Annotated in this window: 58 protein-coding genes and 1 tRNA gene (1 of these 59 cut by a window edge); 20 read left to right on the forward strand and 39 right to left on the reverse strand. The window is 66.4% G+C overall.

What is annotated here, in order from left to right:
- The 3 genes in view from AC1KAT_RS08350 to AC1KAT_RS08360 are tightly spaced (each overlapping or abutting the next) and all read left to right on the forward strand, a layout consistent with a single transcriptional unit that may run on beyond the window.
- On the forward strand, positions 1–71 hold the 3' end of the coding sequence (locus AC1KAT_RS08350; RefSeq protein WP_480324717.1) for an MFS transporter. Its footprint begins 1,141 nt before the window's first position; only the last 71 of its 1,212 coding nucleotides appear in the window; its start codon lies beyond the left edge, outside the window; the stop codon is at positions 69–71.
- Positions 58–639 (forward strand): chromate transporter, encoded by a 582-nt coding sequence (locus AC1KAT_RS08355; RefSeq protein WP_480324719.1) that lies wholly within the window; start codon positions 58–60, stop codon positions 637–639. The genes AC1KAT_RS08350 and AC1KAT_RS08355 overlap by 14 nt, the downstream gene beginning before the upstream one ends.
- The gene (locus AC1KAT_RS08360; protein WP_480324721.1) at positions 636–1,184 is read left to right on the forward strand and encodes a chromate transporter; all 549 of its coding nucleotides are present in this window, start codon (positions 636–638) and stop codon (positions 1,182–1,184) included. The genes AC1KAT_RS08355 and AC1KAT_RS08360 overlap by 4 nt, the downstream gene beginning before the upstream one ends.
- 181 nt (positions 1,185–1,365) lie before the next feature.
- Here the strand turns inward: AC1KAT_RS08360 and AC1KAT_RS08365 are convergent, their stop codons facing one another.
- From AC1KAT_RS08365 to AC1KAT_RS08380, 4 genes are read right to left on the reverse strand one after another with little or no spacing between them, the layout of a single operon-like run.
- Complete coding sequence (locus AC1KAT_RS08365) at positions 1,366–1,710, reverse strand: hypothetical protein (RefSeq protein ID WP_480324723.1); 345 nt, start codon at positions 1,708–1,710, stop codon at positions 1,366–1,368.
- A 17-nt stretch (positions 1,711–1,727) separates the two neighbouring features.
- Positions 1,728–2,354 (reverse strand): uracil phosphoribosyltransferase, encoded by a 627-nt coding sequence (gene upp / locus AC1KAT_RS08370; protein ID WP_480324725.1) that lies wholly within the window; start codon positions 2,352–2,354, stop codon positions 1,728–1,730.
- Positions 2,355–2,398: 44 nt separating this feature from the next.
- Entirely contained in the window at positions 2,399–3,151 is a 753-nt protein-coding gene (rlmB, locus tag AC1KAT_RS08375) for a 23S rRNA (guanosine(2251)-2'-O)-methyltransferase RlmB (protein ID WP_480324727.1), read from the reverse strand.
- Between the two features lie 30 nt (positions 3,152–3,181).
- Positions 3,182–3,940 carry an acetyltransferase domain-containing protein gene (locus AC1KAT_RS08380; protein ID WP_480324729.1) on the reverse strand — a complete coding sequence of 253 codons (759 nt, stop codon included), beginning with the start codon at positions 3,938–3,940 and terminating at the stop codon, positions 3,182–3,184.
- Positions 3,941–4,107: 167 nt separating this feature from the next.
- On the opposite strand from AC1KAT_RS08380, the gene AC1KAT_RS08385 reads away from it, so the two are divergent.
- Positions 4,108–4,530, forward strand: a complete 423-nt coding sequence (locus tag AC1KAT_RS08385; RefSeq protein WP_480324731.1) for a cupin domain-containing protein — start codon at positions 4,108–4,110, stop codon at positions 4,528–4,530.
- A 36-nt stretch (positions 4,531–4,566) separates the two neighbouring features.
- On the opposite strand, the gene AC1KAT_RS08390 is transcribed toward AC1KAT_RS08385, so the two are convergent.
- Positions 4,567–5,217 carry a glutathione S-transferase family protein gene (locus tag AC1KAT_RS08390; RefSeq protein ID WP_480326515.1) on the reverse strand — a complete coding sequence of 217 codons (651 nt, stop codon included), beginning with the start codon at positions 5,215–5,217 and terminating at the stop codon, positions 4,567–4,569.
- A 271-nt stretch (positions 5,218–5,488) separates the two neighbouring features.
- Between AC1KAT_RS08390 and AC1KAT_RS08395 the strand changes: the two genes are divergently transcribed.
- Entirely contained in the window at positions 5,489–6,724 is a 1,236-nt protein-coding gene (locus tag AC1KAT_RS08395) for a polyhydroxyalkanoate depolymerase (protein ID WP_480324733.1), read from the forward strand.
- Positions 6,725–6,888: 164 nt separating this feature from the next.
- Here AC1KAT_RS08395 and aroC read toward each other — a convergent pair whose 3' ends face one another.
- From aroC to AC1KAT_RS08410, 3 genes are all read right to left on the reverse strand, one after another.
- On the reverse strand, positions 6,889–7,986 hold the full coding sequence (aroC, locus tag AC1KAT_RS08400; protein WP_480324735.1) for a chorismate synthase: 1,098 nt from the start codon (positions 7,984–7,986) through the stop codon (positions 6,889–6,891).
- A gap of 107 nt (positions 7,987–8,093) precedes the next feature.
- Positions 8,094–8,564, reverse strand: a complete 471-nt coding sequence (locus tag AC1KAT_RS08405) for a CBS domain-containing protein (protein ID WP_480324737.1) — start codon at positions 8,562–8,564, stop codon at positions 8,094–8,096.
- Positions 8,565–8,763: 199 nt separating this feature from the next.
- Complete coding sequence (locus tag AC1KAT_RS08410; protein WP_480324740.1) at positions 8,764–9,999, reverse strand: YihY family inner membrane protein; 1,236 nt, start codon at positions 9,997–9,999, stop codon at positions 8,764–8,766.
- A gap of 98 nt (positions 10,000–10,097) precedes the next feature.
- Between AC1KAT_RS08410 and AC1KAT_RS08415 the strand changes: the two genes are divergently transcribed.
- Both AC1KAT_RS08415 and AC1KAT_RS08420 read left to right on the forward strand, forming a co-directional pair.
- Positions 10,098–10,517: a DUF2069 domain-containing protein gene (locus tag AC1KAT_RS08415; protein ID WP_480324742.1), complete on the forward strand. Its 420-nt coding sequence runs from the start codon at positions 10,098–10,100 to the stop codon at positions 10,515–10,517.
- A gap of 28 nt (positions 10,518–10,545) precedes the next feature.
- Positions 10,546–11,949 carry an FAD-binding oxidoreductase gene (locus AC1KAT_RS08420; RefSeq protein ID WP_480324744.1) on the forward strand — a complete coding sequence of 468 codons (1,404 nt, stop codon included), beginning with the start codon at positions 10,546–10,548 and terminating at the stop codon, positions 11,947–11,949.
- Positions 11,950–11,980: 31 nt separating this feature from the next.
- Here the strand turns inward: AC1KAT_RS08420 and AC1KAT_RS08425 are convergent, their stop codons facing one another.
- The 23 genes from AC1KAT_RS08425 to tsaD all read right to left on the reverse strand — a co-directional run bounded on the left by AC1KAT_RS08425 (position 11,981) and on the right by tsaD (position 34,240).
- Positions 11,981–12,430 carry a DUF1178 family protein gene (locus AC1KAT_RS08425; protein WP_480324746.1) on the reverse strand — a complete coding sequence of 150 codons (450 nt, stop codon included), beginning with the start codon at positions 12,428–12,430 and terminating at the stop codon, positions 11,981–11,983.
- A 25-nt stretch (positions 12,431–12,455) separates the two neighbouring features.
- A complete protein-coding gene (locus AC1KAT_RS08430) occupies positions 12,456–13,040 on the reverse strand; it encodes an NUDIX domain-containing protein (protein ID WP_480324748.1) in 585 nt (194 codons plus the stop codon).
- A gap of 8 nt (positions 13,041–13,048) precedes the next feature.
- Positions 13,049–14,536: an NADH-quinone oxidoreductase subunit NuoN gene (gene nuoN, locus AC1KAT_RS08435; protein WP_480324750.1), complete on the reverse strand. Its 1,488-nt coding sequence runs from the start codon at positions 14,534–14,536 to the stop codon at positions 13,049–13,051.
- Positions 14,537–14,571: 35 nt separating this feature from the next.
- Positions 14,572–16,047, reverse strand: a complete 1,476-nt coding sequence (locus AC1KAT_RS08440; protein WP_480324752.1) for an NADH-quinone oxidoreductase subunit M — start codon at positions 16,045–16,047, stop codon at positions 14,572–14,574.
- 26 nt (positions 16,048–16,073) lie between these two features.
- Positions 16,074–18,101, reverse strand: coding sequence for an NADH-quinone oxidoreductase subunit L (gene nuoL / locus AC1KAT_RS08445; protein ID WP_480324754.1), 2,028 nt, complete (start codon positions 18,099–18,101; stop codon positions 16,074–16,076).
- A 4-nt stretch (positions 18,102–18,105) separates the two neighbouring features.
- Positions 18,106–18,432 (reverse strand): NADH-quinone oxidoreductase subunit NuoK, encoded by a 327-nt coding sequence (nuoK, locus tag AC1KAT_RS08450; RefSeq protein ID WP_480324756.1) that lies wholly within the window; start codon positions 18,430–18,432, stop codon positions 18,106–18,108.
- Positions 18,429–19,073, reverse strand: a complete 645-nt coding sequence (locus AC1KAT_RS08455) for an NADH-quinone oxidoreductase subunit J (RefSeq protein ID WP_480324757.1) — start codon at positions 19,071–19,073, stop codon at positions 18,429–18,431. Before AC1KAT_RS08455 ends, nuoK begins: the two co-directional genes overlap by 4 nt.
- Before the next feature lie 103 nt (positions 19,074–19,176).
- Positions 19,177–19,677, reverse strand: coding sequence for an NADH-quinone oxidoreductase subunit NuoI (gene nuoI / locus AC1KAT_RS08460; RefSeq protein WP_480324759.1), 501 nt, complete (start codon positions 19,675–19,677; stop codon positions 19,177–19,179).
- A gap of 3 nt (positions 19,678–19,680) precedes the next feature.
- The gene (gene nuoH / locus AC1KAT_RS08465; RefSeq protein ID WP_480324761.1) at positions 19,681–20,829 is read right to left on the reverse strand and encodes an NADH-quinone oxidoreductase subunit NuoH; all 1,149 of its coding nucleotides are present in this window, start codon (positions 20,827–20,829) and stop codon (positions 19,681–19,683) included.
- Positions 20,830–20,839: 10 nt separating this feature from the next.
- The gene (gene nuoG / locus AC1KAT_RS08470; protein ID WP_480324763.1) at positions 20,840–23,164 is read right to left on the reverse strand and encodes an NADH-quinone oxidoreductase subunit NuoG; all 2,325 of its coding nucleotides are present in this window, start codon (positions 23,162–23,164) and stop codon (positions 20,840–20,842) included.
- Between the two features lie 28 nt (positions 23,165–23,192).
- A complete protein-coding gene (gene nuoF / locus AC1KAT_RS08475; protein WP_480324765.1) occupies positions 23,193–24,542 on the reverse strand; it encodes an NADH-quinone oxidoreductase subunit NuoF in 1,350 nt (449 codons plus the stop codon).
- 10 nt (positions 24,543–24,552) lie between these two features.
- Positions 24,553–25,074 (reverse strand): NADH-quinone oxidoreductase subunit NuoE, encoded by a 522-nt coding sequence (gene nuoE / locus AC1KAT_RS08480; protein WP_480324767.1) that lies wholly within the window; start codon positions 25,072–25,074, stop codon positions 24,553–24,555.
- Complete coding sequence (locus AC1KAT_RS08485) at positions 25,071–26,324, reverse strand: NADH-quinone oxidoreductase subunit D (protein ID WP_480324769.1); 1,254 nt, start codon at positions 26,322–26,324, stop codon at positions 25,071–25,073. The genes nuoE and AC1KAT_RS08485 overlap by 4 nt, the downstream gene beginning before the upstream one ends.
- Positions 26,325–26,333: 9 nt before the next feature.
- Positions 26,334–26,930 (reverse strand): NADH-quinone oxidoreductase subunit C, encoded by a 597-nt coding sequence (locus tag AC1KAT_RS08490; protein ID WP_480324771.1) that lies wholly within the window; start codon positions 26,928–26,930, stop codon positions 26,334–26,336.
- Between the two features lie 18 nt (positions 26,931–26,948).
- Positions 26,949–27,425 (reverse strand): NuoB/complex I 20 kDa subunit family protein, encoded by a 477-nt coding sequence (locus tag AC1KAT_RS08495; RefSeq protein WP_056659068.1) that lies wholly within the window; start codon positions 27,423–27,425, stop codon positions 26,949–26,951.
- A gap of 78 nt (positions 27,426–27,503) precedes the next feature.
- Positions 27,504–27,863 carry an NADH-quinone oxidoreductase subunit A gene (locus AC1KAT_RS08500; RefSeq protein ID WP_480324773.1) on the reverse strand — a complete coding sequence of 120 codons (360 nt, stop codon included), beginning with the start codon at positions 27,861–27,863 and terminating at the stop codon, positions 27,504–27,506.
- 62 nt (positions 27,864–27,925) lie between these two features.
- Positions 27,926–28,010, reverse strand: a tRNA-Leu gene (locus AC1KAT_RS08505).
- Between the two features lie 203 nt (positions 28,011–28,213).
- A complete protein-coding gene (secG, locus tag AC1KAT_RS08510; RefSeq protein ID WP_480324775.1) occupies positions 28,214–28,618 on the reverse strand; it encodes a preprotein translocase subunit SecG in 405 nt (134 codons plus the stop codon).
- Between the two features lie 31 nt (positions 28,619–28,649).
- Positions 28,650–29,390, reverse strand: coding sequence for a triose-phosphate isomerase (gene tpiA, locus AC1KAT_RS08515; protein ID WP_480324777.1), 741 nt, complete (start codon positions 29,388–29,390; stop codon positions 28,650–28,652).
- Between the two features lie 22 nt (positions 29,391–29,412).
- Complete coding sequence (locus tag AC1KAT_RS08520) at positions 29,413–30,399, reverse strand: NAD(P)H-quinone oxidoreductase (RefSeq protein WP_480324779.1); 987 nt, start codon at positions 30,397–30,399, stop codon at positions 29,413–29,415.
- A 57-nt stretch (positions 30,400–30,456) separates the two neighbouring features.
- Positions 30,457–32,571, reverse strand: a complete 2,115-nt coding sequence (gene pnp / locus AC1KAT_RS08525; protein WP_480324781.1) for a polyribonucleotide nucleotidyltransferase — start codon at positions 32,569–32,571, stop codon at positions 30,457–30,459.
- A 201-nt stretch (positions 32,572–32,772) separates the two neighbouring features.
- Positions 32,773–33,042, reverse strand: a complete 270-nt coding sequence (gene rpsO / locus AC1KAT_RS08530) for a 30S ribosomal protein S15 (protein WP_480324783.1) — start codon at positions 33,040–33,042, stop codon at positions 32,773–32,775.
- Positions 33,043–33,193: 151 nt separating this feature from the next.
- Positions 33,194–34,240 carry a tRNA (adenosine(37)-N6)-threonylcarbamoyltransferase complex transferase subunit TsaD gene (gene tsaD, locus AC1KAT_RS08535; RefSeq protein ID WP_480324785.1) on the reverse strand — a complete coding sequence of 349 codons (1,047 nt, stop codon included), beginning with the start codon at positions 34,238–34,240 and terminating at the stop codon, positions 33,194–33,196.
- A 198-nt stretch (positions 34,241–34,438) separates the two neighbouring features.
- Between tsaD and AC1KAT_RS08540 the strand changes: the two genes are divergently transcribed.
- The 8 genes from AC1KAT_RS08540 (at position 34,439) to AC1KAT_RS08575 (ending at position 42,053) form a co-directional block, all read left to right on the forward strand.
- Positions 34,439–34,735, forward strand: coding sequence for a hypothetical protein (locus tag AC1KAT_RS08540; protein ID WP_480324787.1), 297 nt, complete (start codon positions 34,439–34,441; stop codon positions 34,733–34,735).
- A gap of 111 nt (positions 34,736–34,846) precedes the next feature.
- Positions 34,847–35,494: an ANTAR domain-containing response regulator gene (locus AC1KAT_RS08545; protein ID WP_480324789.1), complete on the forward strand. Its 648-nt coding sequence runs from the start codon at positions 34,847–34,849 to the stop codon at positions 35,492–35,494.
- A 323-nt stretch (positions 35,495–35,817) separates the two neighbouring features.
- Positions 35,818–37,050, forward strand: a complete 1,233-nt coding sequence (locus AC1KAT_RS08550) for a CmpA/NrtA family ABC transporter substrate-binding protein (RefSeq protein ID WP_480324791.1) — start codon at positions 35,818–35,820, stop codon at positions 37,048–37,050.
- Positions 37,051–37,083: 33 nt separating this feature from the next.
- Positions 37,084–37,992, forward strand: a complete 909-nt coding sequence (gene ntrB / locus AC1KAT_RS08555) for a nitrate ABC transporter permease (protein ID WP_480326517.1) — start codon at positions 37,084–37,086, stop codon at positions 37,990–37,992.
- Positions 37,993–38,018: 26 nt separating this feature from the next.
- A complete protein-coding gene (locus tag AC1KAT_RS08560; protein ID WP_480324793.1) occupies positions 38,019–38,816 on the forward strand; it encodes an ABC transporter ATP-binding protein in 798 nt (265 codons plus the stop codon).
- Positions 38,817–39,014: 198 nt separating this feature from the next.
- A complete protein-coding gene (locus AC1KAT_RS08565) occupies positions 39,015–41,135 on the forward strand; it encodes an ATP-binding protein (protein WP_480324796.1) in 2,121 nt (706 codons plus the stop codon).
- An 84-nt stretch (positions 41,136–41,219) separates the two neighbouring features.
- Positions 41,220–41,591 (forward strand): response regulator transcription factor, encoded by a 372-nt coding sequence (locus AC1KAT_RS08570; RefSeq protein ID WP_480324798.1) that lies wholly within the window; start codon positions 41,220–41,222, stop codon positions 41,589–41,591.
- 3 nt (positions 41,592–41,594) lie between these two features.
- Entirely contained in the window at positions 41,595–42,053 is a 459-nt protein-coding gene (locus AC1KAT_RS08575) for a chemotaxis protein CheX (protein ID WP_480324800.1), read from the forward strand.
- A gap of 170 nt (positions 42,054–42,223) precedes the next feature.
- Here the strand turns inward: AC1KAT_RS08575 and fdx are convergent, their stop codons facing one another.
- From fdx to uvrB, 8 genes are all read right to left on the reverse strand, one after another.
- A complete protein-coding gene (gene fdx / locus AC1KAT_RS08580; protein WP_480324802.1) occupies positions 42,224–42,562 on the reverse strand; it encodes an ISC system 2Fe-2S type ferredoxin in 339 nt (112 codons plus the stop codon).
- A 16-nt stretch (positions 42,563–42,578) separates the two neighbouring features.
- Positions 42,579–44,435, reverse strand: coding sequence for a Fe-S protein assembly chaperone HscA (hscA, locus tag AC1KAT_RS08585; protein WP_480324804.1), 1,857 nt, complete (start codon positions 44,433–44,435; stop codon positions 42,579–42,581).
- Positions 44,436–44,446: 11 nt separating this feature from the next.
- Positions 44,447–44,965 (reverse strand): Fe-S protein assembly co-chaperone HscB, encoded by a 519-nt coding sequence (gene hscB / locus AC1KAT_RS08590; protein WP_480324806.1) that lies wholly within the window; start codon positions 44,963–44,965, stop codon positions 44,447–44,449.
- Between the two features lie 94 nt (positions 44,966–45,059).
- Positions 45,060–45,383, reverse strand: a complete 324-nt coding sequence (gene iscA, locus AC1KAT_RS08595; protein WP_480324808.1) for an iron-sulfur cluster assembly protein IscA — start codon at positions 45,381–45,383, stop codon at positions 45,060–45,062.
- Positions 45,384–45,389: 6 nt separating this feature from the next.
- Positions 45,390–45,806 (reverse strand): Fe-S cluster assembly scaffold IscU, encoded by a 417-nt coding sequence (gene iscU, locus AC1KAT_RS08600; RefSeq protein WP_480324810.1) that lies wholly within the window; start codon positions 45,804–45,806, stop codon positions 45,390–45,392.
- Between the two features lie 51 nt (positions 45,807–45,857).
- Positions 45,858–47,078 (reverse strand): IscS subfamily cysteine desulfurase, encoded by a 1,221-nt coding sequence (locus AC1KAT_RS08605; RefSeq protein ID WP_480324812.1) that lies wholly within the window; start codon positions 47,076–47,078, stop codon positions 45,858–45,860.
- 36 nt (positions 47,079–47,114) lie between these two features.
- Positions 47,115–47,648: a Fe-S cluster assembly transcriptional regulator IscR gene (gene iscR / locus AC1KAT_RS08610; RefSeq protein WP_480324814.1), complete on the reverse strand. Its 534-nt coding sequence runs from the start codon at positions 47,646–47,648 to the stop codon at positions 47,115–47,117.
- Between the two features lie 210 nt (positions 47,649–47,858).
- On the reverse strand, positions 47,859–49,952 hold the full coding sequence (uvrB, locus tag AC1KAT_RS08615; protein WP_480324816.1) for an excinuclease ABC subunit UvrB: 2,094 nt from the start codon (positions 49,950–49,952) through the stop codon (positions 47,859–47,861).
- Between the two features lie 131 nt (positions 49,953–50,083).
- Between uvrB and AC1KAT_RS08620 the strand changes: the two genes are divergently transcribed.
- The 5 genes from AC1KAT_RS08620 (at position 50,084) to AC1KAT_RS08640 (ending at position 54,286) form a co-directional block, all read left to right on the forward strand.
- Entirely contained in the window at positions 50,084–51,283 is a 1,200-nt protein-coding gene (locus AC1KAT_RS08620) for an amino acid aminotransferase (RefSeq protein WP_480324818.1), read from the forward strand.
- 223 nt (positions 51,284–51,506) lie between these two features.
- A complete protein-coding gene (locus AC1KAT_RS08625) occupies positions 51,507–52,868 on the forward strand; it encodes a polyhydroxyalkanoate depolymerase (protein ID WP_480324820.1) in 1,362 nt (453 codons plus the stop codon).
- Positions 52,869–52,896: 28 nt separating this feature from the next.
- Positions 52,897–53,580: an electron transport complex subunit RsxB gene (rsxB, locus tag AC1KAT_RS08630; RefSeq protein WP_480324822.1), complete on the forward strand. Its 684-nt coding sequence runs from the start codon at positions 52,897–52,899 to the stop codon at positions 53,578–53,580.
- A 187-nt stretch (positions 53,581–53,767) separates the two neighbouring features.
- Entirely contained in the window at positions 53,768–53,965 is a 198-nt protein-coding gene (locus AC1KAT_RS08635) for a CsbD family protein (RefSeq protein WP_480324824.1), read from the forward strand.
- A gap of 99 nt (positions 53,966–54,064) precedes the next feature.
- Entirely contained in the window at positions 54,065–54,286 is a 222-nt protein-coding gene (locus tag AC1KAT_RS08640; protein WP_480324826.1) for a hypothetical protein, read from the forward strand.
- Positions 54,287–54,290 lie beyond the last annotated feature (4 nt).

Consider the following 54,290-nt stretch of genomic DNA (forward strand, 5'->3'; position numbering starts at 1 on the left):
GGATGGTCGCCGCCGTGGCCTTGAGCGTGTGGGCCCAGCGGCGCATGGAGCAGTCGGGTGGCCAGGTCTGACGACGCGGGCGCGCCGCTGCGCCGGCCGGCGTCTTGCACCGAACTTTTCCTCGCCTTCAACCGGCTCGCGCTGCAGGGCTTCGGCGGCGTGATCGCCGTGGCGCAGCACGCGCTGGTGGACCGCGAACGCTGGCTCACGCGCGAGCAGTTTCTTGAGATGCTGTCGGTCAGCCAGGTGCTGCCGGGGCCGAACGTGGTCAACCTCTCGCTGATGATCGGCGACCGCTTCTTCGGCTGGCGCGGCGCCTGCGCGGCCCTGGCCGGCATGCTGTTGATGCCGCTGGTGATCGTCATCGCGCTGGCCGCGCTGTACGCCGGCTACTCGCACCACCCGCAGGTCGGCGGGGCCTTGCGCGGCATGGGCGCGGTGTCAGCCGGCCTGATGTTCGGCACGGCGCTCAAGCTCGCGGCGAACTGGCGCGGCCACGCGATGGGCGGGCCGCTGTACCTGGGCATCGGCGCCCTCACCTGCGTGCTGGTCGTGTGGCTCAAGTGGCCGCTCGCGTGGGTGGTGCTCGGGCTGGGCTCGCTGTCGATGGCGCTCGCCTGGGCCCGGCTCAAGCGATGAGTGCCTGGCTCGCGTCTACCGAGGCCGCTCAGCTCGGCAGCTTGTTCGTGCACTTCTTGATGCTGAGCCTGCTGGCCGTCGGCGGCGCGATCAGCACCGCACCCGACATGCACCGCTACCTCGTCGTCGAGACGGGTTGGCTGAGCGACGCGCAGTTCACCTCGTCGGTGGCGCTCGCGCAGGCCGCGCCGGGGCCCAACGTCACCTTCGTCGCGGTGCTGGGCTACAACGTGGCCGGCCTGCCCGGCGCGCTGGCGACGATGCTCGGCATCATGCTGCCCTCGACCACGCTGGCCTTCTGGGCCACGCGCTGGGCGGCCGAGCGGCGCGACAGCCCGCCGGTGCGCGCCTTCGTCGCCGGCATGGCGCCGCTCACCATCGGGCTCATCGTTGCCACCGGCTGGCTGCTCGCCGAGCCCGCCGCAGATCACCTGGGTGCGATGCTGCTGGTGGCCGTGACGGCCGTCATCGCATGGAAGACGCGGCTGAGCCCGATTTGGCTCGTGGCCGTGGGGGCCGTGGTCGGGGCGCTCGGTTGGGCTTGACCCCCTTCACACAACGACACGCCACAACGACACGCAGAGGCTGCGAATTTTCGTAGCGAGCGGGTACAGCGTGCGTCGAGAAGCGCAGTCGTCCTGGCGTACGACGAGCATCGCAGGCGCGCCTGACGTGGGCGGTGTGCGCTGCGCGCACGTGTCCGCGCAGTAGAAAAGTCGCAGCCTCTCAGTTCGGGTTCTCGAAGAAGACGTAGCTCGTGGCGAAGTCGCTGATCTCGAAGTAGACGCGCTTCTCGCCGTTGTCCACCACGCCGTTCATGTTGGCGTCGAGCACGCCGTAGCCGAAGCGGTACGAGCGCGGCAGGTTGTCGCTGGTGCCGTGCGCCGTGCTCATCTTGTCGATCTTGAGAAAGCGCTTGACGAGCTTGTCACCGGCATAGATTTCGAGGATGCCGTCGGTGCCGGTCCAGTTCTGGATGTCGCGGCGGATCACGTTCTGCTGCTCTTGCGTGCAGGCACCCATCAGCGCCAGGGCGCCCACGCAAATCAGCAGGTAGACGAGTTTCTTCATGGACAGCTTCTCCTCGTTCACTTGGTTCCGAATATCTTGTCGCCCGCGTCGCCCAGGCCCGGGATGATGTAGCCCACGTCGTTCAGGTGGCTGTCGATGGCCGCCGTCCAGCAGCGCACGTCGGGGTGCGCGGCCGCCAGCGCCGCAATGCCCTCGGGCGCGGCCACCAGCACCAGCGCGCGCACGTCGGTGCAGCCACGGCGCTTGAGCAGGTCGATGGTGGCGATCATCGAGCCGGCCGTGGCCAGCATAGGGTCGATGATGATCGCGGTGCGTTCGTCGAGGTGGCCGACGAACTTCTCGAAGTAGTGCTCGGGCTGCAGCGTCTCGTGGTTGCGGCTCAGGCCCACGACGCTGACCTTGGCGTTGGGGATCATGTCGAGCACGCCGTCGAGCATGCCCAGCCCGGCGCGCAAGATCGGCACGACCGTGACCTTCTTGCCCTTGACCTGGTCGATCTCGACCGGGCCGCTCCAGCAGTCGATGGTGGTCTTCTCCAGCGGAAAGTCGGCCGTGGCCTCGTAAGCCAGCAAGCGCGCGATCTCGTTGGTGAGTTCACGAAACGACTTGGTCGAAATGCCGTTCTCGCGCAGCAGGCCGACCTTGTGCTTGACCAGCGGGTGTTGAACGGCGATCACGGGCATGGGTCGGTCCTGGGCGTCGTTCAGCGTTCGTTCGTCGGGGCCGATCAGGCCGGCTTCGCCGCCACCGTGCGCTGGCGCAGCGCCTCGTAGAGGCACACGCCGCTGGCGACCGAGACGTTCAGGCTTTCCACCGCGCCCATCATCGGCAGGCGCACGAGCACGTCGCAGGTCTTGGTGGTGAGTTGCCGCATGCCCGCGCCCTCGGCGCCGAGCACCAGGGCCACCGGGCCGCTGAGGTCAATGTCGTAGAGCGATTGTTCGGCCTGGTCGGAGGTGCCCACCACGAGGATGTTGCGTTCCTTCAGTTCATTCAAGCTGCGTGCCAGGTTGGTGACCATGAAGTACGGCACCGTCTCGGCCGCGCCGCTGGCGACCTTGGCGACCGTGGCGTTCACACCCACCGCGTGGTCTTTCGGGGCGATGACCGCGTGCGCGCCGGCGCCGTCGGCCACGCGCAGGCAGGCGCCCAGGTTGTGCGGGTCGGTGATGCCGTCGAGCACCAGCAAGAGCGGCACGCCTTCGACCGCGTCGAGCGTGTCGTCGAGCGAATGGCTCAGCGCCACCGTGTTGACCCGCGCCACCACGCCCTGGTGCCGGTGCGTGCCGCACATCTTTTGCAGGCGTTCGTCGTCGCTCTCGATCAGCTTGGCGCCGGCCTCTTTGGCGCGCTCGACGAACTGGCGCATGCGCTGGTCGCGCCGGGTGGCATCGACGTGGATGTCGATCACGGACTGCGGCGCGGTCTTCAGCCGCACGGTCACGGCATGAAAGCCGAAGAGGAGTTTCGAAGAGGACATCCGGCGATGGTAGACGCGTTCAAGCCCTCTTCAGCGCACGACCTGCACCACCCCCCACAGCAGGCCGATCAACACCGGCTGGTGCAGCATGTAGAAGCTGAGCGACCAGCGCCCCAGCACGGCCAGCGGGTGCAGCCCGCGCGGCAGCGGCCCGGTCAGCCACTGCGCGCGGTGGGTCAGCACCCAGCGCCCGGCCGCCAGGCCCCACCACACCACGCCCAGCCAGGGCAGCAGCGGTGCGTAGTCTTCGGTGGCGGGCTTGCGGGTGACGAGGCCGATCCAGTTGGCCCAGGCCGGGTTGAACGCTTCATGGCGGACCACCTGCGGCAGCACGATCGCCACCGCGCCCAGCAGCCACAACCAGCGCCCCGCGCCCGAGGTGAGCCGCACCACGATCAGCATGACCGCGATGGCGTGGAGCACGCCGAAGTGAATGAACCTCGGGCCGAACATCAGCCAGGAGCCGATGCTGACCAGCGCCGCGCAACCGGCCACCTGCGCCCAGCGCCGCCAGAAGCGCTGCGGGAAACGCGCGCTGCCCGGCGGCTCGTGCGCCAGCGCCACCGCCTGGCTCAGCCCCACGCAAAACATGAACAGCGTGACGATGCAGGTGCGCTGCACGGTCCAGAACGGGTCGGACAAAAACCGCTCGCGGATGAACCCGAAGTAGTTCAGGTCGTAGCAGAAGTGAAACGCCGCCATCCAGACGACGGCCAGCGCACGCAGCGCGTCGAGCCGGTCGTAGCGGGTGGCGGCCGGGGCAGCGGAAGCGGTGGGCGAGGTCGTCACGTCGGGCGCGGCAGCGAATCGGTCGGGGGGTGAACCGGGCCGGGCCCGGCGACGAGGCCCCGATGATGCACCGGCGGGGCTGCTGCATTTTGGGGCAGCCGGGCCGGCCCACGCTGGGAACGCTTCATGCATGACGCCCCCTCATCGTTGCCTCGAAGGAGCCGGACATGCTGGACACGACCGCCACCCAGTTTTCCCATGTCAAACCCGAAGACACCGGCTGGCGCAGCGACGGCCTGCGCGACTTCTTTCTCTACAAGGACCTGGGCGTGGCGGCCGCCACCCACGGCAAGGTCATCGCGCATCTGGTGAAGGCCAACATGGCACCCGAGAAGGGCACGGGCTGGCACCGGCACGAGGCAGATTTCCAGATCGTCATCATGACCAAGGGCTGGGCGCGCTTCATGTACGGCGACAAAGAGACGCTGGTCCAGGCCGGTGATTGCGTGCACCAGCGCCCCGGCATCGTGCACTACCTCTTCGACTATTCGCCCGACATGGAGTACCTCGAAATCGTGAGCCCGGCCGATTTCAAGACGGTCGATGCCGAAGCGCCGTGCGCGATCCCCTCGCCCACGCCCTGGACTTGAGGCTCAGGCCGGACGCCCGCGCGGGGCGTCGCCCCATCAGAAGTCCATTTCGAGTTCTTCGATGTCTTCGGGCTCGCGCCTGGCTTCGGCGACCCACTCTTTCATCTCGGGCATCTGCATGATGGTCTTGCAGTAGGCGGCGCACACCGGGTCGAGCTTCACGTGGTACGTGAGAAAGCGCGTGACCACGGGCGCATACATCGCATCGGCCAGGCAGCGCTGCTTGCCGAAGAGAAACGGGCCGCCGTAGCGCCCGAGGCAGTCGCGCCAGATGGCGACGATGCGTTCGATGTCGGCTTCGGCGCGTGTCCACACCTTGTGGTTCGGAAAGTCGCCTTTCAGGTTCATCGGCAGCGCCGAGCGCAGGCTGCTGAAGCCCGAGTGCATCTCGCCGCTGATGGCCCGGCAATGCGAACGCGAGGCCAGGTCGGGCGGCAACAGGCCGCTCGCCGGAAAGCGTTCGGCCAGGTACTCGCCGATGGCCAGCGTGTCCCACACCTCGATGCCTTCGTGCGTGAGGCAGGGCACGAGGATGGACGGTGACAGCAGCAGGATCTCTTGCTTCGCGTCGGCGTCGTCGGGCGACACCATCACCTCGTCGAACACCAGCCCCGCGAAGCGCGCCATCAACCAACCACGCAGCGACCACGACGAGTAGTTCTTGCTCGATAGGGTGATCGAACTCATCACCGGTGCCGCCTTGGGCTTGGCCGGCGCCGCCTTCTTGGCAGGCGCCGCGGCGGTCTTCTTCACGGCTTTCACGGCGCTCTTGGCAGCGGCCTTCTTGGCAACGGATGGCATGCAGGGTCTCCGGGTTGATGCACCGGTGCTGCAAGGGATATGCCAATCGACGCGTCCGGATTTCCCCTGCCTGCACTCACGGGGTGCACCGCGCACGGGCCCGGCATGTGGCGCGCAAGTTGCTGACCCCTCTCATCACAAGGAAAGAGGAGCGCGCATGATGTACCACGCCTACCAAACCCAGTCAGATTGGCTGTCGCCACTGCGCGCGTGGGCCCGCCACTCCATCCCCTGGCTCGAAGCCACGTCTCACCCCTGGGGGCACGACGAGGTCAAGCGCAAGCTGGCCGCCGCGTGCAAGGTGTTCTCGCTCGCCGAGGTCACCCATCACCGGCCGGCCTTCGCCATCGACAGCATCGTGGTGCAGGGCGAGGCGGTGCCGGTGGTCGAAGAGGCCGCGCACGTGACCCCCTTTGCCACGCTGCTGCGCTTCAAGAAAGACCTGCCCTCGCTCGAATCGCAGCCCAAGGTGCTGATCGTTGCGCCGCTGTCGGGGCATTTTTCGACCCTGCTGCGCGACACCGTGCGCACCGTGCTGCCCGACCACGACGTGTACGTGACCGACTGGCACAACATCCGCGACGTGCCGGTGTCGGCCGGCCGCTTCGGGCTCGACGAGTACACCGAGCACCTGATGCAGTTCATGGAGGTGCTGGGCCCGCGCTCGCACATGATGGCCATCTGCCAGCCCTGCGTGTCGGCGCTCGCGGCCGTCGCGCTGATGAGCGAAGACGACCACCCGGCCACGCCGGCGAGCCTGACGCTCATGGCCGGCCCGATCGACTGCCGCATCAGCCCGACCGAGGTCAACAAGCTCGCCACCACGAAGCCGATCGAGTGGTTCGAGAAAAACCTGATCAGCATCGTGCCCTGGCGCCACCGGGGCGGCGGCCGGCGCGTGTACCCGGGCTTCGTGCAGCTCACCGCGTTCATGGCAATGAACAAGGAGCGGCACGTCAACGCCTTCAAGGAGTACTACGCGCACCTGCTCGACACCGACAACGAAGAGTCGCGCCAGAAGGCCGAGCACACGCGCAAGTTCTACGAAGAGTATTTCGCCGTGTCAGACCTGCCGGCCGACTTCTACCTCGAGACCGTGCAGCGCGTGTTCCAGACCTTCGACCTGCCGCTGGGCAAGCTCACCTATCGAGGCCGCACCGTGAACCCGGCGGCCATCCGCCGCACCGCATTGCTGACCGTCGAAGGCGAACGCGACGACATCTGCGCCACCGGCCAGACACTGGCCGCGCAAGACCTCTGCACGAACCTGCGACCGTACCTGCGTACCCACTACGTGCAGGCCGGCGTCGGCCACTACGGCGTGTTCAGCGGCAGCCGCTGGCAACGGCAGATCTACCCGATCGTGCGCGACGTGATTCACGTGTCGCAGTGAGATCGGGGCCGCGCTCGGTACACGGCTTGTTCCGTTCGGCCTGAGCCGTCGAGGCCTCGCTGCGAATCACCGAATCCGTTCGGTCGGGGGTACCGAAGTCCCGTTCGAGTGGCAGGGGGGGTTCGACACCTCAGCCCGCACGGGATGCACGCTTGAACGGGTGATCAGCGCGGCCCGGCGATCTTCGGCGTGTCCACCCGCACATCGCCACACTGCGCCCGGTGCCGCAGGGCATGGTCCATCAGCACCAGCGCGAGCAGCGCCTCGGCGATGGGCGTGGCGCGAATGCCGACGCAGGGGTCGTGGCGGCCAAAGGTCTCGACCGTCGCCGACTGGCCGGTGAGGTCGATGGATTCTTTCGCGCTGCGGATCGAACTGGTCGGCTTGATGGCGATCGACACCGTGATGTCTTGCCCCGTCGAGATGCCCCCGAGCACACCACCGGCGTTGTTCGACTTGAAGCCCGCGCTGGTGAGCTCGTCCCCATGCTCGGTGCCGCGCTGCGCGACGCTGGCGAAGCCGGCGCCGATCTCGACGCCCTTGACCGCGTTCAAACCCATCATCGCGTAGGCGATGTCGGCGTCGAGCTTGTCGAACAGCGGCTCGCCCAGGCCGACCGGCACGCCATGCGCGGCCACGGCGATGCGCGCGCCGCACGAGTCGCCGGCCTTGCGCAAGTCGTCCATGTAGTCTTCCAGGCGCTGAATGTCGCTGGCGTTGGCGGCGAAGAAGGCGTTGTTGGGCACGTGTTCGAGCGACTCGAACGGCACCTCGATCTCGCCGAGCTGCGTCATGTGGCCCGAGAAGGTGGTGCCGAACTGCTGCTGCAGCCACTTGCGGGCCACCGCACCGGCGGCCACCGTGGGCGCGGTCAGCCGGGCCGAGGAGCGCCCGCCACCACGCGGGTCGCGGATGCCATATTTGTGCCAGTAGGTGTAGTCGGCATGCCCTGGGCGGAAGGTCTGCAGGATGTTGCCGTAGTCCTTGCTGCGCTGGTCGGTGTTGCGGATCAGCAGGCAGATCGGCGTGCCGGTGGTCTTGCCTTCATACACACCCGAAAGGATTTCGACCTGGTCGGGCTCGTTGCGTTGCGTGACGAAGCGCGAGGTGCCGGGGCGGCGGCGATCGAGTTCGGGCTGGATGTCGGCCTCGCTCAGCGCCATGCCGGGCGGGCAACCGTCGATCACGCAGCCGATGGCCGGGCCGTGGGACTCACCGAAGTTGGTGACGCAAAAGAGGGTGCCGAAGGTGCTGCCAGACATGGGGGGCGGGCGCCGCGTCGGCGGGTTCACCGCGTCGGGGCTGGGCTGGATGGGAAGGGCGCGATTTTACGGCCGGCCCCGAGGGCGCCCTGCCCGCCGTGGGCGAATCAGCTCTGCGGCTGCGCTTGCGGCTCGATCTGCTCTTCGACCGGCCAGTCGCGGATGTAGGCCTTGAGCATGCGGTTCTCAAAGTCTTGGCTTTCGACCACGGCCTTGGCGACGTCGTAGAACGAGATCACGCCCATCAGCGTGCGTTGCGTCATGACGGGCATGTAGCGCGCATGGCGGTCGAGCATCATGCGCCGCACTTCGTCGATCTCGGTCTCGGGCGTGCAGGTGAGCGGGTGGTCGTCCATCACGGCGCGCACGCCGATCGAACCGACCACGCCGCCGTTGCGCACGACGGCCTGGATGACTTCGCGGAAGGTCAGCATGCCCACCAGTTCGCCGTGTTCCATGACGACGAGCGAACCGATGTCGCGGTCGGCCATCGTCGCGATGGCGTCGGCCAGGGGCTGATCGGGTGAGACGGTGAAAAGCGTTCCGCCTTTCACGCGCAGGATGTCGGCGACTTTCATGCGGGGGCCTCCTCGATCGGCTGGTGCTTTAACGCGAGCCGTTCGCAGCCAGGGCGGCTGGATCGGCCAGGGGTGCGGGCCAATATAGCCCACATTCAGCGGGCTGCAACCCCATATTCCCTGCCCTGCGGGGGCATCCGTGCCTGGAATTGACCGCTGCAGAACGCCGCCCGCGAGGTGGTCGGACGGCGCCGCGCCCTCAAGCCTGCACCACCTCGGCGAGGGTCATGCGGTCGAAGCCGGCGCGCTGCCAGAAGTGCTTGAGTTCGGTGCCGGGGTCGATCAGCACCAGGCCGAGCAGCGGCGCCGCCGGGGTCTGGGCCGGGTCGCACAACAGCACGTAGCGCGCCGCGCCTTCTTCGTCGAGCCGCCCGACCCAGTCGATGGCAACCAGGGTGTCGAGCAGCGGTTCGATCTGCAAGGGATCGGTGCGCAAGGCCAGCGCGAGTTGCGCCGAACTCAGGCCGTGCGTGGCCAAGCCACGGGCTTGCGCAAGTTCGCGCAGCAAGGCCACGGCCAGGTGGAAGCGGTAGCCCGGCACGGCCACGCGCCGCACGATGCGCATCTGCAGGCTCGGCGCGTAGGCCGTGATCACAGCGCCCAGCAGCACGATCACCCAGCCGAGGTAGATCCAGATCAGCAGGATGGGCACCGTGGCGAACGCGCCGTACACGTTGGTGATGGTGGGCACGCTGCCGAGGTACAGGCCGAGGCCCTTCTTCGCCAGCTCGAACCCGGTCGAGACGAAGAGCCCGCCGGCCCAGGCGTGCTTCCACTGCACATGGGTGTTGGGCACGTAGTGAAAGAGCCCCGCCATGCCGCCGGCGAGCACGGCGAACTCGAGCGCATTGAGCACGAAGGCCACGCCCCCGGGCAGGGTGCCCACCAGCCCGCGCGAAGCCGACAGCGCATACGAGGTCATCGTGAGGCTCACCCCCAGCAGCAGCGGCCCGAGCGTCACGGCCGCCCAGTACACGAGCACGCGCTGGGCGATGGGCCGGGGCTTGCGCACGCGCCAGATGGCGTTCAGCGTGCGGTCGATGGTGAGCATGAGCGCCAGCGCCGTGAACAGCAGCAGCACCAGGCCGGCCGTGCCGAGCTTGTTGGCCTTGAGCGCGAACTGCGTCAGCGCACCCAACACCGGCTTGGCGATGCCGTCGGGCACCAGGCTCTGCAGAAAGTATTTCTGCAGCGCGATCTGGAACTTCGAGAACATCGGGAAGACGGTGAACAACGCCAGCATCACCGTTGCCAGCGGCACCAGCGAGATCAGTGTCGTGAAGGTCAGGCTGCCGGCCGTCTGCCCCAGGCGGTCTTCGCGGAAGCGCTCGCGCAGCGTGTGCACCGTGTCCATCCACGGCCAGCGCTGCAGCGTCTCGACCAACTCGCGGAGCTGGGCACGCCAATCCACGGTCAAAGGTTTGCGAAAGTTCATGGGCGAGGTGCGGTGCGCGGGGCGAATGCCCCTGAAGGCGGGCCGGCAGACGGCCTGTGCGGCGGTGCGGGCAAGAGCTGCTGGCATGATAGCCAGCGATGACTGCTGCCCTGCCCTCCTCTACGTCCTCCTCTTCCGCTGCGCCCGAGACGCCGGTGCCGCCCTTTGTGGCCCGCACACGTGCCATGGCCCTGGCCAGCGTGTTCGGCCTGATCGCCCTCGGTCTGGCCTGGGAGCTGTGGCTCGCGCCGGTGCGCCCCGGCGGCTCGTGGCTCGCGCTGAAGGTGCTGCCGCTGCTGCTGCCCATCCCCGGCCTCTGGAAGAACCGCATGTACACCTACCGCTGGGTCAGCCTGCTGGTGTGGCTGTACTTCGCCGAAGGCACCGTGCGCGCGACCAGCGACCGCGGCCTCGGCGTGCCGCTGGCCATCGTCGAGATCGTGCTGTGCCTGGTGCTCTTCGCCGCCTGCGCGATGCACGTGCGCTGGCGCCTGCGACACGCGAGGCCGCAGGCATGAGCCGCCGCCTGCACCGAGGGCCCGCGCCGTGAGCGACCTGCTGCAGGCCTTGCGCGCGGCCGTGGGCGACGCCCAGGTGCTGTCCGGCGGTGACCTCACGGCCTACGAGCAAGACTGGCGCAAGCGCTACCGGGGCCGCGCGCTCGCGGTCGTGCGTCCGGCCAGCACCGACGAGGTCGCCGCCGTCGTGAAGGCCTGTGCCGCACACGGCGTGGCGCTGGTGCCGCAAGGCGGCAACACCGGCCTGGTCGGTGGCTCGGTGCCCGACGCTTCGGGCACGCAGGTGCTGCTGAGCCTGCAGCGCATGCAGCGCGTGCGCGCACTCGACGCGGCCAACCTGACGATGACGGTCGATGCGGGCTGCATTCTGCAAAGCGTGCAAGAAGCGGCCGCCGCGCAGGGTTTGCTCTTTCCGCTGAGCCTGGCGGCCGAAGGCAGTTGCACCCTCGGCGGCAACCTCGCCAGCAACGCCGGTGGCACGCAGGTGCTGCGCTACGGCAACGCGCGCGAGCTGTGCCTGGGGCTCGAAGTCGTGACCGCCCGCGGCGAGGTGTGGGACGGCCTCGCCGGCCTGCGCAAGGACAACACCGGCTACGACCTGCGCGACCTCTTCATCGGCAGCGAAGGCACGCTGGGGGTGATCACCGCCGCCACCTTGAAGCTCTACCCGCAGCCGGCGGCCGTGATGACCGCACTCGCCAGCCTGCCCACTCTGCCGGCGGCCATCGCGCTCTTGCAGCTGGCGCAGGCGCGGCTGGGCGCCGGCCTCACCGGCTTCGAGGTGATGAACGAGGTGTCGCTGGGCCTGGTGCGGCGGCATTTCACGCAGCTGCGCCAACCACTCGCGCCCGCGCCGTGGACGGTGCTGCTGGAGCAGTCCGACACCGAAGGCGAGGCGCATGCACGCGGGCTGTTCGAAGGCCTGCTCGAATCGGCGATGGAGGCCGGGCTGATCACCGACGCGGTGGTGGCCGAGAGCCTCGACCAGTCGCACGCGCTGTGGCACTTGCGCGAGTCGATCCCGCTGGCGCAGGCCGAAGAGGGGCTCAACATCAAGCACGACATCGCGCTGCCGGTGTCGCGCATCCCCGAGTTCGTCGCCTCGACCGACGCCGCCCTCGAAGCCGCGCACCCCGGCGTGCGGCTGGTGAACTTCGGCCACCTGGGCGACGGCAACCTGCACTACAACGTGCAATCGCCGGTGGGGCAGTCGGCGGCCGACTTCCTCGCGCGGCACGAGGCAGCAATCAACACGCGGGTGTACGACGCGGTGACGGCTCATGGTGGGTCGATCTCGGCCGAGCATGGCATCGGTGCGCTCAAGCGCGACGAACTGGCGCACCGCAAGTCGCCGGTGGCGCTGGGGTTGATGCGGGCGATCAAGCAAGCCCTCGACCCGCAGAACCTGATGAACCCGGGCCGGCTGCTCTGAGCCAGCGGCCGCACGCCGTGCGGCGGACGCCCTACTGCAGCGGGCCCTTGAGTGCCGGCGGCACCGGCAGCGCGACGACCTCGATGCCCTCGTCGGCCAGGGCCTGGGCTTCTTCGGCCGAGGCCTTGCCTCGGATGGCGCGCTCTTCGGCCTCGCCGTAGTGCATGCGGCGGGCCTCTTCGGGAAAGCGCTCGCCGACGTCTTGGGTGTTGGCCAGCACGTGCTGCACGGCGCGCATCCACACCGATTGAAGCGTCACGGCGGTGTCGGCGCCCTCGGGCTGCGGCGACGGGGCCACAACCGGCTCGCGCGCCTTCGTCACGTTCAGGCGCGGAGCGCTCGGCAAACGCGCGATCTGCTTGTCGCCGCACACCGGGCACTCGACCAGGCCACGCTCTTGTTGCGAGAGGTAGTCGTCTTCAGAGGCGAACCAGCCCTCGAAGCGGTGCTCGTGCGCACAACGAAGATCCAGGACTTTCATCGACCCACACCCGCCCGCAGACGCATCAAGCGGCCGGCTGCCACACGAGCGGCCAGCGCCCGGCGAGCCAGTTCTGCAGCCACAGCAGGCCGATCAGCGTCTTGGCGTCGGTGAGCTCGCCGCTGCGCGCGGCGGCGTCGAGCGCTTCGGGCGTGGCGGCATCCACGTCGAGAAACTCACCCGCGTCGAGGTCGCGCTCACCGAGGCTCAGACCCCGCGCGAACCACACCTCGATGCCTTCGGTCGAGTAGGCGATGGCGTTGTGCAGGATGCCGGCACGGGCCCATTCGCGCGCGCGGTAGCCGGTCTCTTCGGCCAGCTCGCGCACCGCGCAGCTCAGTGGCGGCTCGCCGGCGTCGAGCTTGCCGGCCGGAAATTCGAGCATCACGCGGCCCATCGGGTAGCGGAACTGTCGCTCGACCACCACGCGCCCGTCGTCGAGCAGCGGGACGATCATCACCGCGCCTGGGTGCACCACGTATTCACGGTGCGTGAGCTTGCCGTCGGGCAGACGCACCTCGTCGCGGCGGACGTCGAGGAAATGCCCTCGGTAGACCTGGCGGCCTTCGACGCAGGTTTCGCGCAGGTGCTCGTCGGCCGCGGACGTCATCAAGGCGCTCAGGAGCCCAGCGCCAGCGAGCGCACGATCGCCTGCGAGCACAACGCCATCAAGCCGCCCGGCAACAGGCCGAAGGCCAGCACCGCGAGGCCGTTGATCGACAGCACCGCACGCACGTCGAAGCTGCTGCGGATGGGGGCGGTGTCGGTCGGCTCGTCGAAGTACATCACCTTGACCAGGCGCAGGTAGTAGAACGCGCCCACCAGCGACAGCACGACCGCGATCACCGCCAGCACGATGAAGCCGGTGACGTTGGTCGAGACCAGCGCCTGCAACACCGAGAGCTTGGCGTAGAAGCCCACCGTCGGCGGCAGGCCGGCCAGCGAGAACATGAAGATCGCCATCACGGCCGCGTACCAGGGGCTGCGCTTGGCGAGGCCCTTCAGGTCGTCGATGTCTTCGGACTCGAAGCCCGGGCGCGACAGCAGCAGGATGATGCCGAAGGTGCCCAGCGTGGTCAGCGTGTAGGTCACGGCGTAGAACATCGCCGAGCTGTACGCGTTGGCCGCCGACAGCGTGTTGTTGTTCACCACGCCCGAGCACAGGCCGAGCAGCATGAAGCCCATCTGCGCGATGGTCGAGTAGGCCAGCATGCGCTTCAGGTTGCGCTGCGCGATGGCGGCGAGGTTGCCGAGCGCCATCGACGCGACCGCCAGCACCACCAGCATCTGCTGCCAATCGACCGCCAGGCCCAGCATGCCTTCGATCAGCAGACGCACGGTGATGGCGAACGCGGCCAGCTTCGGCGCGCCACCGATCAAGAGCGTGACCGCCGTCGGCGCGCCCTGGTACACGTCGGGCACCCACATGTGGAACGGGGCGGCACCCAGCTTGAACGCCAGGCCGGCCACGATGAACACCGTGCCGAAGGCCAGCACGGCCTTGTTGATCTGGCCGGTGCCGATGGCCTTGAAGACTTCGCCGATGTCGAGCGAACCGGCCGCGCCGTACATCATCGACAGGCCGTAGAGCAGGAAGCCGCTCGCCAGCGCGCCCAGCACGAAGTACTTCATCGCCGCCTCGGTGGCGTTGAGGTCGTCGCGGCGCAGCGCGGTCAGCGCATAGAGCGACAGGCTCATCAGTTCGAGGCCGAGGTAGATGACCAGGAAGTTGTTCGCCGAGAGCATCACGCAGATGCCCAGCAGCGACAGCAGGCTCAGCGTGAACAGCTCGCCCTTCAGCAGGCCGCGCTCGGCGGCGTAGGGTTGCGCGTAGACCAGCGTGACCATCGTGGCGATGGTGGCGAAGAAGCCCAGCAGGCTGCCCATCGGGTCGGCGACGACCAGGCCCTGCATGCCGTAGATGTTGAGGCCTCCTTCGAAGTACGACCAGAACATCACTGCCACGACGGCGAGCGTTGCCTGGCTGAGCCAGTAGGTGGGGGTGCGGCGCTCGCTCTTGACCCACAGGTCAACCACGGCAACCACGCAGGCCATCACCAGCAGCACGAGGCTCGGATAGACGGCCAGCCAGTTCATCTCGTTCATGTTGTCGTTCCGACGAAGGCGTCAGTTCCGATGGTTCAGTTGAGCTTCGACACGGCAACGTGGCGCAGCAACTCGGTCACGCTGGCGTGCATGACGTCGGTGAAAGGCTTGGGGTACAGACCCATGTAGAGCGTGGCAATCGCCAGCGCCGCCAGCATGGCGAACTCACGGGTGTTGATGTCGGTGAGCGAACGCACGTCGTCGTTGGCCACCGGGCCGAAGTACACGCGCTTGACCATCCACAGCGTGTAGGCAGCACCGAAGATCAGCGCTGTGGCCGCCAGGAAGCCGTACCAGAAGCTCACCTTCACCGCACCGAGAATGACCATCCACTCGCCCACGAAGCCGGCCGTACCCGGCAGGCCGCAGTTGGCCATGGCAAAGAACACGGCGAAAGCGGTGAACTTGGGCATGGTGTTGACCACGCCGCCGTAGGAGGCGATCTCACGCGAGTGCACGCGGTCGTACAGCACGCCGATGCACAGGAACATCGCGCCCGACACGAAGCCGTGGCTGATCATCTGCACCAGGCCACCCGAGATGCCCAGTTCGTTGTACAGGAAGAAGCCCAGCGTCACGAAGCCCATGTGCGCGATCGACGAGTACGCGACCAGCTTCTTCATGTCTTGCTGCACCAGTGCGACCAGGCCGATGTAGATGACGGCGATCAGCGACAGGGCGACGATGAACCACGTCCACTCTTGCGAGGCATCGGGGGCGATGGGCAGCGAAAACCGCAGGAAGCCGTAGCCACCGAGCTTGAGCATGATGGCCGCCAGCACCACCGAGCCGCCGGTGGGCGCCTCGACGTGGGCGTCGGGCAACCAGGTGTGCACCGGCCACATCGGCACCTTCACCGCGAAGGCCGCGAAGAAGGCAAAGAAGATCAGCGTCTGCTCGGTCATGTTCAGCGGCACGCGGTGCCACGTGAAGATGTCGAAGCTGCCGCCCGACTTGTAGTACAGGAAGATCAGCGCGATCAGCGACAGCAGCGAACCCGCCAGCGTGTACAGGAAGAACTTGAACGCGGCGTACACCCGGCGCGGGCCACCCCACACGCCGATGATGATGTACATCGGGATCAGCGTCGCCTCGAAGAACACGTAGAACAGCAAGCCGTCGAGCGACGCGAACACGCCGATCATGATCCCCGACAGGATCAGGAAGGCGCCCATGTACTGGTTCACGCGCTCGGTGATCACCTCCCACGCGGCGATCACCACGATGACCGTGATGAAGGCGGTGAGCAGCACGAACCACACCGAGATGCCATCGACACCCAGGTGGTAGTTGACGTTGAAGCGTTCGATCCAGGGGTACTTTTCCTGGAACTGCGCGGCAGCGGTCGCCGTGTCGAAGCGCGAGATCAACGGCAGCGTGACGAGGAAGCTGACCACCGAGGCGATCAGCGCCAGCCAGCGCACCAGCGTCGCCTGGTTTTCACGGCCCAAGGCCAGCAGCAGCACACCCGATGCAATCGGCAACCAGATGGCAAGGCTCAACAAACCCATGTTTTTTGTTCTCCGAGGCTACCGGCTCACCGGAGCAGGTTGCTCATGTAGGGCCACAACTGCCAGGTCATGAGTGCGATCACGCCCAGGATCATCACCAGCGCATACCAGTAGAGGTAGCCGCTCTGCACGAAGCGTGTCAGCGCCGCGATGCCACCCACCGTGCGTGCCGAGCCGTTGATGGCGCCGTCGATCAGCAGGCCGTCACCACCCTTCCACAGACCCCGCCCGATGAGGCGTGCGCCGGCTGCGAGGACGTGCTCGTTGATCCAGTCCATGAAGTACTTGTTCTCGAGCACCGTGACCAGCGGGCTGAAGGTGCGCGCGAACCAGGCCGGGATCGCCGGCTTGACGAGGTAGAAAACGTAGGCGACGACCACGCCCGCCAACGCCAGCCAGAACGGCAGCGTGCTCAGACCGTGCACGGCCATCGCGGCCGCGCCGTGGAAGTGCGCCGCCATCTCGGCCATGGCCGGGTGCTTGGCCGCATCGACCGTGATCGCGTCTTTGAAGAAGTCGCCGTAGAGCATCGGCCCGATGGTCATGAAGCCGATGACGACCGAGGGGATGGCCAGCAGCACCAGCGGCACCGTCACCACCCAGGGCGATTCGTGCGGCGTGTGCGGCTCATGCGCGTGGTGGTCATGCGCGTCGTCGTGGTGGTCGTGCTCGCCGGGGAAGGGCTTGTGGTGGAAGCGCTCTTTGCCGTGGAAGACCAGGAAGTACATGCGGAACGAATAGAACGCCGTGACGAACACGCCGGCCACCACCGCAAAGTAGGCGAAGCCCGAGCCCGGCAGCGAACTCGCATGCACCGCTTCGATGATGCTGTCCTTCGAATAGAAGCCCGAGAACAGCGGCGTGCCGATCAGCGCCAGCGAGCCCAGCAACGAGGTGAGCCAGGTGATGGGCATGTACTTGCGCAGGCCGCCCATGTTGCGGATGTCCTGGTCGTGGTGCATGCCGATGATCACCGAGCCCGCGCCGAGGAACAGCAGCGCCTTGAAGAACGCGTGCGTCATCAGGTGGAAGACCGCCACAGAGTACGCCGACACACCCAGCGCCACCGTCATGTAGCCCAGTTGCGAGAGGGTCGAGTACGCGACCACGCGCTTGATGTCGTTCTGGATGATGCCGAGGAAGCCCATGAACAGCGCCGTGATGGCACCGATCACCAGCACGAAGCTCAGCGCCACGTCGGACAGCTCGAACAGCGGCGACATGCGCGCCACCATGAAGATGCCGGCCGTGACCATGGTCGCCGCGTGGATCAGCGCCGAGATCGGGGTCGGGCCTTCCATCGAGTCGGGCAGCCACACGTGCAGCGGCACCTGGGCGCTCTTGCCCATCGCACCGATGAACAGGCAGATGCAGATCGCGGTGATGAGCATCCACTCGGTGCCCGGCACGGTGATGCCGACCAGGTCGTTGCGCTTGGCGAAGACCTCGCCGTAGTTCAGCGTGCCGGCGAAGGCCACGATCAGGCCGATGCCGAGGATGAAACCGAAGTCGCCGACCCGGTTCACCAGGAAGGCCTTCATGTTGGCGAAGATCGCCGTCGGCTTGGTGTACCAGAAGCCGATCAGCAGGTAGGACACCAGGCCCACCGCTTCCCAGCCGAAAAAGAGCTGCAGCAGGTTGTTGCTCATCACGAGCATCAACATCGAGAAGGTGAACAGCGAGATGTACGAGAAGAAGCGCTGGTAGCCCGGGTCTTCTTGCATGTAGCCGATGGTGTAGACGTGCACCATCAGCGACACGAAGGTCACCACGCACATCATCATGGCCGACAGCCCGTCGATCAGGAAGCCGACTTCCATCTTCAGGTCGCCGAGCACCATCCACTCGTAAACGGTGGCATTGAAGCGCGCCCCGGCGATCACATCGACCAGCGTCATCGCCGACAGGATGAACGCGACCAGCACACCGAGGATGGTGACGAGGTGCGCGCCGGTGCGGCCGATGGCCTTGCCGAAGAAGCCGGCGAGGATGGCCCCGGCCAGCGGCGCCAGGGGCACCGCCAGGAGCAGGTTGGGAGAGAGAGTTGCCGACATCGGATCAGCCCTTCAGCGCGTCGAGTTCATCGACGTTGATCGTGGCGCGGTTGCGGAACAGCACGACGAGGATGGCCAGCCCGATGGCCGACTCGGCCGCCGCCACCGTGAGGATGAAGAACACGAACACCTGGCCCGCCATGTCGCCCAGGTAGTACGAGAAGGCGATGAAGTTCAGGTTGACCGCCAGCAGCATCAGCTCGATGGCCATCAGCAGCACGATCAGGTTCTTGCGGTTCAGGTAGATGCCGATCACCGACAGCGTGAACAGGATCGCGCCCAGTGAAAGAAAGTGGCCGAGGGTGATCGGGCCGAGGCTCAGGTCGCTCATGCCTTGCCTCCTTCGGCAGGGGCTTCAGGTGCGGCGGGGGGCGGCGGCACTTCGGCCTTCATCTTGACGAGGCGCACGCGGTCGGCTGCCTTCACGCGCACCTGCTGCGAGGGGTTGAGGAACTTCGAATCCTTGCGCTGGCGCAGCGTCAGCGCGATGGCCGCGATGATCGCCACCAGCAGCAGCACGGCCGCGACCTGCAGCGGGTAGATGTACTGGCTGTACATCTCGATGCCCAGCGCCTTGGTGTTGCCCATCTTGGCCACCACCGGGTCCACCGGCGGCGCATCGGCCAGCTGGAAGCCACCCAGCAGCACCGCCGCCATTTCGAGCACGATGATCACGCCGACGATGGCCGCGAGCGGAAAGTGCTTCCAGAAGCCGACCCGCAAGGCATCGACGTTGATGTCAAGCATCATCACGACGAAGAGGAACAGCACCATCACCGCGCCCACGTAGACGAGCACGAGCGAGATGGCCAGGAACTCGGCGCGCAGCAGCATCCAGATGCACGAGGCCGAGAAGAACGCGAGCACGAGAAACAGCGCCGCATGCACGGGGCTGCGAGCCGTGATCACGCGGAATGACGCCCCCAGCAGCACGGCCGAGAAGACGTAGAAGAGCGCGGTGGTGGTGTTCATGTGGTGTCGAACGCGGATCAATGCAACCTGGAACCGTCTCCGTTCGCCCGGCTGTCACGAAGGGCAGCCCCGAGCTTGACGCTCGGCCGAACGGAGGGGTTCTTCAGCGGTAGCGCGCGTCGGCCTCCTTGTTGGCGGCGATTTCTTTTTCGTAGCGGTCGCCCACGGCCAGCAGCATGTCCTTGGTGAAGTACAGGTCGCCGCGCTTTTCGCCGTGGTATTCGAGGATGTGCGTCTCGACGATCGAGTCGACCGGGCAGCTCTCTTCGCAGAAGCCGCAGAAGATGCACTTGGTCAGGTCGATGTCGTAGCGCGTGGTGCGGCGCGAGCCGTCGTCGCGCACGTCGGACTCGATGGTGATCGCCATCGCCGGGCACACCGCTTCGCACAGCTTGCAGGCGATGCAGCGCTCTTCGCCGTTGTCATAGCGGCGCAGCGCGTGCAGGCCCCGGAAGCGCGGCGACAGCGGCGTCTTTTCTTCGGGAAACTGGATCGTGATGTGCTTCGAGAAGAAGTGACGGCCAGTCAGGGCGAGGCCCTTGAACAGCTCGATCAGCAGGAAGCTCGAGAACAGGTCTTTGATGTTTGCGACGGCGGCAACCATGGGTCAGCCCTCCTGTCCGGACGCTTCGACGGCGGTGGGCCGCGGCGTGTCCGAAGATTCCCAGATGTTGAACGGCGACTGGATCCACAGGCCCACCACCAGCAACCACACCAGGGTGACCGGGATGAAGATCTTCCAGCCCAGACGCATGATCTGGTCGTAGCGGAAGCGCGGGAACGAAGCGCGCACCCACAGGAACATGGTCACGACGACGAAGGTCTTGGCGAACAGCCAGAACCAGTTCCAGAACCACATCGAACCCACGATCCACTCGGGGGTCGTCATGCCGAAGGCAGAGAACGAGACCGGGGCCATCCAACCGCCGAGGAACAGCGTCACGGCCAGCACCGAGACCAGGATCATGTTCGCGTACTCGGCCAGGAAGAACATCGCGAAGGCCATGCCCGAGTACTCGATCATGTGGCCGGCGACGATTTCGGATTCGCCTTCGACCACGTCGAACGGGTGGCGGTTGGTTTCGGCCAGGCCCGAGATGAAGTACACGACAAAGATGGGCAGCAGCGGCAGCCAGTTCCACGACAGGAAGCTCACACCATGCTCGGCGAACCAGCCCTTGCCCTGCCCCAGCACGATCTCGGTCATGTTGAGGCTGCCCGAGACCATCAGCACCACGACGAGCGCGAAGCCCATCGCGATTTCATAGCTGACCATCTGGGCCGAGGCACGCAGCGCGCCCAGGAAGGCGTACTTCGAGTTCGAGGCCCAGCCGGCGATGATCACGCCGTAGACCTCCATCGAGGTGATTGCCAGCAGGAACAGCAGACCCGCGTTGATGTTGGCCAACGCCGCCTCGGGACCGAAGGGCACCACGGCCCAGGCCGCCAGCGCCGGCATGATCGTCATGATCGGGCCGAGGAAGAACAGGCGCTTGTTGGCGGCCGTGGGAACGATGATCTCTTTGAAGATCAGCTTCACCGCGTCGGCAATGGGCGTCAGCAGGCCGAAGGGGCCCACGCGGTTCGGGCCGGGGCGGATCTGCGTCCAGCCGATGGCCTTGCGTTCCCACAGCGTGAGGTAGGCCACGCAGACCATCAGCGGCGCCACCACCGCGACGATCTTGATCAGCGTCCACACGACGGGCCAGAAGCCGCCGAGCAGGTCGCTGCCGAAGTTGTTGAAGGTGTCGATCATGGTCGTGTCCTCACACCTTCTCGACGGTGATGGGGCCGAACATCGACCCCAGGCCGGCGGTCAGCGGGTGACCGGCGGGCACGCGCACGGCGTTGGGCGCGAGGGTTTCGTCCAGGCGCACCGGCAGTTCGGCACGCGCCTCGCCCTGGCTCAGGCGCACCGTGGCGCCAGTGCTCAGGCCAAGCTGCGCCCACAACGACGACGACACGCTCGCCACCGGCGGCTTGGCGTCGGTCGTGAGTTGCAGCGGCGCGGCGCGGCGCACCAGCGAATCGGCGCTGTAGATCGGCACGTCGGCGATGCGCTCGGCACCGGTGGCCGGCGCCGCGGCTGGGGTCACGGCCCCACCGCCTGCATTGCTCAGGCGCGCGGCGACGCTGGCCAGATCGCCCAGCGCCTCGGCCTTCACCTCTTCAGAAGTCTCTTGGCTGAACCCTGGCAGGCCGAGCATGTTGCCCAGCACGCGGAGCACCTTCCACGCCGGACGGGCATCGCCCAAGGGCTTCACGACGCCGTGGAAGCTCTGTACACGCCCTTCGGCGTTGACGAAGCTGCCCGAAGTCTCGGTGAACGGAGCGATCGGCAGCAGCACATCGGCCTCGTCCGCCGCAGCGTTCTTGAACGCCGTCAGCGCGATCACGGTGCCGGCCTTTTGCAAGGTGGCCTGCGCGAGCGCGGGGTTGGCCGCATCGAAGGCCGGCTCGGTGTTGAGCAACAGCACGGCCTTCAGCGAACCTTCGCTCAGCATCTGGCCGGCGTTCTTGCCGCCGCTCTTGGGCAATGCGCCGACGAGTTGCGCGCCAACGGTGTTGGCTGCCTCGGTGAGGTAGCCGACGCTGGCGCCCGTCTGCTCGCCGATCCAGTTGGCCAGTGCCAACAGTTGCGCGGCCTGCGGGTGTTGCGCGGCGGCATTGCCCAGCAGCACGGCCTTGCGCTCGCCCGACAGCAGCGACTCGGCAATGAGCTTGCCGGCCTCGGTGGCCTGCGCCGGGGTCGGTGCCGACACGCCCTTGCTCGCCGCAACCGACGCAGCGACCTCGGCCAGCGCGCTGACCCAGCCACTTGGCGCCACGGTGATACCAGCGGCCATCGGCATCAGCCAATCGTCTTGCAGCGCGTGGATGCTGTGGACCTTCGCGCCCTTGCGCGCGGCCTGGCGGATGCGCTGCGCGAACAGCGGGTGGTCTTTGCGCAGGAACGAGCCCACGACCAGCACGCGTTGCAGGTTCGTCAACGACGCGATGGAGGCTCCCAGCCAGCGCGCAGCCTGCGCGGACTCGACCGAGAAATCGGCGTGGCGCAGGCGGTAGTCGACGTTGTCGCTGCCCAGGCCGCGCACGAGCTTTTGCAGCAGGTGCAGTTCTTCGACGGTGCTGTGGGCCGAGCCCAGCGCGCCGATGCTTTGCGGGCCGTGCTGCGCCTTGATTTCGTTCAGGTTGCGGGTGACGTATTCGAGCGCCGTGGTCCAGTCCACCGGTTTCCACTCGCCGCCCTGCTTGATCATCGGCGTGGTCAGGCGGTCTTCGCTGTTGACGGCTTCGTACGAGAAGCGGTCACGGTCGGCCAGCCAGCACTCGTTGACGTCTTCGTTTTCGAGCGGCAGCACACGCATCACGCGGTTGCCCTTGACCTGCACGATCAGGTTGGCACCCGTGCTGTCGTGTGGGCTCACGCTCTTGCGGCGCGAGAGTTCCCAGGTGCGGGCGCTGTAGCGGAATGGCCGGCTCGTGAGGGCGCCGACCGGGCACAGGTCGATCATGTTGCCCGACAGCTCGGAGTCGATGGTGTCGCCCGCGACCGTGGTGATCTCGGAGTGCTCGCCCCGGTTCACCATGCCCAGTTCCATGATGCCGGCGACTTCTTGGCCGAAGCGGACGCAGCGCGTGCACTGGATGCAGCGCGTCATTTCTTCCATGCCCACGAGCGGGCTCGCCTCTTTGCGCAGAACCACGCGCTTTTCTTCGGTGTAGCGCGAATTCGAAGCGCCGTAGCCCACCGCCAGGTCTTGCAACTGGCACTCGCCGCCCTGGTCGCAGATGGGGCAGTCGAGCGGGTGGTTGATGAGCAGAAACTCCATCACGCCCTGCTGGGCCTTGACCGCCTTGTCGCTCTTGGTGCGGACGATCATGCCCTGCGTGACGGGCGTGGCGCAGGCCGGCATCGGCTTGGGCGCCTTCTCGACATCGACCAGGCACATGCGGCAGTTGGCCGCGATGGACAGCTTCTTGTGATAGCAGAAGTGCGGGATGTAGGTGCCCGCCTTGTCGGCCGCATGCATCACCATGCTGCCTTCGGTGACCTCTACCTTCTTGCCGTCGAGTTCGATTTCAATCATCGGTTCTTGCCCTCGTCGCGCCCTGCCCTCAGGCAGTGGCCGCAACCTTCGGTGTCTTGTGCTCGATCAGGTGGACGAACTCGTCGCGGTAGTGCTTGATCATGGCCCGCACCGGCATCGCCGCCGCATCGCCCAGCGCGCAGATCGTGCGCCCCTGGATGTTGTCGGCGACCGAGTTCAGCAGGTCCACGTCTTCGATGCGGCCCTCGCCGCGCGCGATGCGATCGACCATGCGCCACAGCCAGCCGGTGCCCTCGCGGCACGGCGTGCACTGACCGCAGCTTTCGTGCATGTAGAAGTACGACAGGCGCAGCAGGCTCTTGACCATGCAACGGGTGTCGTCCATCACGATCACCGCACCCGAGCCCAGCATCGAGCCGGCCTTGGCGATGGAGTCGTAGTCCATCGTGCACTCGTTCATGATGGCCGCCGGCAGCACCGGGGCCGACGATCCGCCAGGAATCACCGCCTTCAGCGTGCGGCCCGGGCGCACGCCACCGGCAAGCTCAAGCAACTTGCTGAAGGGCGTGCCCATCGGCACCTCGTAGTTGCCGGGGCGCTGCACATCACCCACCACCGAGAAGATCTTCGTGCCGCCGTTGTTGGGCTTGCCCACTTCGAGGTAGGCCTGGCCACCGTTGCGGATGATCCAGGGCACCGCCGCGAAGGTCTCGGTGTTGTTGATCGTGGTCGGCTTGCCGTACAGCCCATAGCTCGCGGGGAACGGCGGCTTGAACCGCGGCTGGCCCTTCTTGCCTTCGAGCGATTCGAGCAAGGCGGTTTCTTCGCCGCAGATGTAGGCACCGAAACCATGCGCCGCATGCAACTGGAAGCTGTGGCTGCTGCCCAGGATGTTGTCGCCCAGGTAGCCCGCGGCGCGCGCCTCTTCTAGTGCAGCTTCGAAGCGCTCGTACACCTCGAAGATCTCGCCGTGGATGTAGTTGTAGCCCGTGCGGATGCCCATCGCGAAAGCGGCGATGGCCATGCCTTCGATCACCGCGTGCGGGTTGAACATCAGGATGTCGCGGTCCTTGCAGGTCCCCGGCTCCCCCTCGTCGGAGTTGCAGACCAGGAACTTCTGCCCCGGAAACTGACGCGGCATGAAGCTCCACTTCAGGCCGGTCGGAAAGCCCGCGCCGCCCCGGCCCCGCAGGCCCGAGGTCTTCACTTCGGCGATGACCTGATCGGGCGTCATCGGCTCGACGCCATCAGCACCTTGAAGAATCTTGCGCAGCGCCACATAGCCGCCACGCGCTTCGTAGTCTTTGAGCGACCAGTTCTTGCCGTTCAGGTCGGCATAGATCTGCGGGCCGATGTGCCGGCCATGGAAGCAGGTCTCGGTACCGGTCGATTGGAACTTGGACAGATCGAGCGTCATCGCGTGGCTCTCACTTGGACTTCGCGTTCGCACGCAGCGTGTCGATCAGGTCGTCGAGCCGCTCGGGTGTCATGAAGCTGCACATCTGGCGGTCGTTGACCAGCATCACGGGCGCGTCGGCGCAGGCGCCGAGGCACTCGCTCTTTTGCACGGTGACGAGGCCATCGGCCGTCGTGCCGCCTTCTTCGACGCCCAGCTTGTGGCACAGGTGATCGAGTGCTTTCTGGCCGTCGCGCAACTGGCACGGCAGGTTGGTGCACACGTTCAGCTTGAACTGGCCCACCGGGTGCTGGTTGTACATGTTGTAGAAGGTCGTCACCTCGTGCACCGCGATGGGCGGCATGCCGAGGTAATCGGCGACGAGCTTCTCGGCCTCTTGCGAGACGTGGCCCTGCTCTTGCTGCACGATGGCCAGGCAGGCCATCACGGCAGACTGTTTCTGCTCGGCGGGGTACTTCGCCACTTCGCGGGCAAAGCGCGCCAGCGTCGCTTCGCTGAAGACCAGGGCCGGGGTTGCTGCGCTTGTGCTCATCGGTCAATCTCTCCGAACACGATGTCCATCGTGCCGATCACCGCCACCGCGTCGGCAATCATGTGGCCGCGCGACATTTCATCGAGCGCTGCCAGGTGGGCGAAACCCGGGGCGCGGATCTTCAGGCGGTACGGCTTGTTGGCCCCATCGCTGACGAGGTAGATGCCGAACTCGCCCTTCGGGTGCTCGACGGCGGCATATGCCTCGCCTTCGGGCACGCGGAAGCCTTCGGTGAAGAGCTTGAAGTGGTGGATCAGCTGCTCCATGCTCGACTTCATCTCGACGCGCGATGGCGGGGCCACCTTGTGGTTGTCGGTGATGACCGGGCCGGGGTTCTTGCGCAACCACTCGACGCACTGCTGGATGATGCGGTTCGACTCGCGCATCTCGGCCACGCGCACGAGGTAACGGTCGTAGGTGTCGCCCGTCTTGCCGATCGGGATGTCGAAATCCATCTGGTCGTAGACCTCGTAGGGCTGCTTCTTGCGCAGGTCCCATTCGATGCCCGAGCCGCGCAGCATCGGGCCGGTGAAACCGAGGTTCAGCGCACGCTCGGGCGACACGACGCCGATGCCCACAGTGCGCTGCTTCCAGATGCGGTTGTCGGTCAGCAGGGTTTCGTAGTCATCGACGTTCTTCGGGAAGCGCTTGCAGAAGTCGTCGATGAAATCGAGCAGCGAGCCCTGGCGGTTTTCGTTCAGCGCGGCGATCGCCTTGGCGTTGCGGATCTTCGAGACCCGGTACTGCGGCATCGAATCCGGCAGGTCGCGGTACACGCCGCCCGGACGGAAATAGGCCGCGTGCATGCGCGCGCCTGACACCGCCTCGTACATGTCAAACAGGTCTTCACGCTCGCGGAACGCGTAGATCAGGATGTTCATCGCGCCACAGTCGAGGCCGTGCGCGCCAATCCACAGCAGGTGGTTCAGCAGGCGCGTGATCTCGCTGAACATCACGCGGATGTACTGCGCACGCAGCGGCACCTCGATGCCCATCAGCTTTTCGATGGCCAGGCAGTACGCGTGCTCATTGCTCATCATCGACACATAGTCGAGACGGTCCATGTATGGCAGCGACTGGATGTAGGTCTTGCTCTCGGCCAGCTTTTCGGTCGCGCGGTGCAGCAGGCCGATGTGCGGGTCGGCACGCTGGATCACTTCGCCATCGAGTTCGAGCACGAGGCGCAGCACACCGTGCGCGGCCGGGTGCTGCGGGCCGAAGTTGAGCGTGTAGTTCTTGATGTCAGCCATGGGGTGCGCTCAGTGCAGGCCGCCGTAGTTGTCTTCGCGGATCACGCGCGGGGTGATTTCGCGCGGCTCGATCGTCACGGGCTGGTAGATCACGCGCTTCTGCTCGGGGTCGTAGCGCATCTCGACGTGGCCCGAGGTCGGGAAGTCCTTGCGGAAGGGGTGGCCGATGAAGCCGTAGTCGGTGAGGATGCGGCGCAGATCCACATGGCCCTCGAACAGGATGCCGTAGAGGTCGAAGGCTTCGCGCTCGAACCAGTTGGCCGAGTTCCAGATCGGGGTGACGGACTCGACCATGGGCAGGTCGTCGTCGGCGCACATCACCTTCACGCGCAGGCGCCAGTTCTTGCTGACCGACAGCAGGTGGGACACGACGCCGAAGCGCAGACCTTCCTGCGGCATGTCTTTGTAGGCGGAATAGTCCATGCCGCACAGGTCGATCAGTTGCTCGAAGGCGAGTGCGGCGTCGTCGCGCAGCGTGCGCATTGCGCTGGCGTAGTCGGCAGCCCCAACGGTGAGGGTGAGCTCGCCGCGGTCGCGCACCATGCGCTTGATGCGGTGGCCGAGTGCCGATTCGAGCGCCGAGGTCAGGGTGTCGAGATTGCTCATGAAAACCTTCGGGGCGACTCAGCGGGCGATGGTGTTTTCGCGCCGGATCTTGGCCTGCAACTGCAGGATGCCGTACAGCAGCGCCTCGGCCGTGGGCGGGCAACCCGGCACGTACACATCGACCGGAACGATGCGGTCGCAGCCCCGCACGACCGAGTAGCTGTAGTGGTAGTAGCCGCCGCCGTTGGCGCATGAGCCCATGCTGAGCACCCAGCGCGGTTCGGCCATCTGGTCGTAGACCTTGCGCAGGGCCGGGGCCATCTTGTTGCACAGGGTGCCGGCGACGATCATCAGGTCGCTTTGCCGGGGGCTGGGGCGGAACAACATGCCGAAGCGGTCGATGTCATAGCGGGCCGCGCCCGCATGCATCATTTCGACGGCGCAGCAGGCCAGACCGAAGGTCATGGGCCACAGCGAGCCGGTCTTGGACCAGTTGATCACCGTGTCCAGGCTCGTGGTCACGAACCCTTCTTTGAGAACGCCTTCGATGCCCATGTCGGAACTCTCAGATGTCAGTGGGGGCGAATCACGCCGAATGGTTGAATCGAAGCGCCAGGCCAGCGGCCGGGGAACTCATTCCCAGTCCAGCGCGCCCTTCTTCCACTCGTAGATGAAACCCACCACCAGGATGCCCAGGAACACCATCATCGACCAGAAGCCCACCGGACCGATTTCGCGCAAGGCCACAGCCCACGGAAAGAGGAAGGCGATTTCGAGGTCGAACAGGATGAAGAGGATGGCGACCAGGTAGTAGCGCACGTCGAACTTCATCCGCGCGTCTTCGAAGGCTTCGAAGCCGCATTCGTACGGAGAGTTCTTGGCTTGGTCGGGCCTGCGGGGGCCGAAGATGAAACCGAGGACCTGGGGTGCTACGCCGACCGCCACGCCCACCAAGATGAACAGGATGACCGGGAGGTAGGGGGCAAGATCCATGGTGCGCTGCTGGGTGCTTTGCGGGTTGCTCGCGAAGCGCATCATGCGCTTCGGAGCAGATCTGGTGCCGACGGCGAGACTCGAACTCGCACAGCTTTCGCCACTACCCCCTCAAGATAGCGTGTCTACCAATTTCACCACGTCGGCTGCGCTTCACGCAGCGTCCGGATCGCATGAGGAATGGCTCACCGGACAGCCGCGCATTCTAACCCTAAAGCACCGCATTGCAGCATTGTGCAAGCGACTTTGTTGAGCACTTGCAAAAGATCAAACTCGTCGCGCGGGCTACGCGCGATAGGGTGAGCGCGCGCCGCAGCGCCCTCACCCTCTTCATCAATGACCGCGTGCGGTCACTGGGTCGGGATGGCTGCCGCGCCCGAAGCAGCCGGAGCAGGTGCCGAAGCGGCCGCCGCCGAAGCAGCCCCCAGCGGGATCTGCGCCGCGCCCGACGCCGCACTGGCCGCGGGCACGGCCGCGTTGGCGCGGTCGAGCAGCGTGTCGCCGGTCGGCTTGGCGCGCTCGTGCGACGAGTAGGCCAGGCCCAGCGTGCACACGAAGAACACCGTGGCCGCCACCGCGGTGGCCCGTGAGAGGAAGTTGGCGCTGCCGGTCGCACCGAACAGGCTGCCGGCCGACCCGCTGCCGAACGAAGCACCCATGTCGGCGCCCTTGCCGTGCTGCACCAGCACGAGCCCGATGATCGCCAGCGCGGCGAGGATCTGCACGCCCAGCACGAGGTTGAACAACACTTGCATTCTTCAGGTCTCCAGAAAGATTCTTGTGATTTCAGCTGGCCGCGCGGCAGATGGTCGCGAAGTCGGCCGCCTTGAGCGACGCGCCGCCGATGAGGCCGCCGTCGATGTCGGGTTGCGCGAACAGTTCGGCCGCGTTGTCGGCCTTCACGCTGCCACCGTAGAGCAGCTTCATGTCATCAGCCTTTTCGCTGGCCGCGCGCAACTGCGTGCGCAGCAGCGCGTGCACTTGCTGGGCCTGCTCGGGCGACGCGGTCTTGCCCGTGCCGATGGCCCACACGGGCTCATAGGCAACGACGACCTGCGAGATGCAGTGGCCCAGCGTGTGGATCACGGCCGACAGCTGGCGCTTGACCACCGCATCGGTCTGGCCCGCCTCGCGCTCGGCCAGCGTCTCGCCGACGCACACGATGGGGATGAGCTTGTGGGCCAGCGCGATCTTGGCCTTGTCGGCGACGAGCTGGTCGCTTTCGGCATGGTAGGCCCGGCGTTCGGAGTGCCCGACGATCACCAGGTGGCAGCCGAACTCGGCCAGCATGCCGGCCGACACTTCGCCGGTGTAGGCACCCGACTCATGGGTCGAACAGTCTTGTGCCCCCCAGGCCATGCGGCTGCCTTGCAGCGACATGGCCACGTCGGAGAAGTACGGGAACGGCACGCACACGGCAACGTCGGCCCCCCAGGGGCCTGCCTTGTGCAACTCGGCCAGCAACTCCATGTTACTGACGCGATTGCCGTTCATCTTCCAGTTGCCCACCACCAGCTTGCGACGCATCGCTCTCGCTCCTCGATTGTTCTTACCAGACCAGCACCAACTTGCCGATGTGCTGGTTCGACTCCATCAGCGCATGGGCCTGCGCTGCCTGCTCGGCAGGGAATTCTTTGTAGATCACCGGCTGGATGCGGCCCGATTCGAGCCACGGCCACACGGTGTCGCGCAGCGACTTCGCAATCGCCGCCTTGAACGCCACCGCCCGCGGGCGCAGCGTCGAGCCCGTCACCGTGAGGCGGCGACGCAGCACGAGGCCGGCATCGATCTTCGAATCGACGCCGCCTTGCACCGCGATGATCACGATGCGGCCGTCTTCAGCCAGGCACTGCAGCTCGCGCCCGATGTAGTCGCCAGCGACCATGTCGAGCACCACGTCCACGCCCTTGCCACCGGTCAGTTGCTTCGCCTCGGCGACGAAGTCTTGCGTGCGGTAGTTGATGGCATGGTCGGCACCGAGCTTCAAGCAAGCCGCGCACTTGTCGTCGCTGCCCGCCGTGGCGATCACCCTCGCACCGAACACCTTGGCCATCTGGATGGCCGTGACGCCGATGCCGCTGGTGCCGCCTTGCACGAGCAAGGTTTCACCAGGCTGCAGGCGTGCGCGGTCGAACACGTTCGACCAGACGGTGAAGAAGGTCTCGGGCAGGCTCGCCGCCTGCACGTCGTTGAAGCCCGCCGGCACCGGCAGGCACTGCACGGCCGGGGCCACGCACAACTCGGCATAACCACCGCCAGCCACCAGCGCGCAGACACGGTCACCGATCTTGAGCCCCGCCTCGGCCATGGCCTGCGCGTCGCCGGAGACGATCACGCCCGCCACTTCGAGCCCCGGCAGGTCAGACGCCCCCGGCGGCACCGGGTAGTGGCCCTTGCGCTGGAGTACGTCGGGCCGATTTACCCCCGAAGCAGCGACGCGGATCAGCACCTCGCCCGCACCCGCGACAGGGTCGGGGCGAGTGGCCGGGCGCAGCACTTCCGGCGCGCCGTACGAGCTGATCTCAATGGCTCTCATGGTGGGTCGCTCGACGAACCACCCAGCCGCGAACGACTGGGCGGATCAGCCTTCAGCTCACTCGGCGGCCGGCGCCGGTTCGCGGTCGATCAGGGCTTTCATCGACAGCTTGACGCGGCCCTTCTCGTCGGTCTCGAGCACCTTGACCTTGACCACTTGGCCTTCCTTCAGGAAGTCGGTGACCTTCTCGACGCGCTGGTGCGCGATCTGGCTGATGTGCAGCAGGCCGTCCTTGCCGGGCAGCAGGTTCACGAGGGCACCGAATTCGAGGATCTTGGTGATGGGGCCTTCGTAGACCTTGCCCACTTCGACTTCGGCGGTGATCTCTTCGATGCGCTTCTTGGCGTGGGCCGCCTTGTCGGCGTCGGTCGAGGCGATGGTGATCGTGCCGTCTTCGCCGATGTCGATCGTGGTGCCGGTCTCTTCGGTCAGCGCACGGATGGTCGCGCCGCCCTTGCCGATCACGTCACGGATCTTCTCGGGGTTGATCTTCATCGTGTACAGGCGCGGCGCGAACTGCGACACCTCGGCCTTGGCCTCGCCCATCGCTTCGGTCATCTTGCCGAGGATGTGCAGGCGGGCTTCCTTGGCCTGGGCCAGGGCGACCTGCATGATCTCTTTCGTGATGCCCTGGATTTTGATGTCCATCTGCAACGCGGTCACGCCGGTGGTCGTGCCGGCCACCTTGAAGTCCATGTCGCCCAGGTGATCTTCGTCACCGAGGATGTCGGTCAGCACGGCGAAACGGTTGCCCTCTTTGATGAGGCCCATCGCGATGCCGGCCACGTGGGCCTTCATCGGCACGCCTGCGTCCATCAGCGCGAGGCAACCGCCGCACACCGAAGCCATCGACGACGAACCATTCGACTCGGTGATCTCGGACACGACACGCATCGAGTACGGGAACTCGGCGCGATCGGGCAGCACGGCGACCAGCGCGCGCTTGGCCAGGCGGCCGTGGCCGATTTCGCGGCGCTTCGGCGAGCCCACGCGACCGGTTTCGCCGGTGGCGAACGGAGGCATGTTGTAGTGAAGCATGAAGTGCTCGCTGAACTCGCCCGCCAGCGCGTCGATCTTCTGCGAGTCGCGGTCGGTGCCCAGCGTGGCCGCCACCAGGGCCTGCGTCTCACCGCGGGTGAACAGCGCCGAGCCGTGCACGCGCGGCAGCACGCCGTTGCGGATCTCGATGGGGCGCACGGTGCGGGTGTCGCGGCCGTCGATGCGCGGCTCGCCAGACAGGATCTGGCTGCGCACGATGCGGGCTTCGATGTCGAACAGCACGTTCTCGACCTTCACCTTGTCGTAGGTGGTGCCGTCGGCGTCGAGCGCAGCGAACACATCGGCCGTGGCCTGGCGCGTGGCCTGCGTGCGGGCCTGCTTCGAGCGGATCTGGTAGGCAGCGCGCAGCTTTTCTTCGGCCAGCGAAGTGACCTTGCCGATGAAGGACTCGTCCTTCGCGGGCGCTTGCCAGTCCCAGGCCGGCTTGCCGGCTTCACGCACGAGTTCGTTGATGACGGCGATGGCGACGTTGCCCTGCTCGTGGCCGAACACCACGCCACCGAGCATGACTTCTTCGCTCAGTTGCTGGGCTTCGGACTCCACCATCAGCACCGCGGCTTGCGTGCCGGCGACCACCAGGTCCATCTGCGAGTCGAGCAGCTGGGTCTTGCCCGGGTTCAGCACGTACTGGCCGTTGATGTAGCCCACGCGCGCGGCGCCGATGGGGCCGTTGAACGGGATGCCCGAAATCGCCAGCGCCGCGCTCGCGCCGATCAGCGCGGGGATGTCGGCCGAGACTTCGGGGTTCAGCGACAGCACGTGGATGACGACCTGCACCTCGTTGTAGAAGCCCTCGGGGAAGAGCGGGCGCAGCGGGCGGTCGATCAGGCGCGAGGTCAGCGTCTCGAGCTCGCTCGGGCGGCCTTCACGCTTGAAGAAGCTGCCGGGGATCTTGCCGGCGGCGTAGGTCTTTTCGAGGTAATCGACGGTCAGCGGGAAGAAGTCTTGCCCCGGCTTGGCGTTCTTGGCACCGACCACGGTGGCCAGGATCACGGTGTCTTCCACATCGACCAGCACCGCACCCGAAGCCTGGCGCGCGATTTCGCCGGTCTCCATGCGCACGGTGTGCTGGCCCCATTGGAAGGTCTTGGTGACTTTGTTGAACATGCTCATTTGCTATCTCCTTGTCGTGATTCGGCACCTTCGGGTGGTGCATCGACCCGGAGCGGGCAACCTGGCGCGATGCCATTCCAGAGACGCTCGTGCGTCGAAGCGCTTCTGGAATGACACATCGTCATCAATGGGTGCCGGGCTCCAAATGCAAAGAGCCTGTGCTGGGGTGATCCAGACAGGCTCTTGGCGTTCTTCAGCGGATTACTTGCGCAGACCCAGCTTCTGGATCAGCGCGGTGTAGCGGTCCGCGTCTTTGTTCTTCAGGTACGCCAGCAGGCTCTTGCGGGTGTTGACCATCTTCAGCAGGCCGCGGCGACCGTGGTGGTCCTTGGCGTTGGTCTTGAAGTGGGGGGTCAGCTCGTTGATGCGAGCGGTGAGCAGTGCCACTTGGACTTCGGGCGAGCCCGTGTCGTTTGCGCTGCGGGCATTGGCCTTGACGATCTCGGCCTTGTTGATATCGGCAACAGACATGTTGTTTCCTGGTGTCCTGGCCGCGGGCCGCTGCGTGCGACGCCGTGGTTTCAGGGGTTGGACTTGCGGCAGCAGGTGAAACCGACCCGCGCCGTGCGATGGCTTTCCACCCGGGACGGGCGAAAAGACCGCGGATTATAGCCAGGGAAGCTCAGGCCGCGGCGATGTCCATGTCCGCCAGCGCCCAGCGCGGGCGCACATCGAAGCCATACACCGTGCGCGGCGCCGCCAGCCCGCGCTGCAAGCGCATGGCCGCGGCCAGCGCGATCATGGCGCCGTTGTCGGTGCACAGGGCCAGCTCGGGGTAGTGCACGCGGATGCGGCGCTTGGCGCATTCGGCATTCAGCAGTTCACGCAGCCGGGCGTTGGCCCCCACGCCACCGGCCACGACCAGCCGGCTCAGCCCGGTGGACTTGAGCGCCGCGAGCGACTTGCGCACCAGCACCTCGACGATGGCCGCCTGCGTGGACGCCGCCAGGTGCGCCTTGTCTTGGTCGCAGGGCGAATCGCCGAGCTTCATCAGCTGCGTGCGCACAGCCGTCTTGAGCCCGGCGAACGAGAAGTCGAGGTTGCCGCTGTGCAGCAGCGGGCGCGGCAGCGCGAAGGTGCTGGCGTCGCCGAACTCGGCCAGCCGAGCCAGCGCGGGGCCACCCGGGTAACCCAGGCCCATCATCTTGGCCGACTTGTCGAAGGCTTCGCCGGCCGCGTCGTCGATGGTTTCGCCCAGCAACTCGTACTGGCCGACGTCGGTGACGCGCATCAGCTGGGTGTGGCCACCCGACACGAGCAGCGCGACGAACGGGAACTCGGGTGGGTCGCTCGCCAGAAACGGCGACAGCAGGTGCCCTTCGAGGTGGTGCACGCCGACCACCGGCTTGCCGAGCGCCGCGGCCAGCGAGCAGGCCACGCCCGCGCCCACCAGCAGCGCCCCGGCCAGGCCGGGCCCGCGCGTGTAGGCCACGACATCGACCGCCTCCAGCGTCGCCCCCGCCTCGGCCAGCACCTGCCGCGCCAGGGGCAGCACGCGCCGGATGTGGTCGCGCGAGGCCAGCTCGGGCACCACGCCGCCATAGGCTTGATGCATGTCAATCTGGCTGTGCAGCGCGTGGGCCAGCAGCCGGGGCACGGCGGTGCCCGAGGCATCCACGAGCGCCACGCCGGTTTCGTCGCAGGACGACTCGATGCCCAAGACTTTCATAGGGCGCGCAGTGTAGCCAGCCGGGCCGGCCACCCCGAAAGACACCGGACTTGCACTTTGTCACGTCAGGCGATCAGGAGATTCCCGAAGTCAAAGGTAAAACCCTGTCCCCCGCTGACAGCACCCGGCCGTACCCTGCGACACCGGAGAAGACGCCTCGACGCGCTTCCGCAAGAAAGTTTGTTTGGGACCTGCACCATGAAGGAATACCGCCTCATCGCCTGGACGGATCTGCCCACTGCGTTCGACCGCACGGGCCACCGCCGCATGCTGAGCGACATGTCGCACCGCTACATGTCGATCCAGCAACTGGCCGACGTCAGCGGCCTGCGCAAGCCTGAAGTGCAGGCCTTCGTGGACGCACTCGACGCCCGTGGCCTGCTGACCGACCGCGACCTCACCGCGCCCGACTCGCGCATCATGGAAACGCTGCGCCCACTGGGTGGCTGGCTGCGCCGCACGCTCGGCGCCGCGACGGGACGCACCCTGAGCTGACCCAGCCCCGGTGCACGCGCACCGCCCCGGGGCTGCACGCACCCGGGTGAGATTTTACGAATGCCCGCACCCGCGCCCCGGATTGGCGCGAATGTTGCAGCCTCTGCGGGCATGAGTTCCTCGCCTCCCAGCCTTTCGCCGAGCCCACGCATCGTCATCGTGGCGCCCGACACGCTCACGCCCGACGGGTCGGACCCCCAGGCCACCTTCGAGGCCGAGCGCTCGCGCAGCCTGCGCATCGGCCTGCTCGAGAACGGCTACGACATCGTGGCCGTGCTGCCGGCCGACGTCTTTCTGCCCGAGCGGCTGGCGCAGATCGCACCCGACATGATCATCGTGGACGCCGAGAGCCAGGCGCGCGACACACTCGAACATGTGGTGCTCGCCACGCGTGACGCCCGCCGGCCCATCGTGCTGTTCACCAACGATGAAGACACCTCGCACGTGCCGGCGGCCATTGCCGCGGGGGTGACGGCCTACGTGGTGGCCGGCATGGCCGCCGAGCGCGTGAAGCCCGTGCTCGAAGTGGCGATGGCGCGCTTTCTTCATGAAGAGGGCCTGCGCCGCGAACTGGCCGTGGCGCGCAACGAACTGTCCGAGCGCAAGGTCATCGACCGCGCCAAGGGCATCTTGATGACGCGCCATGGCATCCCCGAGCCTGAGGCCTATGCGCGCCTGCGCAAGACGGCCATGGACAAAGGCCTGAAGATCGCCGACGTGGCCCAACGCATCATCGACGTGTCGGACCTGCTCGCTTGAACGCGGGCACCGCACAGCATTCGTGCACCCACCCGAGCCAGGCGCTCATTTGGTGCGGCATCACCCCCTCGGCCCCCAACCCACACCTGGCACACCGCTTGCGTAGCTAAAGACAGAAGGTCAACGGCGATCTTCACAGACATCGACAGGTGCCGACGACGGTGCTTCGTGCGATGGGACGACGGCGTCCTCACAAAGACAGGCTTCATGCCTGCTGATGTGTGGACGCCTTTTTGTTTTTGTCTTTCCGCCTTCTCACGCAGGCCACGAACCGACCCAACTTGAGAACTGCCATGACCAGCCCCCTCATTCGAAAGACCGCGATGACCCGCCGAACCCTGATCAAAGCTGCCGCTGCCACCAGCGCCGCCGGCATGGTGCCGGGCCTGAACACCGCCGTGTACGCCCAGGGCTCTGACAAGCCCGAGAAAGAAGAAGTCAAGATCGGCTTCATCCCGCTGACCGATTGCGCCTCGGTGGTGATGGCCTCGGTGCTGGGCTTCGACAAGAAGTACGGCGTGAAGATCATCCCGACCAAAGAGGCCTCGTGGGCCGGTGTGCGCGACAAGCTCGTCAACGGCGAGCTCGACATGGCCCACGTGCTGTACGGTCTGATCTACGGCGTGCACCTGGGCATCGGCGGCCCCAAGAAAGACATGGCCGTGCTGATGAGCCTCAACAACAACGGCCAGGCCATCACGCTGTCGAAGGCGCTGGCGGACAAGGGTGCGGTGGACGGCCCCTCGCTCGCCAAGGTGATGGCCAAAGAGAAGCGCGAATACACCTTCGCGGGCACCTTCCCGACCGGCACGCACGCGATGTGGATGCACTATTGGCTGGCCGCCGCCGACATCAACCCGCTGTCGGGCGCCAAGCTCATCACCGTGCCGCCGCCGCAGATGGTGGCCAACATGCGCGTGGGCAACATGGACGGCTTCTGCGTCGGCGAGCCCTGGAACCACCGCGCCATCATGGACGGCATTGGCATCACGGCCAACACCACGCAAGACATCTGGAAGGACCACCCCGAGAAGGTGCTGGGCACCACCGGTGACTTCGTCAAGAAGTACCCCAACACCGCGCGCGCCGTGATGATGGCCGTGCTCGAAGCCGGCCGCTGGATCGACGCCAGCCTGCAGAACAAGATGAAGATGGCCGAGACGGTGGCGCAGAAGTCGTACATCAACACCGGTGTCGATGCGATCAACCAGCGCATCCTGGGCCGCTACCAGAACGGCATGGGCAAGACCTGGGACGACCCCAACCACATGAAGTTCTTCAACGACGGTGCGGTGAACTTCCCGTACCTGAGCGATGGCATGTGGTTCCTCACGCAGCACAAGCGCTGGGGCTTGCTGAAAGACCACCCCGACTACCTGGCCGTGGCCAAGCAGGTCAACCAGATCGACCTCTACAAGCAGGCCGCTGGCGCCTTGAAGATCAACGTGCCCAAGGACGTGTTGCGCACCACCAAGATGATCGACGGCGTGGTATGGGACGGCAAGGACCCGAAGAAGTACGCCGACGGTTTCAAGATCAAGGCAGGCGTGGCCTGACCCTCAGGCAGATTGCATTTCAAGGAGTCCATGATGGTCAGTGCAGTGTTCCATTCGCCGCTCGACGCGGCCAACGAAGCGAAGAGCGCCAAGGCGGCCAAACCCGCCAGCGCGCCCAGCGCCACCCCGAAGCCGGCCGCAGCGCCCGCCATGCCCAAAGCCTCGATCGACTGGCCCGGCGTGGCCCTCAAGGTGCTGGCACCGCTGGTGGGCATCGGCTTGCTGGTGGGCATCTGGGCCTTGCTCACGATGAACGGCGGCAACTTCCCGACGCCTGCGGCCACCTTCGATGCGGCCGTGAAGCTGTTCGCCGACCCGTTCTACAGCAACGGGCCGAACGACCAGGGCATCGGCTGGAACATCCTGCTGTCGCTGCAGCGCGTGGCCATCGGCTTCGGGCTGGCCGCGCTGGTGGGCATTCCGCTGGGCTTCATGATCGGCCGCTTCGAGTTCTTGAACAGCATGTTCTCGCCGCTGATCAGCCTTCTGCGCCCGGTGTCGCCGCTCGCGTGGCTGCCCATCGGCCTGCTGGTGTTCAAGGCCGCCAACCCGGCCGCGGTGTGGACGATCTTCATCTGCTCGATCTGGCCGATGATCATCAACACCGCTGTGGGCGTGCAGCGTGTGCCGAGCGACTACCTCAACGTCGCCCGCGTGCTGAACCTGTCCGAGTGGAAGGTGATGACGCAGATCCTCTTCCCGGCCGTGCTGCCCTACATGCTGACCGGCGTGCGCCTGTCGGTGGGCACGGCCTGGCTCGTGATCGTCGCGGCTGAGATGCTGACCGGCGGCGTGGGCATCGGCTTCTGGGTCTGGGACGAGTGGAACAACCTGAACGTGCAGCACATCCTGATCGCGATCTTCGTGATCGGTGTGGTCGGCCTGGTGCTTGAGACCGCCCTGGTCGCCATCGCCAAGCGCTTCACCTACGCCGACGTCTGAGCCGGCGCATCGAAAGGAATCACGCCATGAAGAACTTCATCGAAGTCCAGAACGCCGAGATGGTGTTCAGCACCAAGAAGGGCCGCTTCCACGCCCTGCGCGAGATCAACCTGACGGTCGGCAAGGGCGAGTTCGTCACGCTGATCGGTCACTCGGGCTGCGGCAAGAGCACGCTCTTGAACCTGATCGCCGGCCTCACGCTGCCCACCAGCGGCGTGCTGCTGTGCGACAACCGCGAGATCGCGGCCCCCGGGCCCGAGCGCGCGGTGGTGTTCCAGAACCACTCGCTGCTGCCCTGGCTGACCTGCTTCCAGAACGTGCACCTCGCCGTCGAGCGCGTGTTCGGTGGCAAGGAAAGCAGCGCGCAGCTGAAGGCCCGCACGATGGCCGCGCTCGAACTGGTCAACATGGGTCACGCAGCCGCCAAGCGGCCGCATGAAATCTCGGGGGGCATGAAGCAGCGCGTGGGCATCGCCCGTGCGCTGGCGATGGAACCCAAGGTGCTGCTGATGGACGAGCCCTTCGGCGCCCTCGACGCGCTGACGCGTGCCCACCTGCAGGACGAGCTGCTGAAGATCGTGGCGCGCACGCACAGCACGGTGGTGATGGTCACGCACGACGTGGACGAAGCGGTGCTGCTGTCCGACCGCATCGTGATGATGACCAACGGCCCGGCCGCGACCATCGGCGAGATCTTGTCGGTCGAGCTCGACCGCCCGCGCAACCGTGTCGAGCTGGCCGAAGACACGCGCTACGTGCACTACCGCAAAGAGGTGCTCGACTTTCTGTACACGCGCCACGGCCACGTCGAAAAAGCCGCTTGAGCGGCAGACGCCGCGCTGCTGCACAGGAGTGGGCACGCAGCGCGGCGTCGCACCCGGGAAGGTGGACAGGGGGCCCGGGGGAGTCTGGGTGATTGGCCGAGGAATTGCTCCTCGGCCCTTTTGCGCGCGCGCTTGAGGTGCGCAGAGCTTGGCGTGCCGCCAGAGCACGTTTGATATCCACCGTTGGGAGAGGGAACCATGTCCACGTCCGCCACCCTGGGCTTCGATGCGCTGCGCCCCAAGCACGCGTCCACCGCCCTGCCCCGCCCCACGCTCGGCTTCACGATCGGCAAGTACCGCGAGATCCTGGTCGCGGTCGCGTTCTTTCTGCTGTTCGACCTGGCCGTGCTGGTGCTGAATTTCTATGTGTCGTTCCAGATTTCGGAAGACGCGGTCTCGATCAACCTGGCCGGCCGGCAGCGCATGCTGACGCAGCGCTTGTCGAAGGCTTTGTATGCGTCAGAACTCGCCGTGGCGCAGGGCCCGTTACCCCAGACCCTGGCCGATGAACTGAAGCTCGCCACCAAGCTGTTCGACGACACCATCCAGGGCTTTCGCCAGGGTGGCACCGTGACCGGTGGCGACGGCAAGCCGGTGCGACTGGTGCCCGCAGCCGGCCCCAAGAGCGCCGACATCCTGGCCCGCGCCACGACGCTGTGGGACCCGTGGCGCAGCATCCTGATCCCCCTCAGCGCGGCCGGCACCTCGGCCCAGCCGAGTCAGATCAAGTCAGCGGCCGACTACGCGCGCCGCAACAACCTCGCCCTGCTGGGCCTGATGAACGAGCTGACCACCGACCTCGAATCGGCCGCCTCGCACCGCGCCTCGGTGCTGCGCATGGTGCAGACGGGCGGCATCGTGCTCGCGCTGCTGAACTTCGTGTTCATCCTGTTCAAGTTCATCCGCCGGCTGCGCCAGTCGGACGAAGCCATCGAGCAAGCCTCTGAAGAAACACGCGAAATCTTGTCGGTGGTGCGCGAAGGCCTCTTCCTGCTGACGCCCGAGATGAAGCTCGGCACGCAGTTGTCGAAGTCGGTCGCGGCCATGTTCGGCCGGCCGGTTCAACCGGGCGACGACTTCCTGGCCACGCTGGCACCGCTGGTGTCCGAGAAGACGCTCGACGACGCACGCGGCTACGTCGAGCTGCTGTTCGCGCCCCACGTGCGTGAAGAGCTGGTGCAGAGCATCAACCCGCTGACCGAAGTCGAACTGAGCGTGACCGACGCGCTCGGCCAGCGCCGCTCGCGCCACCTGTCGCTGCGCTTCAGCCGCGTGCTCGAAGGCCAGCAGGTGCGCCACCTGCTGGTGACGGTGCAAGACGTCAGCTCGCGCATCGAACTTGAGCAACGCCTCGAAGGCGAACAACGCCGCGCGCAACGCGAGTTCGACCTGCTGGTGCGCGCCTTCGAGACCGACCCGAGCGCACTGCGCGGCTTCGTCGAGCGCGCCGAGTCGTCGTTGCTCGAAGTGAACGACCTGCTGCGACAGGTCGAAGCGTCGAGCGACCCCAAGCAACTGCGCCGCACCGTGGACGCGATCTACCGCCACGTGCACGCGGTGAAGGGCGAAGCCTCGATGCTGTCGCTCGACCTGCTGACCGCCACCGCGCACGATTTCGAGTCGCAGCTTCAGCAATTGCGCGAGTCGCCCAGCGTGGCGGGCGATGCGCTGCTGGCCCTGCCCTTGCCGCTGGAAGACCTGCTGACGCGGCTGCAGGCGTTGAAGCGCTCGGTGCTGCGCGAGCGCGCCATCGCACCGCAGTCGCAACCCGCCTTCGACGTGCAACTCGCCGCGTTGGTCGAGCGCATGTCGCACGAGACCGGCAAGCCGGCGCAGCTTTCGGCGTCCATCGCCACGCTGACCGCGCTGCCTTCGCGCATCCACGAGTCGCTGCAGAAGATCGCGCTGCAACTGGTGCGCAACGCGCTGATGCACGGCGTTGAAGACACGACCAGCCGCGCCGCGCAGCACAAGCCGCTGACGGCCACCATCGACGTGCAACTGCACCGCGACGCCGACAACACCATCGAGCTGGCCGTGCACGACGACGGGGCCGGGCTCGACCTCGACTCGGTGCGGCAACGGCTCATCGCGCTGGGGTGGATGACGCCACCGCAAGTGGCCGAGCTGAGCGACGCGCAACTCGCCTCGCAGATCTTCAAGCCCGGGTTCTCGACCGCGAAGGCCGCCGGCGAACACGCCGGCCGCGGCGTCGGGCTGGACATCGTCTCGGCCGAAGTTCGCCGCCTGGGCGCACGCCTGCTCGTGTCGAGCCGGCCGAACCAGGGCATGAGCTTCCGCGTGCGGTTGGCAGGCTGACGACATGATGGCCCCCACACTCACGTCGTTCACTGCCCCCCGAGGGGGCACCCCGCACCTTCGGCGCGGCCGGGCGGTGCGGCCATGAAACTCCTCGTCGTAGACGACTCGAACATCGTGCGCACGCGCATCGCCCGCATCGTGCAGAAGGGCGCGCTCGGGCCCATCACGCTGGTGGGCATGGCGCGCAATGGCGAAGAGGCGCTGCGCGCCGCGCGCCAGGCCGCGCCCGACATCGTGACCATGGACCTGACCATGCCCGAGATGGACGGTCTGGCCTGCATCCCGGCGCTGCTGGCCATGCACCGCGCCACGCGCATCCTCGTCATCAGCGCGCTGGACGACAAGTCCACCGCCATCCGCGCGCTGCGCCTGGGTGCCCAGGGCTTTCTGCCCAAACCGTTCAGCGACGACGACCTGCAACTCGCCCTGCTGGGGCTCATCCAAGCGAACTGACCCATGCCCGCATTGAAAGAATCCGACCTGCGCCTGTTCGTCGATTCGGTCAGGCGCTACTTCGAGGTCACGAGCCGCATCTCGCCCGAGATCACCTCGGCCTTTCTCGGCGTGGACAAGGTCGTCGGCCACGAGTTCAACGGCGTCGTGAGCTTCTCGGGGCCGTTCACCGGTGACGTGACGGTGTCGCTGCCGCTGAGCGCGGTGCGCGAGTTGCTGCTGATCCAGCACGAGACCACGCTGAACGAATCGAACCTGCTCGACGCGGTCGGCGAAATCGCCAACACCCTGGCCGGCAACGCGCGGCGCACGCTGGGCAAAGAGCTCGAGATTTCGGTGCCGGTGACCCGGCGCGGCACGATGAACACGCAGCCGCGTGCGCGCAAACACCCGTACGTGATCACCTTCCGCTGGAACACCTACCCCGGCATGGTCTGCGTGGACCTGGCCGAGGCGGCGTGAACCCGCGCACCCGAGAGCGCAGGCCAGCGCTGGCACATGACTTGCTGAAGAAGCACAGCCGGTGTCTGCACCGGCTGTTATCTCCTCAGTAGGGCCGCTGGCCTTTTATCGACCTCCTGGCGCCACGCCAGGAGGTTTTTTTCTGGGCTGCGCGCAGCCGCACGGCGGCGTCAATGCTTCTCGCGGGCGTGGTTGATCGAGTACTTGGGGATCTCGATCGTCACGTCGTCCTTGGCGAGGATGGCCTGGCAAGACAGGCGCGAGGTGGGCTCCAGGCCCCAGGCGCGGTCGAGCAGGTCTTCTTCGACTTCATCCAGCTCGCCGAGCGATTTGAAGCCGTCACGCACCACAACGTGGCACGTGGTGCACGCCGCGCTCATTTCGCAGGCATGTTCGATCTCGATGCCGTTTTCGAGCAGCGCCTCGCAGATCGAGGTGCCGGCCGGGGCCTTCACTTCGGCGCCGTTGGGGCAGTAGTCGGGGTGGGGGAGGATTTTGATGATGGGCATGGTTGGCCGCGCCTGTTCAAACGTCTTCGACCCGGCGGCCAGCCAGCGCCTGGCGGATGCCCCGGTTCATGCGCTCGGCCGCGAAGGCCTCGGTGCCCTTGGCCAGGGCTTCGACGGCGGTGTCGATGGCAGCGTGGTCGTCGCCCTCGCGCGCCGTGGCCAGCGCCGTCAGCAGCGCGTCGATGGCCTGCAGCTGGGCGGCATCGAGCAGGTCGCCGTCGGCAGCGAGCGCCGCCCGCGTGGCGAGCAGCATGCGTTCGGCCTCGACGCGCGACTCGGCCAGGCTGCGCGCACGCATGTCCTCTGCGGCGGTGCTGAAGCCTTCTTTGAGCATGCGGGCGATGTCGTCGTCCGTGAGGCCATAGCTGGGCTTGACCGTCACCGAGGCCTCGACGCCCGAGGCTTCTTCTTTGGCGCTGACGCTCAACAGGCCGTCGGCATCGACCTGGAAGGTCACGCGGATGCGCGCGGCACCGGCCACCATCGGCGGCATGCCGCGCAGCTCGAAGCGCGCGAGCGAGCGGCAGTCGCTCACCAGCTCGCGTTCGCCCTGCACCACGTGGATGGCCATCGCGGTCTGGCCGTCTTTGAAGGTGGTGAAGTCTTGCGCGCGTGCGGTCGGGATGGTGCTGTTGCGCGGGATGATCCGCTCAACCAGCCCGCCCATGGTCTCCAAGCCCAGCGAAAGCGGGATCACATCGAGCAGCAGCAGTTCTTCGGCGCCGGCATTGCCCGCCAGCGCGTTGGCCTGGATGGCCGCGCCCAGCGCCACCACCTCGTCGGGGTTCAGGTTGGTCAGCGGCGTCTTGCCGAAGAAGCCGCCCACGGCCTGCTGCACGCGCGGGATGCGCGTCGAGCCGCCCACCATCACCACGCCTTGCACCTCGGCCACCGTGGCCTTGGCGTCGCGCAGCACCTTGCGCACCGCCGAGAGCGTGTTCGCCACTAGGGGCTCGATCAGCGCCTCGAACTGCGCACGCGTCACCAACACCGACAGCTCGGCGTCGCCGATGGGGCAGGCCAGCGTCACGTGATCGACCGACGAGAGCTTTTCTTTCGCAGCGCGCGCGGCGACCAGCACGGCGCGCTTGTCTTGCGCGCTGCCGGCGCTCAACCCAGCCTGCGCGAGGGCCCAGTCGGCGAGTGCACGGTCGAAGTCGTCGCCGCCGAGGGCCGAGTCGCCGCCGGTGGCGATCACCTCGAACACGCCCTGCGACAGGCGCAGCAGCGACACGTCGAAGGTGCCGCCGCCGAGGTCGTACACGGCGTACAGGCCCTCGGAGCCGTTCTCGAGCCCGTAGGCGATGGCCGCCGCTGTCGGCTCGTTGATGAGGCGCAGCACGTTCAGGCCGGCCAGTTGCGCGGCATCTTTCGTGGCCTGGCGCTGCGCGTCGTCGAAGTACGCGGGCACGGTGATCACCGCGCCGAACAACTCGTCGTCGAAGCTGTCTTCGGCGCGCTGGCGCAGCGTGGCAAGAATTTCGGCCGACACCTCGACCGGCGATTTGACGCCGGCAATGGTCTGCACCTGCACCATGCCTGGCGCGTCGATGAACTCGTAGGGCAGCTTCTCGCGGTGCGCGATGTCGGCCAGGCCGCGGCCCATGAAGCGCTTCACCGACACCAGCGTGTTGCGCGGGTCGATGGCGGCCTCGGCCAGGGCCTCATGGCCGATCTGCCGACGGCCGCCATCGAGGTAGCGCACCGCCGACGGCAGGATCACGCGCCCCTGGGCGTCGGGCAGGCATTCGGCCACGCCGTGGCGCACGGCGGCGACCAGCGAATGCGTGGTGCCGAGGTCGATGCCGACGGCAATGCGCCGCTGGTGCGGATCGGGAGCCTCCCCCGGCTCGGAAATCTGTAGCAAGGCCATGGTCGTTCGTTCTACTGTCCCAGCGCGTCGAGGCGCTGATCGATGTCTTCTGCAAAGCGTTCGACGAACATCAGCGCCCGCACCTGCTGCGCGGCAGCCGCATGGTCCTGCTGTTCGTCGATGAGGGTCTTGAGGCGGGCCAAGGCCTGTTCACGGTGGGCCAGCACCTCGTGGTGCAGCGATTCGACGGCGTCGAGCGAGGCGGCATCGTCGAGCGCCTCGCGCCATTCCATCTGCTGCATCAGAAAGCCGGTCGGCATCGCGGTGTTGCTCTCGGCCTGCACCGGCGCGCCGTGCAGTTCGCACAGATAGGCGGCGCGCTTGAGTGGGTCTTTCAGGCGCTGGTAGGCCTCGTTCACCCGCACGGCCCATTGCATGGCCACGCGCTGCGCGGCCGCGCCTTCGGACACGAAGCGATCGGGGTGGACCTGCGCCTGCAAGGCGCGCCATTGGGCGTCGAGCGTCGAACGGTCCAGGGCAAAGCACTTGGGCAGTCCCAAGAGTTCAAAGTCGTCCGAATCGAGCTTCATGGCGTCAGCACAGCCGAAAGAAACGGTCCAAAGGAATCACACAAGAAAAAGGCGCGGCATCGCGGCCGCGCCTTGTCGTTCGTGACCGCGACGGTCACACCCGGAAGGATTCGCCGCAGCCGCAGCGGTCTTTCTCGCGCGGGTTGTGGAACTTGAAGCCTTCGTTCAACCCCTCGCGCACGAAGTCGAGTTCGGTGCCTTCGATGTACGGCAGGCTCTTCGGGTCCACCAGCACCTTCACGCCATGGCCTTCGAAGACCACGTCTTCGGGCGCCACTTCATCGGCATATTCGAGCTTGTAGGCCAGGCCCGAGCAACCCGTCGTCTTCACGCCCAGGCGAACGCCGACGCCCTTGCCCCGTTTGGCGATGTAGCGCGACACATGGCGGGCCGCTGCTTCGGTCAGGGTGACAGCCATGTCCACTCAGTGCGCCGCCGACGCGGGTGAGGCGCTGGCACTCCCGGTCTTCGCCTTGTAGTCGTTGACCGCTGCCTTGATGGCGTCTTCGGCCAGGATCGAGCAGTGGATCTTCACCGGCGGCAGGGCCAGTTCTTCGGCGATGTGCGTGTTCTTGATGGTCAGCGCCTCGTCGAGCGACTTGCCCTTGACCCATTCGGTGACCAACGACGACGAAGCGATCGCCGAGCCGCAGCCGTAGGTTTTGAACTTCGCGTCTTCGATCAGCCCGGTGCTCGGGTTGACCTTGATCTGCAGCTTCATCACGTCGCCGCAAGCCGGCGCCCCGACCATGCCCGTGCCCACGGTGTCGTCGCCTTTTTCGAAGGAGCCGACGTTGCGCGGGTTTTCGTAGTGGTCCACGACCTTGTTGCTGTATGCCATCTCAGTTCTCCAAATCTCTTCGCTGTCGTCTGCGACCCGGGTGGTGGCGTGTCAGTGCGCCGACCACTGGATGGTGCTGATGTCGATGCCGTCCTTGAACATCTCCCACAGCGGCGACAGCTCGCGCAGCTTGGCCACGCGGTCCTTCAACGTCGTCACGACGTAATCGATCTCTTCGGTCGTCGTGAAACGGCCGATCGTCATGCGCAGGCTCGAATGCGCCAACTCGTCGCTGCGGCCGAGCGCGCGCAGCACATAGCTGGGCTCCAGGCTCGCCGAGGTGCAGGCCGAGCCCGACGACACCGCGATGCCCTTGATGCCCATGATCAGCGACTCGCCTTCCACGTAGTTGAACGACATGTTCACGTTGTGGGGCACGCGCTGTTCGGCGTGGCCGTTGAGGAAGGTCTGCTCGATGCCCGAGAGGCCGTCCATCAGCCGCTTTTGCAGCATGCGGATGCGCTCTTGCTCGGTGCCCATTTCTTCGCGGGCGATGCGGAAGGCTTCGCCCATGCCGACGATCTGGTGGGTCGGCAGAGTGCCCGAGCGCATGCCGCGCTCGTGGCCGCCGCCGTGCATCTGCGCTTCGAGGCGCACACGCGGCTTGCGGCGCACATACAAAGCGCCGATGCCCTTCGGGCCGTAGGTCTTGTGCGAGGCCAGGCTCATCAGATCGACCGGCAGCTCGGCGAGGTCGATCGCCACCTTGCCCGTCGCCTGTGCCGCATCGACGTGGAAGATGATGCCGCGCTCGCGGCACAACGTGCCGATGGCGCGCATGTCTTGAATGACGCCGATCTCGTTGTTGACGAACATGACCGACGCCAGGATAGTGTCGGGACGCAGCGCGTCCTTGAATTTGTTCAGGTCGAGCAGGCCGTCTTCCTGCACGTCGAGGTAGGTGACCTCGAAGCCCTGGCGCTCGAGTTCGCGCATGGTGTCGAGCACGGCCTTGTGCTCGGTCTTTACCGTGATCAAGTGCTTGCCGCGCGACTTGTAGAAGTGCGCCGCGCCCTTGAGCGCCAGGTTGTTTGATTCGGTGGCACCCGAGGTCCACACGATTTCGCGCGGGTCGGCGCCGATCAGCGCCGCCACGTCTTCACGCGCTTTTTCGACCGCCGCCTCGGCCTCCCAGCCCCACGCATGGCTGCGCGAAGCGGGGTTGCCGAAGTGCTCACGCAACCAGGGGATCATGGCGTCGACGACGCGCTGATCCACTGGCGTCGTGGCGCCGTAGTCCATGTAAATCGGGAAATGCGGGGTGAGGTCCATGGGCTGCGGAAGGCGTGGCAGGACGGCGGGCGCTGCTTACTTGGTCAGCGAGCCACCGAGGGCGAAAACGGAATTGGGCGCGGTGATCTTGATCGGCTTGACGACCGGCTGGGTCGAGATCGCGCGCTTGACGGGTTGTTCTTCGATCGAGACGCCCTTGGCGAGCTGCTCATCGACCAGCTTGCGCAGCGTGATCGAGTCGAGGTACTCGATCATCTTGGCGTTGAGGCTGGCCCACAGGTCGTGCGTCATGCAACGGCCCGAGTCCTCGCCCATGCAGTTCTCTTTGCCGGCACAACCGGTGGCGTCGATCGGTTCATCGACGGCGACGATGATGTCGGCGACGGTGATTTCTTCGGACTTGCGGCCCAGGGCGTAACCGCCGCCGGGGCCACGCGTGCTTTCCACCAGTTCATGGCGGCGCAGCTTGCCGAAAAGCTGCTCGAGGTAGGACAGCGAAATCTGCTGGCGGGCACTGATGGCGGCCAGCGCAACAGGGCCTGTGTTCTCACGCAATGCCAAGTCGATCATCGCGGTCACGGCAAAACGGCCTTTGGTGGTCAGACGCATGAATTTCCTCCTGATGCCGAAAAGGCAAAACAATTTGAATCAACGGGCGTCTTCATGGCTTTCTTGGGCCCGGCGGCAAGGGTGGGGGAACCCCTGGAGAGTCCGACGAGATTGCTCAAGTTTACCTGAAGCCGACTGATTCGGTCGGCATTGCCGCCCGAAGTTCCCTGGTGCGCGCAGGGATTTGTTGCACTGCGCAACGCCGCAAGACTACTTCGAAATCGGCACGATGTTGTCGGTGCCCGGCGCCCCGAAGGCTTGCTCGCGCAAGAGCGAGAGTTGATCGCGCACGCGGGCGGCCTTCTCGAATTCGAGGTTGCGCGCGTGTTCGAGCATCTGCTTCTCAAGCTGCTTGATGCGCTTGCCGAGGTCTTTTTCCGAGAGCGCTTCGACTTCGGCCGCGTTTTGGGCGGCCTTGAGGTCGTCCTTTCCGGACTTCTCGGAGTACACGCCGTCGATCAAATCCTTGATCTGTTTTTGCACGCCGCGGGGCGTAATACCCTCGGCCAGGTTATGGGCAATTTGCTTGTGCCGACGACGTTCGGTCTCGTCCAGGGCCCGCCGCATGGAGTCGGTGACCTGGTCTGCGTACAGGATGGCCCGCCCGTTCAGGTTGCGAGCCGCGCGGCCGATGGTCTGGATCAATGACCGTTCCGAGCGCAGGAACCCCTCCTTGTCGGCGTCCAGGATGGCCACCAGCGAAACCTCGGGAATGTCCAGCCCCTCGCGCAACAGGTTGATGCCGACGAGCACATCGAAGGTGCCCAGGCGCAGGTCGCGCAGGATTTCGACCCGCTCGACGGTGTCGATGTCGCTGTGCAGGTAGCGCACCTTCACGCCGTTGTCGGCCAGGTAGTCGGTCAGCTGCTCGGCCATGCGCTTGGTCAGCGTGGTGATGAGGACGCGCTCGTTCTTCTCGACCCGGTCGCGGATTTCCTGCAGCACGTCATCGACCTGGTGCGTGGCGGGTCGCAGTTCGACCACCGGATCGACCAGCCCGGTGGGACGCACGAGCTGTTCGACGACCTGCCCGGTGTGCGTCTTCTCGTAGTCGGCCGGCGTGGCCGACACGAAGACCACCTGGCGCATCTTCTTTTCGAACTCTTCGAATTTCAGCGGCCGGTTGTCGAGCGCGCTCGGCAGGCGAAAGCCATATTCGACCAGCGTGGTCTTGCGCGCCCGGTCGCCGTTGTACATACCGCCCAACTGGCCGATCAGCACGTGCGATTCGTCGAGGAACATCAGCGCATCGGGCGGCAGGTAGTCCACCAGCGTCGAGGGCGACTCGCCGGGCGCCGAGCCCGACAGGTGCCGGGTGTAGTTCTCGATGCCTTTGCAATGGCCGATCTCTTGCAGCATTTCGAGGTCGAAGCGCGTGCGCTGCTCCAGGCGCTGGGCCTCGACCAGCTTGCCGGCCGCCACCAGCTCGGCCAGCCGCTCGCGCAGTTCGGCCTTGATGGTGTCGATGGCCGCCACGACGCGGTCGCGCGGCGTCACGTAATGGCTGGACGGGTACACGGTGAAGCGTGGAATCTTCTGACGGATCTTGCCGGTCAGCGGGTCGAAGAGCTGCAGCGATTCGACCTCGTCGTCGAAGAGCTCGATGCGAATCGCCAGTTCTGAATGCTCTGCCGGAAACACGTCGATCGTGTCGCCGCGCACGCGAAACGAGCCGCGGGAAAAGTCGATTTCGTTGCGCGTGTACTGCATGCGGATGAGCTGCGCAATCACGTCGCGCTGGCCCATCTTGTCGCCCACGCGCAGCGTCATCACCATGCGGTGGTAGTCGCTCGGGTTGCCAATGCCGTAGATGGCCGACACGGTGGCCACGATGACCACGTCGCGCCGCTCCAGCAGGCTCTTGGTGGCGCTGAGGCGCATCTGCTCGATGTGCTCGTTGATCGAGCTGTCTTTCTCGATGAAGAGGTCGCGCTGAGGCACGTAGGCCTCGGGCTGGTAGTAGTCGTAGTAGCTGACGAAGTACTCGACCGCATTCTTCGGAAAGAACTCGCGGAACTCGCTGTAGAGCTGCGCGGCCAGCGTCTTGTTGGGGGCGAAGACGATGGCCGGGCGGCCCATGCGGGCGATCACGTTGGCCATCGTGAAGGTCTTGCCCGAGCCGGTGACGCCCAGCAGCGTCTGGTAGCTCAGCCCGTCTTCCATGCCCTCGACGAGCCGAGCGATGGCGGTCGGCTGGTCCCCCGCCGGCGGGTACGGCTGGAACAGCTGGAAGGGTGAATCGGGGAAGCTCACGAACTCCCCTGCGACGGGGGCGGTGTCTTCGACGGCGGTGGGCTCGGGCATGGCAGATAAAATTCGCGACCTTCGTTGGCGGTTCGCCACTTGCAGCGGGCCGAAGGGCGACCGCGCAGGGTAGCCCAAAACCCCAAGACCTCACCTCTCTCTCCGCCGCTCTACTGACAAGGACTGTCACCATGACTTCGCTGTTCGCCGCCGTCGAAATGGCCCCCCGCGACCCCATCCTGGGCCTGAACGAGCAGTTCAACGCCGACCCGAACCCGAACAAGGTGAACCTGGGCGTGGGCGTGTACTACGACGACAACGGCAAGCTGCCGCTGCTGAAGTGCGTGGCCGAAGCCGAGCGCCAGATGCTCGAAGCGCCCAAGGCGCGCGGCTACCTGCCCATCGACGGCATCGCGGCCTATGACAAGGCCGTGCAAGGCCTGGTGTTCGGCGCCGACAGCGCGGCCGTGAAAGAAGGCCGCATCGCCACCGTGCAAGGCATCGGCGGCACCGGCGGCCTGAAGATCGGCGCCGACTTCCTGAAGCGCCTGAACCCGAACGCCAAGGTGCTGATCAGCGACCCGAGCTGGGAAAATCACCGCGCCCTGTTCACCAGCGCCGGCTTCACGGTCGAGACCTACCCGTACTACGACGCCGCCAAGCGCGGCATCAACGTCGAAGGCATGCTGGCCGCGCTGAACGCCGCGCCGGCCGGCACCATCGTGCTGCTGCACGCCTGCTGCCACAACCCGACCGGCTACGACCTCACGCCGGCGCAGTGGGGCGACGTCATCCAGGCCATCAAGAGCCGCAACTTGGTGGCCTTCCTCGACATGGCCTACCAAGGCTTCGGCGAGGGCATCGCCGAAGACGGCGCGGTGATCGGCCAGTTCATGACCGCCGGCATCAACATCTTCGTCTCGACCTCGTTCTCGAAGAGCTTCTCGCTTTACGGCGAACGCGTTGGCGCGCTGAGCGTGGCCTGCGAGAGCCAAGAAGAAGCCGGCCGCGTGCTTAGCCAGCTGAAGATCGTCATTCGCACCAACTACTCGAACCCGCCGACGCACGGCGCGCAAGTGGTCGCCACGGTGCTGACCACGCCGGCCCTGCGCACGATGTGGGAAGACGAACTCGCCGGCATGCGCGTGCGCATCAAGCAGATGCGCGAAGCGCTGCAGGCCAAGCTGCAGGCCGCTGGCGTGAAGCAGGACGTGAGCTTCATCACGCGCCAGAAGGGCATGTTCAGCTACTCGGGCCTCAGCAAGGACCAGATGCAGCGCCTGCGCAGCGAGTTCGGCATCTACGGGGTCGATTCGGGCCGCATCTGCGTGGCCGCGCTCAACAGCAAGAACATCGACGCGGTCGTCTCGGCGATCGCCAAGGTGAGCTGACCGCCGGCTCCAGGCCGGCGGCGGGGCATTCCAGCGCACCCGTTCGACGTTTGAAAAGAGGGAAACACCTGCCCCGCAACTCGTGGGGCGAGTCATTCCGCTTTTCCACCGCTTTTTGAGGTTTTCCAAGGCCCAATTGGGTGCACGATCAAAAGTGCGTGCCTAGAATGCTGCGACGCACAAATCCCGACCGCTGCGTCGCCCTGCCCCGCGAGGAATCCTCATGCTGTACCAGCTTTATGAAGCCCACCGTGCGTTGTTGAGCCCCTTCTCGGAGTTCGCCAGCGCCTCGTCCAAGCTCTACAGCCACCCGCTGTCGCCCTTCACGCACACGCCGATGGCGCAGCGTGTGGCCGCCGGGCTCGACCTGATGCACCGGCTGGCGAAGGAATACGAGAAGCCGGCCTTCAACATCACATCGGTCAAGCTGGACGGCGTGGACGTCGCCGTGCAAGAGCAAGTCGCCATCGAGAAACCGTTCTGCCGCTTGCTGCGCTTCAAGCGCTTCACCGACAACCAGGAACTCCTGGGCAAGATGAAAGAGCAGCCGACCGTGCTGGTGGTCGCGCCGCTGTCGGGTCACCACTCGACGCTGCTGCGCGAAACGGTGCGGGCGCTGCTGGTCGATCACAAGGTGTTCATCACCGACTGGACCGACGCGCGCATGGTGCCGCTCGAAGCCGGCCCCTTCCACCTGGACGACTACATCTTCTACGTGCAGGACTTCATCCGGCACATCGGACCCGAGGTCAACGTGATGTCGGTGTGCCAACCAACCGTGCCGGTGCTTGCCGCCGTGTCGCTGATGGCGAGCAACGGCGAAGCCACGCCGCGCACGCTGACGATGATGGGCGGCCCGATCGACGCGCGCCTGAGCCCCACGGCCGTCAACAACCTGGCCACGAACAAGAGCTACGCTTGGTTCGAGAACAACGTGATCCACCGCGTGCCGGTGAATTACCCCGGTGCGGGGCGCGCGGTGTACCCGGGCTTCCTGCAGCACAGCGGGTTCATCGCGATGAACCCGGACCGCCACCTGAACTCGCACTACGACTACTTCCTCGACCTGATGCGCGGGGACGACGACAGCGCCGAGTTCCACCGCACCTTCTACGACGAGTACAACGCCGTGCTCGACATGCCGGCCGAGTACTACCTTGACACCATCAAGACGGTGTTCCAGGACTTCGCGCTGGTCAACGGCACCTGGGAAGTCGAGGGCCAACTGGTGCGCCCGCAAGACATCACCGACAGCGTGCTGCTCACCATCGAGGGCGAGCTGGACGACATCTCGGGTGCGGGCCAGACGCGTGCGGCACACGATCTGTGCACCGGCATCCCGAAAGAGCGGCAGTTCCACTACGACGTCAAGGGCGCCGGCCACTACGGCATCTTCTCGGGCAGCAAGTGGCGCGAGAAGGTGTACCCGATGGTGCGCGACTTCATCGCCACCCACCAGTCGGAAAAGCCGGTCGCCAAGCCTGCCAAGGCGGCGAACGCGCGCACCGCCAAGCGGGCCGCCGCGAGCAAGTCTTCGATGACGGCGCAAGCGCGCAGCACGCCGCAGCGCAAGAAAGCGCGATGACGCAGATGCCGCGTCGCGCCATGCGGGCGTGAGTGCCCCCATCCGCCAGGGCCCGGCCCTGGTCGAAGCGCTCGACGCGGCCCTGCCGCAGACGCAATGCACGCGCTGCGGTTACCCCGACTGCCGACGCTATGCCGAGGCCATCGCCGCTGGAGAAGTCGGCATCAACCAGTGCCCGCCCGGCGGCGATGCCGGCGTGCACCGTCTGGCCGCCTTGACGGGCCGCCCCGCCCTGCCCCTGAACCCGGCCCACGGCCACGAAGGGCCGCGCCAGTTGGCCGTCATCGACGAAGACTGGTGCATCGGCTGCACGCTGTGCCTTGACGCCTGCCCGGTGGACAGCATCGTCGGTGCGCCGAAGCGCATGCACACGGTCATCGACGCCTTGTGCACCGGCTGCGAGCTGTGCGTGCCGGTGTGCCCGGTCGATTGCATCTCGCTCGTCAATGCCAGCGGAACGCGCACCGGCTGGGACGCCTGGAGCGCCGAAGCCGCCAAAGAGGCGCGCTCGCGCTACGACTTCCACCGCGACCGCCTGGCGCGTGAAGAGCGCGAGCGGCGCGAACGCCTGGCCGCGCGCGCCGCAGCGCCCATGGCCGCGCCCCCCGGCGCTTCGCCTCCTTCTCCCGCAGCGCCCACCGCCGCAGCCGCCGACAAGAAGGCGCTGATCGCCGAGATGCTGGCGCGCGCGCGGGCCCGCCGGCTGGACTGACCCCCTGGCCGGTGCCGGCACCTGTGGGCACATTCCTACAGAAGGTCGCGGCCCGATCCCACAAGTCACGCTGAGCGCCACCGACGTGGGCACTCGGGCGCACACCCTACGCTGCGTCTCAGGAACGGTCAGAAGCACCCGCCCATGGCGGCCAGACCGGTCCACTCAACCGCAGCAAGGAGCCGAGATGAACCGCGATCGCATGGCTGGCCAGTGGAAGCAGATCAAAGGCAAGGTTCGCAAGAACTGGGGCCAATGGACCCGCGACGACCAGGCCATCGAACGCGGCGAGCGCGAACAGCATTCCGGCAAGTTGCAACGCACCTACGGGATTCGCCAAGATGAAGCCCGGCAGCAAATCCGTGAGTTGCAGGCGCGTTACTGAGTTCGCGGTGGCTCGCGCGTTGCGAGCGCTGCAACGCCAGCGCGCGCGCATGCGGGCGGCCCGCCTCATTGGTGCGCACCGCGCCGTGGAGCCCCTGCCATGCTCAAGGCCCTGACGCTGCTGGCGGCGATCGGTGCGGCGGTGGCCGGGCCGGGCAGTTGCGGCGATCAATCGGTGCCTGCTGCGCCCAAGACCGGCGGGTGGCCCCAGGCGTTCGCCTTTGCCACACCGCCCGCCGGTCCGGCCTCGGACCCGCCGGTGATTCCCATTCCACCCAGTTCGCCCACGGGCCCGCCGCCACCGGCATCGGCGCCGCGCTGAGCAG

This window comes from Piscinibacter sp. PDB5-1 (genome assembly GCF_056676035.1).

Excerpts from the sequence above, each read along its gene's own strand:
- AC1KAT_RS08430 (WP_480324748.1), bottom strand. The coding sequence starts at position 13,040 with ATGACGTCCGCGGCCGACGAGCACCTGCGCGAAACCTGCGTCGAAGGC.
- tpiA (WP_480324777.1), bottom strand. The coding sequence starts at position 29,390 with ATGCGTCGCAAGCTGGTGGTGGGCAACTGGAAGATGAACGGCAATCGC.
- iscR (WP_480324814.1), bottom strand. The coding sequence starts at position 47,648 with ATGCGTCTGACCACCAAAGGCCGTTTTGCCGTGACCGCGATGATCGAC.
- AC1KAT_RS08540 (WP_480324787.1), top strand. The coding sequence starts at position 34,439 with ATGAAGGAATACCGCCTCATCGCCTGGACGGATCTGCCCACTGCGTTC.
- rlmB (WP_480324727.1), bottom strand. The coding sequence starts at position 3,151 with ATGTCCTCTTCGAAACTCCTCTTCGGCTTTCATGCCGTGACCGTGCGG.
- AC1KAT_RS08405 (WP_480324737.1), bottom strand. The coding sequence starts at position 8,564 with ATGAAAGTCGCCGACATCCTGCGCGTGAAAGGCGGAACGCTTTTCACC.
- ntrB (WP_480326517.1), top strand. The coding sequence starts at position 37,084 with ATGGTCAGTGCAGTGTTCCATTCGCCGCTCGACGCGGCCAACGAAGCG.
- AC1KAT_RS08560 (WP_480324793.1), top strand. The coding sequence starts at position 38,019 with ATGAAGAACTTCATCGAAGTCCAGAACGCCGAGATGGTGTTCAGCACC.
- AC1KAT_RS08360 (WP_480324721.1), top strand. The coding sequence starts at position 636 with ATGAGTGCCTGGCTCGCGTCTACCGAGGCCGCTCAGCTCGGCAGCTTG.
- nuoE (WP_480324767.1), bottom strand. The coding sequence starts at position 25,074 with ATGAGCACAAGCGCAGCAACCCCGGCCCTGGTCTTCAGCGAAGCGACG.
- AC1KAT_RS08500 (WP_480324773.1), bottom strand. The coding sequence starts at position 27,863 with ATGGATCTTGCCCCCTACCTCCCGGTCATCCTGTTCATCTTGGTGGGC.
- AC1KAT_RS08495 (WP_056659068.1), bottom strand. The coding sequence starts at position 27,425 with ATGGGCATCGAAGGCGTTCTCAAAGAAGGGTTCGTGACCACGAGCCTG.
- secG (WP_480324775.1), bottom strand. The coding sequence starts at position 28,618 with ATGCAAGTGTTGTTCAACCTCGTGCTGGGCGTGCAGATCCTCGCCGCG.
- AC1KAT_RS08440 (WP_480324752.1), bottom strand. The coding sequence starts at position 16,047 with ATGGGTTTGTTGAGCCTTGCCATCTGGTTGCCGATTGCATCGGGTGTG.
- nuoK (WP_480324756.1), bottom strand. The coding sequence starts at position 18,432 with ATGAGCGACCTGAGCCTCGGCCCGATCACCCTCGGCCACTTTCTTTCA.
- AC1KAT_RS08565 (WP_480324796.1), top strand. The coding sequence starts at position 39,015 with ATGTCCACGTCCGCCACCCTGGGCTTCGATGCGCTGCGCCCCAAGCAC.
- hscB (WP_480324806.1), bottom strand. The coding sequence starts at position 44,965 with ATGAAGCTCGATTCGGACGACTTTGAACTCTTGGGACTGCCCAAGTGC.
- nuoL (WP_480324754.1), bottom strand. The coding sequence starts at position 18,101 with ATGTCGGCAACTCTCTCTCCCAACCTGCTCCTGGCGGTGCCCCTGGCG.
- AC1KAT_RS08385 (WP_480324731.1), top strand. The coding sequence starts at position 4,108 with ATGCTGGACACGACCGCCACCCAGTTTTCCCATGTCAAACCCGAAGAC.
- nuoN (WP_480324750.1), bottom strand. The coding sequence starts at position 14,536 with ATGAACGAGATGAACTGGCTGGCCGTCTATCCGAGCCTCGTGCTGCTG.
- upp (WP_480324725.1), bottom strand. The coding sequence starts at position 2,354 with ATGCCCGTGATCGCCGTTCAACACCCGCTGGTCAAGCACAAGGTCGGC.
- AC1KAT_RS08395 (WP_480324733.1), top strand. The coding sequence starts at position 5,489 with ATGATGTACCACGCCTACCAAACCCAGTCAGATTGGCTGTCGCCACTG.
- rpsO (WP_480324783.1), bottom strand. The coding sequence starts at position 33,042 with ATGTCTGTTGCCGATATCAACAAGGCCGAGATCGTCAAGGCCAATGCC.
- AC1KAT_RS08520 (WP_480324779.1), bottom strand. The coding sequence starts at position 30,399 with ATGAGAGCCATTGAGATCAGCTCGTACGGCGCGCCGGAAGTGCTGCGC.
- AC1KAT_RS08620 (WP_480324818.1), top strand. The coding sequence starts at position 50,084 with ATGACTTCGCTGTTCGCCGCCGTCGAAATGGCCCCCCGCGACCCCATC.
- AC1KAT_RS08490 (WP_480324771.1), bottom strand. The coding sequence starts at position 26,930 with ATGAGCAATCTCGACACCCTGACCTCGGCGCTCGAATCGGCACTCGGC.
- AC1KAT_RS08425 (WP_480324746.1), bottom strand. The coding sequence starts at position 12,430 with ATGAAAGTCCTGGATCTTCGTTGTGCGCACGAGCACCGCTTCGAGGGC.
- AC1KAT_RS08635 (WP_480324824.1), top strand. The coding sequence starts at position 53,768 with ATGAACCGCGATCGCATGGCTGGCCAGTGGAAGCAGATCAAAGGCAAG.
- aroC (WP_480324735.1), bottom strand. The coding sequence starts at position 7,986 with ATGTCTGGCAGCACCTTCGGCACCCTCTTTTGCGTCACCAACTTCGGT.
- AC1KAT_RS08365 (WP_480324723.1), bottom strand. The coding sequence starts at position 1,710 with ATGAAGAAACTCGTCTACCTGCTGATTTGCGTGGGCGCCCTGGCGCTG.
- iscA (WP_480324808.1), bottom strand. The coding sequence starts at position 45,383 with ATGGCTGTCACCCTGACCGAAGCAGCGGCCCGCCATGTGTCGCGCTAC.
- AC1KAT_RS08550 (WP_480324791.1), top strand. The coding sequence starts at position 35,818 with ATGACCCGCCGAACCCTGATCAAAGCTGCCGCTGCCACCAGCGCCGCC.
- uvrB (WP_480324816.1), bottom strand. The coding sequence starts at position 49,952 with ATGCCCGAGCCCACCGCCGTCGAAGACACCGCCCCCGTCGCAGGGGAG.
- AC1KAT_RS08415 (WP_480324742.1), top strand. The coding sequence starts at position 10,098 with ATGACTGCTGCCCTGCCCTCCTCTACGTCCTCCTCTTCCGCTGCGCCC.
- pnp (WP_480324781.1), bottom strand. The coding sequence starts at position 32,571 with ATGAGCATGTTCAACAAAGTCACCAAGACCTTCCAATGGGGCCAGCAC.
- nuoI (WP_480324759.1), bottom strand. The coding sequence starts at position 19,677 with ATGGTTGCCGCCGTCGCAAACATCAAAGACCTGTTCTCGAGCTTCCTG.
- AC1KAT_RS08570 (WP_480324798.1), top strand. The coding sequence starts at position 41,220 with ATGAAACTCCTCGTCGTAGACGACTCGAACATCGTGCGCACGCGCATC.
- AC1KAT_RS08455 (WP_480324757.1), bottom strand. The coding sequence starts at position 19,073 with ATGAACACCACCACCGCGCTCTTCTACGTCTTCTCGGCCGTGCTGCTG.
- nuoF (WP_480324765.1), bottom strand. The coding sequence starts at position 24,542 with ATGACGCTCGATCTGTCCAAGTTCCAATCGACCGGTACCGAGACCTGC.
- nuoH (WP_480324761.1), bottom strand. The coding sequence starts at position 20,829 with ATGATCGACACCTTCAACAACTTCGGCAGCGACCTGCTCGGCGGCTTC.
- fdx (WP_480324802.1), bottom strand. The coding sequence starts at position 42,562 with ATGCCCATCATCAAAATCCTCCCCCACCCCGACTACTGCCCCAACGGC.
- AC1KAT_RS08390 (WP_480326515.1), bottom strand. The coding sequence starts at position 5,217 with ATGAGTTCGATCACCCTATCGAGCAAGAACTACTCGTCGTGGTCGCTG.
- tsaD (WP_480324785.1), bottom strand. The coding sequence starts at position 34,240 with ATGAAAGTCTTGGGCATCGAGTCGTCCTGCGACGAAACCGGCGTGGCG.
- hscA (WP_480324804.1), bottom strand. The coding sequence starts at position 44,435 with ATGGCCTTGCTACAGATTTCCGAGCCGGGGGAGGCTCCCGATCCGCAC.
- iscU (WP_480324810.1), bottom strand. The coding sequence starts at position 45,806 with ATGGCATACAGCAACAAGGTCGTGGACCACTACGAAAACCCGCGCAAC.
- AC1KAT_RS08640 (WP_480324826.1), top strand. The coding sequence starts at position 54,065 with ATGCTCAAGGCCCTGACGCTGCTGGCGGCGATCGGTGCGGCGGTGGCC.
- AC1KAT_RS08485 (WP_480324769.1), bottom strand. The coding sequence starts at position 26,324 with ATGGCTGACATCAAGAACTACACGCTCAACTTCGGCCCGCAGCACCCG.
- AC1KAT_RS08625 (WP_480324820.1), top strand. The coding sequence starts at position 51,507 with ATGCTGTACCAGCTTTATGAAGCCCACCGTGCGTTGTTGAGCCCCTTC.
- AC1KAT_RS08545 (WP_480324789.1), top strand. The coding sequence starts at position 34,847 with ATGAGTTCCTCGCCTCCCAGCCTTTCGCCGAGCCCACGCATCGTCATC.
- nuoG (WP_480324763.1), bottom strand. The coding sequence starts at position 23,164 with ATGATTGAAATCGAACTCGACGGCAAGAAGGTAGAGGTCACCGAAGGC.
- AC1KAT_RS08410 (WP_480324740.1), bottom strand. The coding sequence starts at position 9,999 with ATGAACTTTCGCAAACCTTTGACCGTGGATTGGCGTGCCCAGCTCCGC.
- AC1KAT_RS08575 (WP_480324800.1), top strand. The coding sequence starts at position 41,595 with ATGCCCGCATTGAAAGAATCCGACCTGCGCCTGTTCGTCGATTCGGTC.
- AC1KAT_RS08605 (WP_480324812.1), bottom strand. The coding sequence starts at position 47,078 with ATGGACCTCACCCCGCATTTCCCGATTTACATGGACTACGGCGCCACG.